General features: G+C 70.4%; 59 protein-coding genes (2 of these 59 only partly in view). 44 read left to right on the forward strand and 15 right to left on the reverse strand.

Going from position 1 to position 55318, the window contains the following annotated elements; all coding sequences use genetic code 11:
* Both Q9R33_RS16915 and Q9R33_RS16920 read right to left on the reverse strand, forming a co-directional pair.
* Positions 1–371 carry the 5' portion of a response regulator gene (locus Q9R33_RS16915; RefSeq protein ID WP_311294475.1) on the reverse strand. The gene continues 322 nt to the left of window position 1, outside the view, so only the first 371 of its 693 coding nucleotides appear in the window; its start codon is at positions 369–371; its stop codon lies off the left edge, out of view.
* Positions 368–1633 (reverse strand): ATP-binding protein, encoded by a 1266-nt coding sequence (locus Q9R33_RS16920; RefSeq protein ID WP_311294476.1) that lies wholly within the window; start codon positions 1631–1633, stop codon positions 368–370. Before Q9R33_RS16920 ends, Q9R33_RS16915 begins: the two co-directional genes overlap by 4 nt.
* A gap of 183 nt (positions 1634–1816) precedes the next feature.
* Between Q9R33_RS16920 and Q9R33_RS16925 the strand changes: the two genes are divergently transcribed.
* Complete coding sequence (locus Q9R33_RS16925) at positions 1817–3268, forward strand: cation:dicarboxylate symporter family transporter (RefSeq protein WP_311294478.1); 1452 nt, start codon at positions 1817–1819, stop codon at positions 3266–3268.
* A 44-nt stretch (positions 3269–3312) separates the two neighbouring features.
* Here Q9R33_RS16925 and Q9R33_RS16930 read toward each other — a convergent pair whose 3' ends face one another.
* Genes Q9R33_RS16930 through Q9R33_RS16940 form a run of 3 tightly spaced genes read right to left on the reverse strand, consistent with a single transcriptional unit; the run spans position 3313 to position 3838 of the window.
* The gene (locus Q9R33_RS16930; protein ID WP_056370118.1) at positions 3313–3498 is read right to left on the reverse strand and encodes a hypothetical protein; all 186 of its coding nucleotides are present in this window, start codon (positions 3496–3498) and stop codon (positions 3313–3315) included.
* A gap of 13 nt (positions 3499–3511) precedes the next feature.
* Complete coding sequence (locus tag Q9R33_RS16935; RefSeq protein ID WP_268776132.1) at positions 3512–3646, reverse strand: hypothetical protein; 135 nt, start codon at positions 3644–3646, stop codon at positions 3512–3514.
* 9 nt (positions 3647–3655) lie between these two features.
* On the reverse strand, positions 3656–3838 hold the full coding sequence (locus tag Q9R33_RS16940; RefSeq protein ID WP_056370116.1) for a DUF5302 domain-containing protein: 183 nt from the start codon (positions 3836–3838) through the stop codon (positions 3656–3658).
* Between the two features lie 329 nt (positions 3839–4167).
* Here Q9R33_RS16940 and Q9R33_RS16945 point away from each other — a divergent pair, with 329 nt between their 5' ends.
* The 3 genes from Q9R33_RS16945 to Q9R33_RS16955 all read left to right on the forward strand — a co-directional run bounded on the left by Q9R33_RS16945 (position 4168) and on the right by Q9R33_RS16955 (position 8507).
* Entirely contained in the window at positions 4168–6447 is a 2280-nt protein-coding gene (locus tag Q9R33_RS16945; protein ID WP_311294479.1) for a polyribonucleotide nucleotidyltransferase, read from the forward strand.
* A 289-nt stretch (positions 6448–6736) separates the two neighbouring features.
* A complete protein-coding gene (locus Q9R33_RS16950; RefSeq protein ID WP_056370111.1) occupies positions 6737–7789 on the forward strand; it encodes an aldo/keto reductase in 1053 nt (350 codons plus the stop codon).
* A 115-nt stretch (positions 7790–7904) separates the two neighbouring features.
* Positions 7905–8507 carry a histidine phosphatase family protein gene (locus Q9R33_RS16955; RefSeq protein ID WP_310248182.1) on the forward strand — a complete coding sequence of 201 codons (603 nt, stop codon included), beginning with the start codon at positions 7905–7907 and terminating at the stop codon, positions 8505–8507.
* A 13-nt stretch (positions 8508–8520) separates the two neighbouring features.
* Here the strand turns inward: Q9R33_RS16955 and Q9R33_RS16960 are convergent, their stop codons facing one another.
* Positions 8521–8994 (reverse strand): GNAT family N-acetyltransferase, encoded by a 474-nt coding sequence (locus Q9R33_RS16960; RefSeq protein ID WP_310248180.1) that lies wholly within the window; start codon positions 8992–8994, stop codon positions 8521–8523.
* A 71-nt stretch (positions 8995–9065) separates the two neighbouring features.
* Between Q9R33_RS16960 and Q9R33_RS16965 the strand changes: the two genes are divergently transcribed.
* Both Q9R33_RS16965 and Q9R33_RS16970 read left to right on the forward strand, forming a co-directional pair.
* Positions 9066–9881, forward strand: a complete 816-nt coding sequence (locus tag Q9R33_RS16965) for a 4-hydroxy-tetrahydrodipicolinate reductase (protein WP_056370104.1) — start codon at positions 9066–9068, stop codon at positions 9879–9881.
* Positions 9878–10327, forward strand: a complete 450-nt coding sequence (locus tag Q9R33_RS16970) for a hypothetical protein (RefSeq protein ID WP_310248176.1) — start codon at positions 9878–9880, stop codon at positions 10325–10327. The genes Q9R33_RS16965 and Q9R33_RS16970 overlap by 4 nt, the downstream gene beginning before the upstream one ends.
* A 13-nt stretch (positions 10328–10340) precedes the next feature.
* Here Q9R33_RS16970 and Q9R33_RS16975 read toward each other — a convergent pair whose 3' ends face one another.
* The 4 genes from Q9R33_RS16975 to Q9R33_RS16990 all read right to left on the reverse strand — a co-directional run bounded on the left by Q9R33_RS16975 (position 10341) and on the right by Q9R33_RS16990 (position 12791).
* Entirely contained in the window at positions 10341–11270 is a 930-nt protein-coding gene (locus Q9R33_RS16975) for a TIGR01777 family oxidoreductase (RefSeq protein ID WP_311294480.1), read from the reverse strand.
* Entirely contained in the window at positions 11263–11688 is a 426-nt protein-coding gene (locus tag Q9R33_RS16980; RefSeq protein WP_045297285.1) for an OsmC family peroxiredoxin, read from the reverse strand. Before Q9R33_RS16980 ends, Q9R33_RS16975 begins: the two co-directional genes overlap by 8 nt.
* Before the next feature lie 130 nt (positions 11689–11818).
* Positions 11819–12361, reverse strand: coding sequence for a DUF4395 domain-containing protein (locus Q9R33_RS16985; protein WP_311294481.1), 543 nt, complete (start codon positions 12359–12361; stop codon positions 11819–11821).
* Positions 12354–12791, reverse strand: a complete 438-nt coding sequence (locus Q9R33_RS16990; protein WP_056370097.1) for a thioredoxin family protein — start codon at positions 12789–12791, stop codon at positions 12354–12356. The genes Q9R33_RS16985 and Q9R33_RS16990 overlap by 8 nt, the downstream gene beginning before the upstream one ends.
* A gap of 120 nt (positions 12792–12911) precedes the next feature.
* Here Q9R33_RS16990 and Q9R33_RS16995 point away from each other — a divergent pair, with 120 nt between their 5' ends.
* The 18 genes from Q9R33_RS16995 (at position 12912) to dapF (ending at position 30816) form a co-directional block, all read left to right on the forward strand.
* On the forward strand, positions 12912–13751 hold the full coding sequence (locus tag Q9R33_RS16995) for a thymidylate synthase (protein ID WP_311294518.1): 840 nt from the start codon (positions 12912–12914) through the stop codon (positions 13749–13751).
* On the forward strand, positions 13748–14272 hold the full coding sequence (locus Q9R33_RS17000) for a dihydrofolate reductase (protein ID WP_311294482.1): 525 nt from the start codon (positions 13748–13750) through the stop codon (positions 14270–14272). The genes Q9R33_RS16995 and Q9R33_RS17000 overlap by 4 nt, the downstream gene beginning before the upstream one ends.
* Positions 14273–14293: 21 nt before the next feature.
* Positions 14294–15058 carry an SDR family oxidoreductase gene (locus Q9R33_RS17005; RefSeq protein ID WP_056370091.1) on the forward strand — a complete coding sequence of 255 codons (765 nt, stop codon included), beginning with the start codon at positions 14294–14296 and terminating at the stop codon, positions 15056–15058.
* A gap of 413 nt (positions 15059–15471) precedes the next feature.
* Entirely contained in the window at positions 15472–16359 is an 888-nt protein-coding gene (locus tag Q9R33_RS17010; RefSeq protein WP_311294483.1) for a type IV toxin-antitoxin system AbiEi family antitoxin domain-containing protein, read from the forward strand.
* Positions 16360–16576: 217 nt separating this feature from the next.
* Positions 16577–17554, forward strand: a complete 978-nt coding sequence (gene dapA, locus Q9R33_RS17015; RefSeq protein ID WP_056370087.1) for a 4-hydroxy-tetrahydrodipicolinate synthase — start codon at positions 16577–16579, stop codon at positions 17552–17554.
* Positions 17555–17624: 70 nt separating this feature from the next.
* On the forward strand, positions 17625–19301 hold the full coding sequence (locus tag Q9R33_RS17020) for a ribonuclease J (protein WP_311294484.1): 1677 nt from the start codon (positions 17625–17627) through the stop codon (positions 19299–19301).
* Between the two features lie 227 nt (positions 19302–19528).
* Positions 19529–20023 carry a GNAT family N-acetyltransferase gene (locus Q9R33_RS17025; protein WP_311294485.1) on the forward strand — a complete coding sequence of 165 codons (495 nt, stop codon included), beginning with the start codon at positions 19529–19531 and terminating at the stop codon, positions 20021–20023.
* Between the two features lie 98 nt (positions 20024–20121).
* A complete protein-coding gene (locus Q9R33_RS17030) occupies positions 20122–22866 on the forward strand; it encodes a DNA translocase FtsK 4TM domain-containing protein (RefSeq protein ID WP_311294486.1) in 2745 nt (914 codons plus the stop codon).
* A 44-nt stretch (positions 22867–22910) separates the two neighbouring features.
* Positions 22911–23483 (forward strand): CDP-diacylglycerol--glycerol-3-phosphate 3-phosphatidyltransferase, encoded by a 573-nt coding sequence (pgsA, locus tag Q9R33_RS17035; protein WP_056370081.1) that lies wholly within the window; start codon positions 22911–22913, stop codon positions 23481–23483.
* Positions 23480–23965, forward strand: a complete 486-nt coding sequence (locus Q9R33_RS17040) for a CinA family protein (RefSeq protein ID WP_056370079.1) — start codon at positions 23480–23482, stop codon at positions 23963–23965. Before pgsA ends, Q9R33_RS17040 begins: the two co-directional genes overlap by 4 nt.
* 168 nt (positions 23966–24133) lie before the next feature.
* On the forward strand, positions 24134–24442 hold the full coding sequence (locus tag Q9R33_RS17045; RefSeq protein WP_056370078.1) for a helix-turn-helix domain-containing protein: 309 nt from the start codon (positions 24134–24136) through the stop codon (positions 24440–24442).
* A 21-nt stretch (positions 24443–24463) separates the two neighbouring features.
* Positions 24464–24688, forward strand: a complete 225-nt coding sequence (locus tag Q9R33_RS17050) for a DUF3046 domain-containing protein (protein ID WP_056370076.1) — start codon at positions 24464–24466, stop codon at positions 24686–24688.
* A gap of 259 nt (positions 24689–24947) precedes the next feature.
* On the forward strand, positions 24948–25997 hold the full coding sequence (gene recA, locus Q9R33_RS17055) for a recombinase RecA (RefSeq protein WP_056370073.1): 1050 nt from the start codon (positions 24948–24950) through the stop codon (positions 25995–25997).
* On the forward strand, positions 25997–26860 hold the full coding sequence (locus tag Q9R33_RS17060) for a regulatory protein RecX (protein WP_311294487.1): 864 nt from the start codon (positions 25997–25999) through the stop codon (positions 26858–26860). The genes recA and Q9R33_RS17060 overlap by 1 nt, the downstream gene beginning before the upstream one ends.
* Before the next feature lie 105 nt (positions 26861–26965).
* Positions 26966–28531 (forward strand): tRNA (N6-isopentenyl adenosine(37)-C2)-methylthiotransferase MiaB, encoded by a 1566-nt coding sequence (miaB, locus tag Q9R33_RS17065; RefSeq protein WP_311294488.1) that lies wholly within the window; start codon positions 26966–26968, stop codon positions 28529–28531.
* Between the two features lie 8 nt (positions 28532–28539).
* A complete protein-coding gene (miaA, locus tag Q9R33_RS17070; protein ID WP_311294489.1) occupies positions 28540–29478 on the forward strand; it encodes a tRNA (adenosine(37)-N6)-dimethylallyltransferase MiaA in 939 nt (312 codons plus the stop codon).
* Complete coding sequence (locus Q9R33_RS17075; protein ID WP_056371446.1) at positions 29475–29897, forward strand: GNAT family acetyltransferase; 423 nt, start codon at positions 29475–29477, stop codon at positions 29895–29897. The genes miaA and Q9R33_RS17075 overlap by 4 nt, the downstream gene beginning before the upstream one ends.
* 46 nt (positions 29898–29943) lie before the next feature.
* The gene (gene dapF, locus Q9R33_RS17080; protein ID WP_056370067.1) at positions 29944–30816 is read left to right on the forward strand and encodes a diaminopimelate epimerase; all 873 of its coding nucleotides are present in this window, start codon (positions 29944–29946) and stop codon (positions 30814–30816) included.
* A gap of 6 nt (positions 30817–30822) precedes the next feature.
* Here dapF and Q9R33_RS17085 read toward each other — a convergent pair whose 3' ends face one another.
* Positions 30823–31479, reverse strand: coding sequence for a methyltransferase (locus tag Q9R33_RS17085; RefSeq protein ID WP_311294490.1), 657 nt, complete (start codon positions 31477–31479; stop codon positions 30823–30825).
* A 115-nt stretch (positions 31480–31594) separates the two neighbouring features.
* On the opposite strand from Q9R33_RS17085, the gene hflX reads away from it, so the two are divergent.
* Positions 31595–33112: a GTPase HflX gene (gene hflX / locus Q9R33_RS17090; protein WP_311294491.1), complete on the forward strand. Its 1518-nt coding sequence runs from the start codon at positions 31595–31597 to the stop codon at positions 33110–33112.
* A 24-nt stretch (positions 33113–33136) separates the two neighbouring features.
* Here the strand turns inward: hflX and Q9R33_RS17095 are convergent, their stop codons facing one another.
* Positions 33137–35077, reverse strand: a complete 1941-nt coding sequence (locus Q9R33_RS17095) for a prolyl oligopeptidase family serine peptidase (protein WP_311294492.1) — start codon at positions 35075–35077, stop codon at positions 33137–33139.
* Positions 35078–35352: 275 nt separating this feature from the next.
* Between Q9R33_RS17095 and Q9R33_RS17100 the strand changes: the two genes are divergently transcribed.
* Together Q9R33_RS17100 and metE are read left to right on the forward strand one after the other, a co-directional pair.
* Positions 35353–36315, forward strand: coding sequence for a methylenetetrahydrofolate reductase (locus Q9R33_RS17100; protein WP_311294493.1), 963 nt, complete (start codon positions 35353–35355; stop codon positions 36313–36315).
* Positions 36316–36411: 96 nt separating this feature from the next.
* Positions 36412–38742 carry a 5-methyltetrahydropteroyltriglutamate--homocysteine S-methyltransferase gene (metE, locus tag Q9R33_RS17105; RefSeq protein WP_311294494.1) on the forward strand — a complete coding sequence of 777 codons (2331 nt, stop codon included), beginning with the start codon at positions 36412–36414 and terminating at the stop codon, positions 38740–38742.
* On the opposite strand, the gene Q9R33_RS17110 is transcribed toward metE, so the two are convergent.
* Positions 38739–40247, reverse strand: a complete 1509-nt coding sequence (locus tag Q9R33_RS17110; RefSeq protein WP_311294495.1) for a hypothetical protein — start codon at positions 40245–40247, stop codon at positions 38739–38741. The two genes, metE and Q9R33_RS17110, sit on opposite strands and share 4 nt — an antisense overlap.
* Positions 40248–40362: 115 nt before the next feature.
* Entirely contained in the window at positions 40363–41043 is a 681-nt protein-coding gene (gene lexA, locus Q9R33_RS17115; protein ID WP_045297256.1) for a transcriptional repressor LexA, read from the reverse strand.
* Between the two features lie 263 nt (positions 41044–41306).
* Here lexA and Q9R33_RS17120 point away from each other — a divergent pair, with 263 nt between their 5' ends.
* From Q9R33_RS17120 to Q9R33_RS17150, 7 genes are all read left to right on the forward strand, one after another.
* Complete coding sequence (locus Q9R33_RS17120) at positions 41307–41717, forward strand: LysM peptidoglycan-binding domain-containing protein (protein ID WP_311294496.1); 411 nt, start codon at positions 41307–41309, stop codon at positions 41715–41717.
* A 67-nt stretch (positions 41718–41784) separates the two neighbouring features.
* Entirely contained in the window at positions 41785–42870 is a 1086-nt protein-coding gene (locus tag Q9R33_RS17125) for a histidinol-phosphate transaminase (RefSeq protein WP_396654122.1), read from the forward strand.
* A complete protein-coding gene (gene hisB / locus Q9R33_RS17130; RefSeq protein ID WP_056370056.1) occupies positions 42867–43475 on the forward strand; it encodes an imidazoleglycerol-phosphate dehydratase HisB in 609 nt (202 codons plus the stop codon). The genes Q9R33_RS17125 and hisB overlap by 4 nt, the downstream gene beginning before the upstream one ends.
* Entirely contained in the window at positions 43472–44143 is a 672-nt protein-coding gene (gene hisH, locus Q9R33_RS17135) for an imidazole glycerol phosphate synthase subunit HisH (RefSeq protein ID WP_056370054.1), read from the forward strand. Before hisB ends, hisH begins: the two co-directional genes overlap by 4 nt.
* 72 nt (positions 44144–44215) lie before the next feature.
* Positions 44216–44962: a bifunctional 1-(5-phosphoribosyl)-5-((5-phosphoribosylamino)methylideneamino)imidazole-4-carboxamide isomerase/phosphoribosylanthranilate isomerase PriA gene (priA, locus tag Q9R33_RS17140; protein WP_056370052.1), complete on the forward strand. Its 747-nt coding sequence runs from the start codon at positions 44216–44218 to the stop codon at positions 44960–44962.
* Entirely contained in the window at positions 44946–45737 is a 792-nt protein-coding gene (locus tag Q9R33_RS17145; RefSeq protein WP_311294498.1) for an SseB family protein, read from the forward strand. The genes priA and Q9R33_RS17145 overlap by 17 nt, the downstream gene beginning before the upstream one ends.
* Positions 45738–45865: 128 nt before the next feature.
* The gene (locus tag Q9R33_RS17150; RefSeq protein WP_311294499.1) at positions 45866–47257 is read left to right on the forward strand and encodes an aminotransferase class V-fold PLP-dependent enzyme; all 1392 of its coding nucleotides are present in this window, start codon (positions 45866–45868) and stop codon (positions 47255–47257) included.
* Between the two features lie 40 nt (positions 47258–47297).
* Here Q9R33_RS17150 and Q9R33_RS17155 read toward each other — a convergent pair whose 3' ends face one another.
* The gene (locus tag Q9R33_RS17155; protein WP_375872779.1) at positions 47298–47714 is read right to left on the reverse strand and encodes a DUF1844 domain-containing protein; all 417 of its coding nucleotides are present in this window, start codon (positions 47712–47714) and stop codon (positions 47298–47300) included.
* Positions 47715–47959: 245 nt separating this feature from the next.
* On the opposite strand from Q9R33_RS17155, the gene infC reads away from it, so the two are divergent.
* The 10 genes from infC to pheT all read left to right on the forward strand — a co-directional run.
* On the forward strand, positions 47960–48667 hold the full coding sequence (gene infC, locus Q9R33_RS17160; protein ID WP_082497073.1) for a translation initiation factor IF-3: 708 nt from the start codon (positions 47960–47962) through the stop codon (positions 48665–48667).
* Positions 48668–48738: 71 nt separating this feature from the next.
* On the forward strand, positions 48739–48933 hold the full coding sequence (rpmI, locus tag Q9R33_RS17165) for a 50S ribosomal protein L35 (protein WP_018172232.1): 195 nt from the start codon (positions 48739–48741) through the stop codon (positions 48931–48933).
* A 32-nt stretch (positions 48934–48965) separates the two neighbouring features.
* Positions 48966–49349, forward strand: coding sequence for a 50S ribosomal protein L20 (gene rplT / locus Q9R33_RS17170; RefSeq protein WP_045297244.1), 384 nt, complete (start codon positions 48966–48968; stop codon positions 49347–49349).
* 186 nt (positions 49350–49535) lie between these two features.
* Complete coding sequence (locus Q9R33_RS17175) at positions 49536–50336, forward strand: RNA methyltransferase (RefSeq protein ID WP_311294500.1); 801 nt, start codon at positions 49536–49538, stop codon at positions 50334–50336.
* 88 nt (positions 50337–50424) lie between these two features.
* Positions 50425–51222, forward strand: a complete 798-nt coding sequence (locus tag Q9R33_RS17180; protein ID WP_310248107.1) for an amino acid ABC transporter ATP-binding protein — start codon at positions 50425–50427, stop codon at positions 51220–51222.
* 84 nt (positions 51223–51306) lie between these two features.
* Positions 51307–52173: a glutamate ABC transporter substrate-binding protein gene (locus Q9R33_RS17185; RefSeq protein WP_056370039.1), complete on the forward strand. Its 867-nt coding sequence runs from the start codon at positions 51307–51309 to the stop codon at positions 52171–52173.
* An 81-nt stretch (positions 52174–52254) separates the two neighbouring features.
* Positions 52255–52902 carry an amino acid ABC transporter permease gene (locus Q9R33_RS17190; RefSeq protein WP_056370037.1) on the forward strand — a complete coding sequence of 216 codons (648 nt, stop codon included), beginning with the start codon at positions 52255–52257 and terminating at the stop codon, positions 52900–52902.
* The gene (locus Q9R33_RS17195; RefSeq protein ID WP_056370035.1) at positions 52899–53828 is read left to right on the forward strand and encodes an ABC transporter permease subunit; all 930 of its coding nucleotides are present in this window, start codon (positions 52899–52901) and stop codon (positions 53826–53828) included. Before Q9R33_RS17190 ends, Q9R33_RS17195 begins: the two co-directional genes overlap by 4 nt.
* 53 nt (positions 53829–53881) lie before the next feature.
* A complete protein-coding gene (gene pheS / locus Q9R33_RS17200) occupies positions 53882–54931 on the forward strand; it encodes a phenylalanine--tRNA ligase subunit alpha (protein ID WP_310248103.1) in 1050 nt (349 codons plus the stop codon).
* Positions 54931–55318 carry the start of a phenylalanine--tRNA ligase subunit beta gene (gene pheT / locus Q9R33_RS17205; RefSeq protein WP_056370032.1) on the forward strand. Its footprint extends 2147 nt past the window's final position, so only the first 388 of its 2535 coding nucleotides appear in the window; it begins with the start codon at positions 54931–54933; its stop codon lies off the right edge, out of view. Before pheS ends, pheT begins: the two co-directional genes overlap by 1 nt.

The raw sequence follows: 55318 nt of genomic DNA on the forward strand, positions 1-55318 counted from the left end.
CGGAACTCGCGGTACTGCTCCAGGCGCTCGCGGAAGACCGCGAAGGTGAACGGCTTGACGAGGTACTGCGCGACGCCGAGCGACACCATCTGCCGCACGACGTCGGCGTCGCGGACACCGGTTATCGCGATGACATCGACGGCGGCGCCGCGGGCGCGCACATGCCGCAGCACGTCCAGCCCCGTGCCGTCCGGCATCGTGACGTCCAGCAGCACGAGGTCGATCTCGTTCCCGCGCTCCAGCACGGCCTCGATCGCGGCACGAGCGCCCGTGCACTCGCCGACGGACTCGAAGTCGTCCAGGCGCGCGAGGTAGTCCCGGTGCAGCTCGAGCGTGAGCGCGTCGTCGTCGACGAGGAGGACACGGATCATGTCGCCCTCGCCGGAAGGGTGACCACGAAGACCGTGGGGTCGTCGCGCAGCTCCACGTGACCGCCGGCGCTCGCCACGATCGAGCGCACGAGCGCGAGGCCCACCCCGCGTCCCTCGGCTCCGCCCGGCTTGGTGGTGAAGCCATGCTCGTAGATGCGCTCGCGCAGCGCCTCGGGCACGCCGGTGCCGCTGTCCGACACCTCCAGCCGCAGGGCGGCAGGGGAGGAGGGCGTCTTCCCGAACACGACGCGCACCCAGCGAGGCGGCTCCGCCGCGGCCGCGGCATCCATCGCATTGTCGATGAGGTTGCCGACCACCGATACCGCGTCGACGGGCGACAGCGCGCTTCGTGGCGCATCCGGGTCGATCTCGGCCGACCACTCGATGCCGCGCTCACGCGCCTGGGCCGCCTTGCCCAGCAGCAGCGCCCCCACGGTGGGGTCGCCGCCGCGCCGGGCGGCCACCTGGTCGACGAGCTCCTGGCTCTGCCGAGACGTCTCGGTGAGGATCTCGATCGCCTCGCTCGTGCGGCCGAGCTCGAGCAGCGACACCGCGGTGTGCATGCGGTTGCCGTGCTCGTGGGTCTGCGCGCGCAGCGCCTCGCCGAGCGTCCGCACGGACTCGTACGACGCGACCGCGTCGCGGATCGTCCCGGCGGGCAGGTCGCCCGCGACGCGCCGCGTCGTGCGACGGGCGAGCCACGCGCCCACGAGGCCCGCAGCGAGGAGGGCGAGGGCGATCGACACGACGAAGGGCAACCGCGGCAGGATCTTCGACCAGATGCTGCCGATCGTGACGCCGACCGAGACCCAGCCGACGACTCCGCCTTCGGCGGTCACCGGCACGATCGTCCGCACCGACGGGCCCAGCGTGCCCGTGAACTCCTCGGTGAACACACTCGGCGTGCTCGGGATCGTGCCGAGGTAGTGCCGGCCGATCTCGGCGGGGTCGCGGTGGCTGACGCGGATGCCGTCCGGGGTCATGATCGTGACGAAGTCGAGGCCTGTCTGTGCCATCACGTCGGCCGCGAGCGGCTGCAGCGCCTCCGAAGGGTCGGGCGCGCTCAGGGACTCCGCCACCTCGGGCAGTGACGCGAGAGACGAGGCGACGGCCCGCGTCACCTCCTCCGCCTCATTGCGTTCGGAGCGCTCCGCGTCGAGCACGAGCACGGCGGCGAGGGCGGCGACGATCACGGCCGCCGAGACGGCGACGACGACGAACACGCGCGATGCCGCGCTGCCGTGCTGCGTCCTCGCTGACATGGCCCTCCTCATCGATGCCGCCGCCTCCATCCTCGCCCGTCGAGGGCGCCGGGGGGAGTCCGCGGGTGCGACCAATACGACCGTAAATCGCCGGTTGCCGCCGCGGCGCGCACGCTGTGTCACACGCCGCACTCTCGAGCGGCACCGCGGAAACACCGCCGTTTCATCCCGCAGGAGGCAATGATGGCTCTCTCGACCCGCACCACGTCCTTCACGCTCCCCGGTTTCAACTGGAGACGTGGCAAGCAGGCGTGGGACAAGCACACCTGGCTCTACCTCTCGGTCATCGCCGCCGTCGTCCTCGGCGCGATCGTCGGGCTGGTCTGGCCCGACGCCGGCGTCGCGCTCAAGCCGCTCGGCGAGGGCTTCGTCGCGCTCATCAAGATGATGATCGCGCCGATCATCTTCTGCACGATCGTGGTGGGTGTCGGATCCATCGCGAAAGCGGCCACCGTCGGCAAGATCGGCGGTCTCGCGCTGCTGTACTTCATGGTGATGTCGACGTTCGCGCTCGCCATCGGCCTCGTCGTCGGCAACCTGCTGCACCCGGGCGAGGGCCCGAACATGGCGAGCGCCACCTACGAGGCGACCGCCGAGGCGAAGACGACTCAGGAGTTCATCCTCGGCATCATCCCGACGACGTTCTTCTCGGCCTTCACCGGTGAGAGCGTGCTGCAGGTCCTGTTCATCGCCCTGCTCGTCGGCTTCGCGCTGCAGCAGATGGGCGACAAGGGGGCGCCGATCATGAACGCGGTGAAGCACCTGCAGGCGCTGGTCTTCCGCATCCTCGGCATGATCCTGTGGCTCGCGCCGATCGGAGCGTTCGGCGCCATCGCCGCCGTGGTCGGCAACACCGGCATCGCCGCGATCTGGGCTCTCGGCACGCTGATGATCGCGTTCTACATCACGTGCGTGCTCTTCATCGTGGGCGTCCTCGGCACCCTGCTGTACGCCGTCACCCGCGTGAACATCTTCAGCCTCATCAAGTACCTGGCCCGCGAGTACCTGCTCATCGTCGGCACGTCCTCCTCCGAATCGGCGCTGCCCCGCCTCATCGCGAAGATGGAGCACCTCGGCGTCTCGAAGCCGGTGGTGGGCATCACCGTGCCGACCGGCTACTCGTTCAACCTCGACGGCACGGCGATCTACCTGACGATGGCCTCACTGTTCATCGCGAGCGGCATGGGCGCCCCGATGTCGATCGGCCAGCAGATCGGCCTTCTCGTCTTCATGATCATCGCCTCGAAGGGTGCGGCCGGCGTCACCGGTGCGGGCCTGGCGACGCTCGCCGGCGGTCTGCAGGCGTACCGGCCCGACCTCGTGAACGGCGTCGGCGTCATCGTCGGCATCGACCGGTTCATGTCGGAGGGCCGCGCGCTCACGAACTTCACCGGCAACGCCGTCGCGACGGTGCTGATCGGCACGTGGACGAAGGAGTTCGACGCCTCCCGCGCGCGCCGCGTGCTCGCCGGGGAGCTGCCGTTCGACGAGACGACCTTGTCGGGCGACGGTCACGACGGGATGTCGCGCGCCGCGGACGCGGTCGGCGTGCAGGGACTCGAAGAGGCCGCCGTCACGGAGGCGGAAGCCAAGGAGCGCCGCGCCCGCGAACGCGAGCAGCTGCTGTCGCGCTGAGCGGACGGAACGGGCGGGCGCGGGTCGGACCCGCGCCCGCCCGTTCAGTCGTCCGGCGCGATCTCGCCGGCTTCGATCGCCGACTCGCGCTCCTCGAGTTCGAGCTCGTCGACATCCTCCTCGACCGCTTCGAGCGGGTCGATGGTCGGCGGCGGGAGCTCGAACTCCACGCCGTCGTCGACGGGCACGTCGCGCTCGTCGTCGGGGATCCGCTCTCGGAAGTCGCTCATGGCCTGCTCGCGATCACTGCTCGCCGTACGGCGGCAGCTCGTCTTCCTCGATCTCGCCCGCGAGGGGAGGGGCGTCGTCCTGACCGTCCAGGTCGGGCAGCTCGTCGGCCTCGTTCGAGATCTCGTGGAACGTCGGGTCGAAGACCATGGCCTGCTCCTATCCGCTCTTGCGACGGAACTCGCGCTTCGTGACCGCGCCGTGCGTGCCGTGGATCGCGGAGTCGCCATCCATGTGGGCCTCGCCCTCGCGGTGATTCGCGTTCTTCTTGTCGAGTGCTTCCTTGAATTTGCGCTTCATCTCATCGGATGCCGCAGACGCCGGCTTCTCGTCGGTGCTCATGCCCCCACCCTAGGCGCGGCATCCGACGCTCGCCAGGGTGGGGGTCAGCGGGCATGCTGCTGATAGGCTTGGGCGGGTTGCCGTGTGGCAACCGCTCAATTCCACATGTGAGCACTGTGCTTCAAATGGGCACTGTGGAGCAGGCCGGCAGGAAGCTGGTCCCCTGTGGTGGATTCCCCGCCGGACGACGTCGGGTGATCTTCTACTGGTGACCAGCGCTGGCGAACCCCGCGGCACTCCCGCGCGCCGAGATCTGCCTGTTCCTGCTCCTTCGCACAAGCTCGTGCGCGAAACGCGCGTGCGAGCCTAAACAAAGAAGGAGAGACCTCTTGGAAGGTCCTGAAATCACTGCCGCTGAGGCCGTTCTCGACAACGGCCGCTTCGGCACCCGTACCGTCCGGTTCGAGACCGGACGACTCGCGCAGCAGGCACAGGGTGCCGTCGCCGCGTACCTCGACGAGGAGACGATGCTCCTGTCGGCGACCAGCGCCGGCAAGTCGCCTCGTGAGGGCTTCGACTTCTTCCCGCTGACCGTCGACGTCGAAGAGCGTTCGTACGCCGCGGGCAAGATCCCCGGTTCGTTCTTCCGTCGCGAGGGCCGTCCCTCGACCGAGGCGATCCTCGTCTGCCGTCTCATCGACCGCCCGCTGCGCCCGTCGTTCGTCGACGGTCTCCGCAACGAGGTGCAGATCGTCGTCACGGTGCTCTCGATCGCGCCGGGCGAGTTCTACGACGCGCTCGCGATCAACGCTGCCTCGCTGTCGACCCAGATCTCGGGTCTGCCGTTCTCGGGCCCGATCGCCGGTGTGCGCCTCGCGCTCATCCCGGGTCACGGCGAGCACGCCGACCAGTGGATCGCGTTCCCGACGGTCACCCAGCTCGAGGAGGCCGTGTTCGATCTCATCGTCGCCGGTCGCGTCCTGCCCGACGGCGACGTCGCGATCATGATGGTCGAGGCCGAGGCCACCGAGCACAGCTGGAACCTCATCAAGGCGGGGGCCACCAAGCCGAACGAGGAGATCGTCGCGCAGGGCCTCGAGGCCTCGAAGCCCTTCATCAAGGAGCTCGTCGCGGCGCAGAACGTCGTCGCCAACACCGCGGCGAAGGAGATCAAGGAGTTCCCCGTCTTCCTGCCGTACAGCCAGGAGACGTACGACTTCGTCGCGCACCGCGCGTACGACAAGCTCGTCCCGATCTACCAGATCGCCGACAAGCAGGACCGCCAGAACGCCGACGACGAGCTGAAGGACGCCGTCAAGGCGGAGCTCCTCGCCGCCGTCGAGGCGGGCGAGCTCCCGGCCGTCGCGACGACCGAGTTCTCTGCCGCCTACAAGTCGGTCACCAAGAAGATCGTCCGCGGTCGCATCCTCGCCGAGGGCGTCCGCATGGACGGTCGTGGCCTGGCCGACATCCGTCCGCTCGACGCGGAGGTGCAGGTCATCCCGCGCGTCCACGGCTCGGCGATCTTCCAGCGCGGCGAGACCCAGATCCTGGGCGTCACCACGCTGAACATGCTCAAGATGGAGCAGCAGATCGACTCGCTGTCGCCGGTCACGAGCAAGCGCTACATGCACCACTACAACTTCCCGCCCTACTCGACCGGTGAGACCGGCCGTGTCGGCAGCCCGAAGCGTCGCGAGATCGGGCACGGCTTCCTGGCCGAGCGCGCACTCGTGCCGGTGCTGCCCAGCCGCGAGGAGTTCCCGTACGCGATCCGTCAGGTGTCCGAGGCTCTCGGCTCGAACGGCTCGACGTCGATGGGCTCGGTGTGCGCCTCGACCCTGTCGCTGCTGAACGCGGGCGTGCCGCTGCGCGCTCCCGTCGCCGGCATCGCGATGGGTCTCGTGTCGGACGAGGTCGACGGCCAGACGCGCTACGCCGCGCTGACCGACATCCTCGGCGCCGAGGACGCCCTCGGCGACATGGACTTCAAGGTGGCCGGCACGAGTGAGTTCGTCACCGCGATCCAGCTCGACACGAAGCTCGACGGCATCCCGTCGTCGGTGCTCGCCGCGGCGCTCACGCAGGCCAAGGACGCGCGCCTCACGATCCTGGGCGTGCTCAACGCCGCGATCGACGGCCCGGACGAGATGGCTCCGACCGCCCCGCGCGTCATCAGCGTGCAGATCCCGGTCGACAAGATCGGCGAGCTGATCGGCCCGAAGGGCAAGACGATCAACGCGATCCAGGACGAGACCGGCGCGCAGATCTCCATCGAGGAGGACGGCACCGTCTACATCGGTGCGACCGACGGCCCCTCGGCCGAGGCGGCCCGCGCTCAGGTGAACGCCATCGCCAACCCCACCAACCCGGAGGTCGGCGAGCAGTTCCTCGGAACGGTCGTCAAGATCGCGACGTTCGGCGCCTTCATCTCGCTGCTGCCCGGCAAGGACGGCCTGCTGCACGTCAGCGAGGTCCGCAAGCTCGCCGGTGGCAAGCGCGTGGAGAACGTCGAGGATGTGCTCTCTGTGGGTCAGAAGCTGCTCGTCAAGATCACGAAGATCGACGACCGCGGCAAGCTCTCGCTCGAGCCGGTGCTCGAGGAGGCTGCTGACCAGGAGGGTCGCGCTGCGGCCAGCGAGGGCCCGGAGGCTCCCGCCGAAGGCTGACTCCTCGCCGTCCGGTGATAGCCGGTCTGGAATCACGGATGCCCGTCCCCGAAAGGGGGCGGGCATCCGTCGTAAGTCGTCCGGTAGGTGCTTGGCGCATGGTGTCCGCCGAACAGGGGACATATCCCCTAGGGATCAGCCCTTCGTGACCAAAGCGTTATGTAATGTTTATCCATAGTTCGCCTCAGGGAACGGCGCCCTGTCCGGACTGGCCTACCCTTTGTGTAAGCGCCGGGGGGCGCGCATAGTGATCACGACTCCCGTAAGGGATCTCGTGAGGGGGTGGCACATGGCTTACTTCGGCGTTGACTCGACGCTCCCGTCGTCGAGTCCGGATGCCGCGCCCGCGCAGCCGGGCGCCGTCGTGCGCGGCCCGCACCCCTCTGCTCCGATCCCCGTGCAGGGCCCTTCGATCGGCAGCAACGTGCGCGTCGCGCTCGGTGAGAGCGGCTCGCACATCTTCCCCCTGATCCTCGGCGCCGCCGAGTTCGGGTGGAACGTCGACCTCGAGTCGAGCCACGCGATCCTCGACACCTACGCCGAACTGGGCGGCAACGCCGTGCACACGGCCGACAGCTACTCGAGCGGTCGCAGCGAGCACATCATCGGCCAGTGGCTGCAGTCCCGCGGCCTTCGCGACGACATCGTCCTCGCCGTTCGCGTCGGCGGCCATGCCGACAACCCCGGTCTGGGCCCGGTCAACCTCGTGCGCGCCGTCGAGGCTTCGCTGACCCGCCTGCGCACCGACCGCATCGACGTCCTCTACCTCGACGCGACCACCGATCGTGCGTCGTCGCTCGAAGACACGCTCGCCACGGCGGAGTGGCTCGTCGAGACCGGCAAGGTGCGGGCGCTCGGCGCGATCGGCTACAGCGCCGCGCAGCTCGTCGAGGCGCGCATCTTCGCGTCGGCGGGCTACCCCCGGATCGCGGTGCTCGACGTCCCGTTCAACGTGCTGCGCCGCCACGAGTTCGACGCCGACCTGCGACTCGTCGCCGGGGCGCAGGGCATGGCGGTGACCCCGTCGCACGCGCTGGAGCACGGGTTCCTCGCCGGCCGGCAGCGCTCGAAGATCCGTGGTGCCCTCTCGGTGCGCGGCGCGCAGCTCGCGGCGAACCTCAACCGCCGGGGGAGTCGGACGCTGCGCGCGCTCGACGCCGTCGGCGCCGATCTCGGCGTCCCCGATGCGGCCGTCGCGGTCGCCTGGCTGCTCTCGCAGAAGCTCGTCACGGCGCCCATCGTGAACGCGTACGCGCCGCAGCACGTCGAGGAGCTCGTGCAGGGCGTCGGCGTCCGCCTGAGCCGCGGCCAGCTGTCCGACATCGGGCGCGCCTCGGAGTAGTCGCAACCGCGCTTGGGACTCGCCGTCCACAGTCGCTGAATCGCCCCGGCGACGTGTCGTAGGCTGGATATCGTGCCTTTCCCCAGGGCACGGGATCCCCGACGGAGTGAACTGCGTGACGCACTACATCTACCTCGTGCGGCATGGCGAACATCAGGATGCCGAGCACGGACTCGTCGACGGGCCGCTGTCGCCTCGCGGCCGCCGGCAGGCCGCACTGCTGGCGGACCGGCTCTCCGGGGTGCCGTTCGACGCGCTGTGGCACTCGCCGCTCGAGCGCGCCAGCCAGACGGCCCGCGCGGTCGCCGAACGGATGCCGTCGCTCACGCCCGAACCGTCCGCGCTGCTGTTCGACTGCGTGCCGACGGGCATGACCGAGGAGACGCCCGCCGCCTTCGAGCCGTTCTTCGGTTCGGTCACCGAAGCCGAGGTCGAAGCCGGCCGTGCGCAGATGTCTGACGCGACGAGCGAGTTCCTGGCGCGCAAGCGCGGCGAGGTGCACGAACTCCTGATCACCCACAACTTCGTGATCGCGTGGTTCGTGCGCGAGGTGCTGCAGGCGCCCGACTGGCGCTGGATGACGCTCAACCAGGCGCACTGCGGCCTGACCGTGATCGCGCAGAAGCAGGGACGCCCGTGGACGCTCCTGTCGCACAACGATCTCGCGCACCTTCCGGTCGAGCTGCGGACCGGCCTGCCCGAGGTCTACCCCGTCTGACCCGCCTCCGCGTTCAGAGCACCTTGCCGTACCAGCGGGACGCGTTCGGGTTGTCGTTGTAGGGCTCGATCGCGACGAATCCGGTGCGCGCGTAGAGCGCGCCGGCGGCCTCGAGCGAGTGGTGCGTGTCGAGCACGAGCTCGGCGGCGCCGAATCCACGGGCGCGCTCGACGAGCCCCTCGACGAGCAGGCGGCCCCACCCGCGCCCGCGTGTGACCGGCCGCAGGTACAGGTGCTTCAGCTCGTACCGCGGGCCGAGCGGCCCTTCGGGGATGAGACGGATGCCTCCGCAGCCCTGTGCGACGCCCGCGTCGTCGTCGAGCAGGACGAAGACGCCGGCGGGCGGCACGAAGGCCGCCGGATCGGGGAAGGTCGTCCGGTACGCGACGCCCTGGTCGGCGAATCCTTCGGTGCGGGTCCGGAAGTACTCGGCGAGGAGGTCGTGGGCGTCGGGCGCGTCGACGGGGGAGGGGCGGAGAGTCACCACGGCCTCCAGCGTAGGCGTCTGCCGCGGTCGGCAGGCCCGGCCGCTCGCCGGCCCCCGCCTAGGATGGAGGCATGACGACACGCGTGGCCATCGTCGGCGGCACCGGAAAGCTCGGAGCGATCATCCGCGACGTGGTCGACGCCGAACCCGGATTCGAGGTCGCCGGGGTGCTGTCGTCCCGGTCGGAATTGTCCGAGCTCGACGGCGCAGACCTGGTGGTGGACGCATCGACACCCGCCGTGTCGATCGACGTCGTCCGTGCCGCGATCGAGCGCGGCATCAACGTGCTCATCGGCACCTCCGGCTGGTCGGCCGAGCGCATCGCGCTGGTCCGTCCTCTCGTCGAGGCCGCCGGCACGGGTGCCGTCTTCGTCCCCAACTTCTCGCTCGGCTCCGTGTTGGGCTCGGCGCTCGCGGCCGCCGCGGCGCCGTTCTTCCCGTCGATCGAGATCGTCGAGGCGCACCGCGAGACCAAGATCGACTCGCCCAGCGGCACCGCCGTGCGTACGGCCGAGCTCATCGCGGCCGCGCGTGACGGCGTCGGCCCGGTCGAGTCGCCGCACGTCGACCAGCGTGCCCGTGGCCAGCAGGTCGCGAGCGTGCCGATCCACTCGCTGCGCCGCCCTGGCGTCGTCGCCCGGCAGGAGACGATCCTGTCGGGGGCAGGGGAGTCGCTCACCATCGTGCACGACACCGTGGAGCCGGCGCAGGCGTATGGTCCCGGCATCCGTCTCGCCCTCGCCGCCGCGCGCGACGCGTCGGGTGTCACCGTCGGCCTCGACAGCCTGATCGACATCGGCATCGGTCGCCGCGCGGCGCAGCCCGACGGTCGGCCCGTCGACGAGGGCGGCGTGCCCGGCCAGGTCGCCCGCACGACCGGGGCATGAGCGCGCGCATCGGCGTCGCCGTCATGGCGGCGCTGCTCGCGCTGTACATCGTGCTCGTCGGGCAGCGCGCGTGGCTGCTGCTCGTGAGCGGCGACCCGGTCGGCATCGCGATGGGCGCGGCGCTCGTGGTGCTGCCGCTCATCGCGGCGTGGGCCCTCGGGCGCGAGCTGTGGTTCGGCGTGCGCGCGCAGCAGCTCGGCAAGCGGCTCGAGGCCGAGGACGCCCTGCCGCAGGAGGAGGTCGCCGTGCGTCCGAGCGGCCGCGTGATGCGCGAGGACGGCGACGCCGTCTTCCCTGCGTATCGCGCCGACGCCGAGGCCCACCCCGATGACTGGCGGGCGTGGTACCGGCTCGGACTCGCATACGACGCCGCCGGCGACCGCCGCCGCGCACGAGAGGCGGTGCGGGCCGCCATCCGGCTCGAGAAGGCCGACCGCGCCGGCTGAACCTGGCGTCGGATCAGGATGCCGCGGGCACGGCCGCCGCGACCGCGTCCTCGACCGTCGGGTGCGAGAACGCGAAACCCGACGTCTCGAGCGCCTGTGGCACCACGTGCGCATCTGCGGTGAGGATCGCCTCCGTGGCGTCCGCGCCGAGCGCGAGCTTCATGCCCCACACCGGCGCGCGCAGAAGGAACGGGCGGTTCATCCGCACCGCGAGCGCGAACCCGAGGTCGTTCGCGGTGGCGCGGGTGGGTCCGGAGAGGTTCACGGGACCGGTGAGGCGGGCGTCGATCACGTGCCGGATGGCGCGCACCTCGTCCTCGAGCGAGATCCACGGCCATGCCTGCGTCCCGCGGCCGATCGGGCCGGAGAGGCCGAGCTTGGTCAGGAGCATCAGCGGCTTCAGCACGCCGTCGGCGTGCACGATCGGGGCGGTGCGCAGCACCGACACCGCAGCATCCGTCCCCGCGCCGTACGCCGCGGCCTCCCACTCGCCGCAGAGATCCGCGAGGAACGACTCGCCGCGCGGTGCGTCCTCGACGAGGCGCGCGCCCGGCACCGAGCCGTAGTAGCCCACGGCCGATGCCGACACGAAGTGCGGGGCCGCTGTACCGAGCTCGCGCACCGCGCGGGCGAGCGCGCGTGTCGGCGCGATGCGCGACCACAGCAGGGTGCTCTTGTACGACGGCGTCCAGGGGAAGCGCCCGATGCTCGCGCCGTTGAGCCCGACGACCGCGTCCGCCCCCTCGAGCACCGCGGGATCCAGCGGCTCGGCCGTCGTGAGCCACTCGACTTCGTGCGCGGCCGCGGCGGGCCGGCGCACGAGGGTCGTCACCTGGGCGCCGTCGGCGCGGAGGCTCTCGACGAGCGCCCGGCCGATGAGGCCGGACGCCCCGGCGACGACGATCCGCCGACCGTGGTCACCGCCCGGTGGGCCTTCAGGCAAGCGTGGCCTCGATCGTGATCTCGATGCCCGCCAGTGCCTGCGAGACGGGGCATCCGGCCTTTGCGCTCTGGGCGAGTCGCTCGAAGTCCTCGGGCTCGAGTCCCGGGACGACCGCGTTGACGTTCAGGTGGCTGCCGGTGATGCCCGTGCCTGGCTTGAACGTGACCGAGGCGGTCGTGTCGATCGACTCCGGGGGAGTGCCGTTCTCGGCCAGCGCGAGGGAGAACGCCATGCTGAAGCACGAAGCGTGCGCGGCCGCGATCAGCTCCTCCGGCGTCGTGACCGACGTGGAGCCCTCGCTGCGCGCCTTCCAGTTGACGGGGAAGGTCCCGAGGCCGGACGACACGAACGTGGTCTCGCCGGAGCCGTCGAACAGACCGCCCTTCCATACCGTGGTTGCTTCGCTCGTGACGGTCATGTGGGCCTCCTCGCTGGCGGGGCGCCCGCGTGCCGGGCGTCTCGCGTCAGCCTATGGCGTCGGGCTGCCGCACCGCGATGGGTTGACACCGGATGCTGCGCCCCTCGGTCCGCGCACGGCCGACGCGGCGTCAGGCCGACGCCGGGCGGGTGCGGCCGACGATGCCGGCGCGCTGCAGGAGGAGGTACAGCTGGCAGCCGAGGCAGAGCCCGAACACGGCGTTGAGGAACGCGGCGATGAAGGCCGCCGAGGCGGCGATCGTCAATGCCCACGGCACGCCGAACAGCTGCAGCACGAGACCGAGAGCCGACACGAACAGGCCGACGCCCTGCGCGAAGCGCGGCGGGCGCGGGTCCTCGAGCTCGGTCGGAGCCGACAGGCGCGGCGCCACGACCGCGCGGTAGAGCGCACCCCACGGCGCGGTGCGCGGCGAGACGACGCCCCACAGGAAGAGCAGGGTCGTCACGAGCAGCAGGAGGAAGGCGGGGTCGAGGATCCGCTGGGCCACGCTCGCCGCGGAGATCGCCCATCCTTCGGCCGTCTGCGCCGTCGAGAGGCCGGTGAGCCCGAGGAACACGACGACCAAGAGGAGCACGGCGGTGATGCCGGCCGCGAAGCGCGGACCGCGGGGGTCGATGCCACGCGGGGTCGCAGCATCCCGTCGCTCAGACATTCGCGTCCTCCGCGATCAGCCGGTTGAGCTCGAGTTCGAGCACGTCGCGACCCGGGGCGCCGCCGAAGCGGGTCTGCACGACGCCGTTGCGGTCGAGCACGAGCGTGGTCGGCGTCTGGAGGACGTGGAAGTGCTTCGCGATGTCGGGGCGATGGGTCAGGTCGACGTCGAGGTGGCGCACGCCCTCGTGGTCGTCGGCGATGGCCGCGAGCGTGCGGTGCACACCCGGACAGCGGGCGCAGAGCTCGGTGCTGAACTGCAAGAGGGTGGCGACCTCGCCGAGCCCGTCGGCGCCGAGGCGGTGAGGTTCGACGACCTCGTGCTCGACGTTGCGGCGGGCCTGCGACTGTCGCCAGTTCAGGAAGACACCGAGTGCCACCGTCGCCGCAAGCAGCACGGCGAGGGCGATGAGGGCTCCGACCAGGGTCACAGCAGATCAGGCTAACCCCTTTCACCTGAATGGAGGCCGAATCGGCGAATATGACGCGATCGATGTAACAGAAGGCGACTCGGCGCTGTGAGGAGAGCGCACGGTGCGGGCACGGCCGGGATGTCCCGGGGCGCGGGTATCGTGGCAGCCGTGACGACGCCGATCCCGACCCCGTACGAAGACCTTCTGCGAGACGTGCTCGAGCACGGCACCCACAAGGACGACCGCACCGGCACCGGCACGACCAGTGCGTTCGGCCGGCAGATCCGGTTCGACCTCGCACAGGGCTTCCCGCTCATCACGACCAAGCGCGTGCACTTCAAGTCGATCGCATATGAGCTGCTGTGGTTCCTCCGCGGCGAGTCGAATGTGGCGTGGCTGCAGGAGAACGGGGTCACCATCTGGGACGAGTGGGCGGATGCTGCCGGCGAGCTGGGTCCGGTCTACGGGGTGCAGTGGCGGTCGTGGCCGACGCCGTCGGGCGACCACATCGACCAGATCGCGCTCGTGCTCGACCAGATCCGCGCGAACCCCGATTCGCGTCGGCTGATCGTGTCGGCGTGGAACCCCGCCGACATCCCCGACATGGCGCTCGCGCCGTGCCACGCGATGTTTCAGTTCTACGTGGCCGACGGCAAGCTGTCGTGCCAGCTGTACCAGCGCAGTGCCGACCTCTTCCTCGGCGTCCCCTTCAACATCGCGTCGTACGCGCTGCTGACCCTCATGGTGGCGCAGCAGGCGGGGCTCGAGCCGGGCGACTTCGTGTGGACCGGCGGCGACTGCCACATCTACGACAACCACATCGGGCAGGTGCGCGAGCAGCTCACCCGCGAGCCGTACCCGTATCCGACGCTGCGCATCGCGCGCACGCCCGAGTCGATCTTCGACTACCGCTACGACGACTTCGTGCTCGAGGACTACCAGCACCACCCCGCGATCCGCGGGGCGGTCGCGGTATGACGGCCCCGATCGGCCTCATCTGGGCGGAGGCGCACGACGGCGTGATCGGCGCCGACGGCGGCATGCCGTGGCACGTGCCCGAGGACCTCGCCCACTTCAAGGCACTGACGCTCGGTGCGCCGGTCGTGATGGGCCGCCGCACCTGGGAGTCGTTCCCCGCGCGATTCCGCCCGCTGCCGGGTCGGCGCAACATCGTGATCACCCGCCAGGAGCAGTGGACGGATGCCGGCGCCGAGCGCACCGCATCGCTCGGGGCCGCGCTGGCCCTCGCCGACGAAGGCGCGCCCGAGCGCATCTGGGTGATCGGCGGCGGGCAGCTGTTCCAGGAGGCCATCGAGCTCGCCGACCTCCTCGAGGTCACCGAACTCGATGTCGCGGTCGAGGGTGACACCCTGGCGCCCGACCGCGCCGGCTGGGTCTCGGCCGCGACGGACCCGGTCGACGGCTGGCACACGTCGGGTTCCGGCATCCGCTATCGCTTCCTGCGGCTGGTGCGGCCGGCGGCGCACGGCTCGCGCTGACACGGCAATAGGCTGGCGCGCATGGCGAAGACGGCGCTCATCACCGGTGCGAGTTCGGGTCTCGGTGCGGAGTACGCGCGCCAGCTCGCGGCGAAGGGCGCGCACCTCGTGCTCGTCGCGCGCGACCGGCAGTCGCTCGAGCAGCTCGCCGTCCGGCTGCGGTCGACCTACGGGGTCGAGGTCGAAGTGCTCGCGGCCGACCTGCTGAAGCGACGCCAGCGCGAGCGGGTCGAGGCGCGTGTCGCCGATGAGGCCCGGCCGATCGAGATCCTCGTGAACAACGCGGGGTTCGGACTGCCGCTGGCGTTCGAGCGAAACGACATCGAGGACGAGGTCCGCCACCTTCAGCTGCACGTCGAGGTGCCGATGCGCCTCACGCACGCCGCACTGGGCGCGATGCTCGCGCGCGGGCACGGCCGCATCGTCAACGTCGCATCGGTCGCCGCCTTCATCCCGCGCTCGACGTACGGCGCCTGCAAGGGGTGGCTCGTGAGCTTCAGCCGCTGGGCGAACGGCCGCTACGGTCCGCGAGGTGTCACGGTGACCGCGGTGTGCCCGGGCTACACCCACACGAACTTCCACGAGCGCCTCGGGCTGCCGCCGGGACAGGAGGGCGTGCCCGACGGGATGTGGCTCGACGCGCGGGACGTCGTGGCCGAGTCGCTGCGCGATGCGGCACGCGGTGCGGCGGTGTCGATCCCTTCGCTGCGCTACAAGGCGCTCGTCGCCCTGGCCCGGTTCGCCCCGCCGTCGGTCGCCGCGCGCATCGGAGAGCGCGGCCGCTGAGCCGGCCCGGCGTCACCGGGGACCCCCTCCCTTTGCCGAAACACGGGTCGGCAAGGGCGACACGCCGGTGTCGGCTGCCGTGGCCCGGCGTGTCGCGCGATCGACCCGTGTTTCGGCGGAATGCAGCCGGCGGTCACCGTCGAGCCCGGGTCGCCTGCAGCCGTCGTGAGATTCACCGGTCTGTGTGCCGAAGCACGGGTCGGTAACGGGGGCACGCCGGTGACGGATGCTGCGACCCGGCGTGTCGGATGACCAGCCAGTGCTTCGGTGGCAGCCGGGGAGGGGCCTGGTGCGCTCGGCGGTGCGACGGGGGAGGGAACCCGGGGTTCCTCCCCAGATGGCTCGGCTCGGAGCTTCTCCACCGATCGACCCACCTGGTCCGCGGGTGCGAAGAGATGGCGCGACCGTGAGGCATGACCGTCGAATCCGCCGTCGCTGCCGTGGAGCTGATCGGAGGCGTCGCGCGCACCCGGGACATCGTCGCGCAGGGCGTCCGGAAGAGTGACCTCGGCCGGGCCCACGCCGAGGGGCTCCTCCTGCGACCTCGGGTCGGCATGTACGCGACACCTTCGACCCCAACAGCAACCGTCGAGGCGCTGAGCCATCGCGGACGCATCGCATGCGTGACCGCGGGACGCGCCTACGGGCTGTGGCTCCTCGACGACGGCGATCAGGAACCGGTCCACACCTGGATCGACGAGAAGCACCACCCGATGCGGATCGCCATCCATCCCGAGCCCGAAGAAGGTGCATGCTGCGCCTTCCACCGTGACATCGCCGTCGACGAGCCGACATTGGCGTCCGTCGGAATCCTTCACTGTCTCCGGCAGATCCTTGCGTGCCGGGGCGAGGAGGCGTTCTTCGCGGCGCTCGAGTCGGCTCTGCGGCAGAGCCTGGTCGATGATCAGGCGCGAGAGCGGCTGAAGCTGAGCCTCCCCGCTGGGTTTCGCTGGCTCGTCGACTTCGCTCGCACCGACGCCGACAGCGGGCTCGAATCCCTCGTTCGGCTGCGGCTCCGCAGGTACGGGCTCGCGCTCACCCCGCAGGTCGCCGTTCCCGGGGTCGGCGTGGTCGACTTCGTCATCGGCGACTGCCTGATCGTGGAGGCCGACGGCGACACCCATGACGGACCGTCTCGGCACCGTGACCGCGTACGCGACGCCGCGGCGATGGCACTCGGCTTCATCACACTTCGCTTCGACTATGCGCTCATCGTGCACGACTGGGAGATCGTCGAGGCTGCGATCCTGGCCGCTATCTCGCGGAACCTGCACCGGAGCCCCGCCGGCCTCACGTGGTGAGAACGGTCTGCCTCGGTCGGACCCGCGGCACGCAGCATCCGCGTCCCTCCATTCGCGCGAGCGCCGAAACACGGGTCGACGACTTCGACACGCCGGCGACGGAGGCGTCGGCCCAGCGTGTCGCGCGATCGACCCGCGTTCCGGTGAAGCCGGGTCGCCGTCGTGGGGTGACCGTCACCGGGCGCGCCGGGGCGCGGCATCCCGATAACCTGAGTGCATGACGCATACGGGCAATCCCTTCGGACAGGTGCTCGTCGCGCTCGTCACCCCCATGACGGCCGACGGCGAGGTCGACTGGCCCGCTGTCGAGAAGCACATCGACGACGTCATCACCGCGGGGGCCGACGGCATCGTCGTGACCGGCACCACGGGTGAGACGTCGACCCTCACCGACGCGGAGAAGATCCGCCTCGTCGAGGTCGGAAAGGATGTCGCCGCCGGCCGCGCCAAGATCATCACGGGCGGTGGGTCGAACGAGACCGCGCACGCGATCGAGCTCTACAAGGCCAGCGAGAAGGTCGGCGCCGACGGCATCATGATCGTCACGCCGTACTACAACAAGCCCACGCAGGCGGGCATCCTGACGCACTTCCGCCTGGTCGCGGACGCCACCGACCTGCCGGTGATCCTGTACGACATCCCGGGCCGCACCGGCGTGCCGATCCGGTACGAGACGATCCTGCGTCTCGCCAAGCACCCGAACATCCTCGCCATCAAGGACGCCAAGGGCGACTTCAGCGAGGTGAGCCGTGTGCTCAACCAGACGGATCTGATGTACTTCTCGGGCGACGACGCCAACGTGCTGCCGCACCTCGCGATCGGCGCGACGGGGCTCATCGGCGTCACCGCGAACATCGCGGCGCAGCCCTACCGTGCGATCGTCGACGCCGTGAACGCGGGCGACCTCAAGACGGCCACCGCGGCGCACCAGCAGCTCGAGCCGCTCGTGCGCGCCGTGATGACCCACGTGCCCGGCACGGTGTCGGCGAAGTACATCCTCCACGGCCTCGGCCGCATCGGCAGCCCGCGTGTGCGGCTGCCGCTGGTCGGACCGGAGGAGTGGGAGGCCGCCAAGATCGAGGACGAGCTCGCTCTCGTGCACGATGTGCCCGGCGCCGACTTCTCGAACTTCCGCCCCGACCGCAACGCCGCCGCCGGCGGCGCGCTGCCGAAGGTCTCAGGCACCACGAGATGACGAATCGCGCCGTCGAACGGTCGACGGCGCGCAGATGACGGGCGTCCCAGCGCCCGGAGGAGGCTTCGCAATGCCCACCACCCCGTACGACCCGCCGGAGCTCGCAGCAGGAACCCTACGGATCGTCCCGCTCGGCGGCCTCGGCGAGGTCGGCCGCAACATGACGGTGTTCGAATACGGCGGGAAGCTTCTCGTCGTCGACTGCGGCGTGCTGTTCCCCGAGGAGCACCAGCCCGGGGTCGACCTGATCCTCCCCGACTTCGAGCCGCTCAAGAAGCGGCTGGACGACATCGTCGGCGTCGTGCTCACGCACGGCCACGAGGACCACATCGGCGCGGTGCCGTACCTGCTCAAGCTCAAGAGCGACATCCCGATCATCGGATCGGGACTGACCCTCGCGCTCACCGAGGCGAAGCTCAAGGAGCACCGGATCAAGCCGTACAGCCTCACGGTGGCAGAGGGCCAGAGCGAGAACCTCGGGCCGTTCGAGCTCGAGTTCGTCGCGGTGAACCACTCGATCCCCGACGCTCTCGCCGTCGCGATCCGCACGCCCGCGGGTCTCGTGCTCGCGACCGGCGACTTCAAGATGGACCAGCTGCCGCTCGACGGCCGGCTGACCGACCTCCGCGCGTTCTCGCGGCTGGGGGAGGAGGGCGTCGACCTCTTCCTCGTCGACTCGACGAACGCCGATGTGCCCGGCTTCACGCCCCTCGAGCGGTCGATCGGCCCGGTGCTCGACCAGGTGATCGGCAAGGCGCCGCGGCGCGTGATCGTGGCGAGCTTCTCGAGCCACGTGCACCGCGTGCAGCAGGTGCTGGATGCGGCCGCCGCCCATGGTCGCCGCGTGGCCCTCCTCGGCCGCAGCATGCTGCGCAACATGACGATCGCCGAGGACCTCGGGTACCTGCACGTGCCCGAAGGCGTGCTGATCGACTACAAGAAGGCCCGCGACCTGCCTGACGACCAGATCGTCTACATGTCGACCGGCTCGCAGGGCGAGCCGATGGCCGTGCTCAGCCGCATGGCGAATCTCGACCACGCGATCGAGCCGGGCCCCGGCGACACCGTGATCCTGGCGTCGAGCCTCATCCCCGGCAACGAGAACGCGGTGTACCGGGTGATCGACGGGCTCACCAAGCTCGGCGCGAACGTGGTGCACAAGGGCAACGCCAAAGTGCACGTGTCGGGGCACGCCGCCGCCGGCGAACTGCTGTACTGCTACAACATCCTGAAGCCGAAGAACGTGCTGCCGGTGCACGGCGAGTACCGCCACCTGATGGCGAACGCGCGTCTCGCCCAGGACACCGGGATCGAGCCCGAGCGGACCATTCTCGCCGAGAACGGCACCGTGATCGATCTCAAGGACGGCGACGCGCACGTCGTCGGACAGTTCGACCTCGGCTTCGTCTACGTCGACGGCTCGACAGTGGGGGAGATCACGGACGCCGACCTCAAGGATCGCCGGATCCTCGGCGAAGAGGGCTTCATCTCGGTGATCGTGGTGGTCGACGCGTCGACCGGCAAGATCATCTCCGGCCCGGAGGTGCACGCCCGCGGCTTCGCCGAGGATGACGCGGTCTTCGAAGACGTCAAGCCCAAGATCGCCGCGGCCCTCGCCGAGGCGGCCAAGTCCGGCGTCCGCGACCCGCACGCGCTGTCGCAGGTCGTGCGCCGCACGATCGGCCGCTGGGTCAACCAGTCGCTGCGCCGCCGGCCCATGATCGTCCCGCTCGTCATCGAAGCGTAGCGAGATGACCATCAAGCGGAGTATCGAAGCGTAGCGAGATGACCATCAAGCGGGGAATCGAAGCGTAGCGAGATGACCATCAAGCGGAGAATCGAAGCGTAGCGAGATGACCATCAAGCGGAGAATCGAACCGTAGCGAGATGACCATCAAGCGGAGCATCGAAGCGTAGCGAGATCGCCATCCGCGGAGTATCGAGACGTAACACGCGGGCCGTACGATCGGCGTCGTGGCCTCCTCGTTCCGCATCCGCCCCGCCGTGTCAGCAGACGGCGCCTTCCTCGGCGACATGGTCGTCGAGGCGGCCAACTGGCGCCAGGGCGGCGCGCGACCCCGCCACGAGGTGATCGGCGGCGCCGATCACCGGCGCTACGTGGCGAGTTGGATGCGGCCGGGCGATGCCGGCTTCGTGGCCGAGGACGCCAACGGGGAGCCGGTGGGCGCCGCCTGGTACCGCATGCTCCCTCGTGACGACCCGGGCTTCGGGTACGTCGGCACCGGAGTGCCCGAGCTCATCATCGGCGTGCGTCCCATCTGGCGCGCTCACGGGGTGGGCCGCACCCTCCTGCAGAGACTGTGCGAGCACGCGGGAGCGCAGGGGTTCGCGCGCATCAGCCTCAGCGTCGAGCGGGGCAACTTCGCCTCGACGCTGTACCGCAGCGAGGGCTTCGCCGTCACGCAGAGCGGGTCGGGCCGCGACACGATGGTCAAGCGCCTGCGCTGAGGCATCCGGCGAGGCGGGCCTTCGCGACGCGCCGGGCCTGCGGCCGTACGGCGGCGTGGTTGCGGGCAAATGTCGGGGTGTCGGCCTACCGTGGGGGGATGGCCAGGAGCTCAAGCCCGACCAGCCGGTCGCGCGCGTCTTCGACCGCGTCGACGAACGCGCGCTCGAGCGCGTCCTCGTCGGCGCGCAAGCCCGCGGCCGCCAAGCCGGCACCCGCACCCAAGCGCTACGTGAACGAACCCGACCGTCCGCCGGTCATCGCCCGGGCGTGGATGGGGCTCGCGCACGCCACCGGCAGTCTGTTCCGCGCATTCGGTCCCGAGGCGCTCGAGAAGGACCAGCGCCGCGACGGCTTCCCGTTCCTTCTCGTGCTGCTGGCGATCGCCGGCGCCGTGAACGAGTGGTTCTTCATCGGCAACGAGGTCGCGAAGACGATCAGCGCGTATACCGTCGGAATGCTGATCGGCCGTGAGGCCTTCGTCATGCCGGTGCTCCTGCTGCTGCTCGCGGGCTGGATGTTCCGGCATCCGTCGTCCGTGCACGACAACGGCCGCGTGGGCATCGGCTTCGGCCTGCTCGTCCTCACGATCGCAGGCTTCTGCCACGTCGCGGGCGGGCGCCCCCAGCCGAACCAGGGACTTCCCGCCCTGAGCGAGGCGGGCGGCCTCTTCGGCTGGATGCTCGGCGAGCCGCTCGCCATGGTCCTCACCGACGTCGGCGCGTACATCGTGCTGTCGCTGCTGGCCGTGCTCAGCATCCTGATCATCACGAAGACGCCCCCGAACCGCATCGGGCGCCGTCTGGGCGAGCTGTACGCCTGGATGTTCGGCGCCGAGCCGCGGGAAGAGAAGGCGACGACGGATGCTGCGGCCCCGGCCGCTGCGGACGACGAAGGCGACTCCTCTCTGCCGTTCTGGCGACGCAACAAGACCGGCCGCGAGAAAGACCCTGAGGGCGGCCTCGGCTCGCAGGATCTCACGGAGCTGCTGACGCCCGGCACGTCGCAGGGCGGGTTCGAGCAGGCCGTCGTTCAGCCCGTGACGCCACCCCCCGCGCCCCCGACGGACGCCCTCACCGAGGTCATCGACCCGGCGGTGCTGTCGGCGGCGAAGGCGGCGACCTCCTCGCGCACGTCGCTCCGCGACGACGCCGAGGTCATCGAGGACGACGGCACGCTTCCCGGCCTCGACGGCATCGGCTCGGCCACTGCCGTCGACTCGCCGTCCGCGCCGTACCGGCTGCCGTCCGTCAACTCGCTGGCCGCAGGATCGCCCCACGTGGCGCGCTCTCAAGCCAACGACGACACGGTGCGCGCGATCACGAGTGTGCTCGAGCAGTTCAATGTCGATGCACGCGTCACCGGATTCTCGCGCGGCCCGACCGTCACGCAGTATGAGATCGAGGTCGGTCACGGCGTCAAGGTGGAGCGCATCACGGCGCTCACGAACAACTTCGCGTACGCCGTCGCCTCCAACGAGGTGCGCATCCTCGCGCCGATCCCGGGCAAGAGCGCCATCGGTGTAGAGATTCCCAACACCGACCGCGAGATCGTCACCCTCGGCGACGTGCTGCGCTCGCAGACGGCCACCAGCCAGACGCACCCGATGACCATCGGCGTCGGCAAGGACGTCGGGGGCGGCTACGTCGTCGCGAACCTCGCGAAGATGCCCCACCTCCTCGTCGCCGGCTCCACCGGATCGGGCAAGTCGAGCTTCGTGAACTCGATGATCACGAGCCTCCTGATGCGCGCCAAGCCCGCCGACGTGCGTATGGTGCTCATCGACCCGAAGCGCGTCGAGCTGACGTCCTACGCCGGCGTTCCGCACCTCATCACGCCCATCATCACGAACCCCAAGAAGGCCGCCGAGGCGCTGCAGTGGGTCGTGAAAGAGATGGACATGCGGTACGACGACCTCGCGTCGTTCGGCTTCCGTCACATCGACGACTTCAACAAGGCCGTCGTCGCCGGCGAGATCACGCTTCCGCCGGGCAGCGAGCGCGTGCTCAAGCCGTACCCGTACCTGCTCGTGGTCGTCGACGAGCTCGCCGACCTCATGATGGTCGCGCCTCGTGACGTCGAGGACTCGATCGTGCGCATCACGCAGCTCGCACGCGCCTCGGGCATCCACCTCGTGCTCGCGACGCAGCGCCCGTCGGTCGACGTCGTCACCGGCCTCATCAAGGCGAACGTGCCCTCACGGCTGGCGTTCGCCGTGACGAGCGTCACCGACTCCCGCGTCATCCTCGACCAGCCCGGCGCAGACCGCCTCATCGGCCAGGGCGACGGCCTGTTCCTGCCGATGGGCGCCTCGAAGGCACTCCGCGTGCAGGGCGCCTGGGTGAGCGAGAAGGAGATCGAGGAGGTCGTCAAGCACGTCACCCACCAGGCGCGACCGGAGTACCGGGCCGACGTCGCGGCGGTGGCGGAGAAGAAGGAGATCGACGCCGACATCGGGGACGATCTCGAGCTTCTCCTCGCGGCGGCCGAACTCGTCGTGTCGAGCCAGTTCGGCTCGACGTCGATGCTCCAGCGCAAGCTGCGCGTCGGTTTCGCGAAGGCCGGCCGTCTGATGGATCTCCTGGAGTCCCGCGAGATCGTCGGCCCCTCCGAGGGCTCAAAGGCCCGCGACGTGCTCGTGACCGTCGAGCAGCTGCCGTCCGTCCTGGCTCGCATGCGCGGCGAGGACGTGCCCGCCACGGCGCCTGCTCCGGCGGCGCCCGCTCCGGCGGAGGACGACCGCTACGGAACGGATGCCGTGGCCTCGCAGTACGACGGCTACCCCGTGGTCGAGAGCGACGACGACGGCTCCGAAGACGCGTGGGGTCTCACCGGCCGCGACTGACCCCCGGCGCCGCCCGGCCGGGGCGCGCCGATAGGCTCGGGTCCATGGCGATCCCCCGGCAGCTGCCCAACGCGATCACGATCGTGCGCATCCTGTGCGCGCCGGTCTTCCTGTGGATGCTCCTGGCCGACGGGGGAGCGGACGGCGCCCTGCGGTGGTGGGCTGCCGCGCTGTTCATCGTGGCGATCGCGACCGACGGGATCGACGGCTACCTGGCCCGCAAGCACGAGATCGTCACCGATCTCGGCAAGCTCCTGGACCCCATCGCCGACAAGGTGCTCACCGGATTCGCCTTCATCGGCCTGTCCATCCTCGGCGAGCTGCCGTGGTGGATCACGATCATCGTGCTCATCCGCGAGATCGGGATCACGGTGTACCGCTTCATGGTCGTGAGCGACCACGTGCTGGCCGCCGCCTGGATGGGCAAGCTCAAGACCCTCGCCCAGGCTCTCGCCCTCTCCTTCGCCCTGCTGCCGCTGTGGACCCTCGTGGGCGACTGGATCTTCTGGGTCAACGGGGTGCTCATGACGATCGCGGTGATCCTCACGATCGCGAGCGGCATCGACTACATCGTGACCGAGCTTCGCGCTGCTCGCGCGAAGCGGAGGGACGCGTGACGGACGAGCCTTCGGATGGGACGGATGCCGCGGCCGCCGTGCTGCGCGCCCTCCAGATCCGCGGCTGGTCGATCGCCGCGGCGGAATCGCTGACCGGTGGCCGGGTCACCGCCACGCTGATCGATGTGCCGGGTGCGTCCGCGCAGGTGCGTGGCGGGATCGTCGCATACGCCACCGATCTCAAGACGACCGCGCTCGGTGTCGAAGCGGACCTGCTGGCGGCCCGCGGTGCCGTGGATCCCACGGTCGCCGAGGAGATGGCGCAGGGCGCTCGCCGTGTGCTGCGCGCGGACGTGGGCGTCTCGACGACGGGCGTCGCCGGGCCCGATCCGCAGGACGGGCATGCCGTGGGCACGGTCTACATAGCGGTCGCGACGCCCGAGACGGCCATCGTGTCGGCTCTCGCTCTGTCGGGAACGCGCGACGAGATCCGCACCGCGACGGTGCAGAGCGTGCTGGAGCTGGCCCTCACCGTGTTGTGAGGCATCCGCGAATGGTGACATCCGGTCCGGGAACAGATGGTGTTTCGTCTCGGTTACATTCGGTGATTCCCACCCATTGCCCAGTTGTCGGGATTAGATTGGCATCATCCGGTGCTGTACTGTTGGGCACCCGGACGACGGTGGAATCAGAAGTGAGGAGGGGCCCTGATGATCCTGGTACGTCAAGAGATCGGCGAAGTGCTTCGTGATTTCCGCCAGCAGAAGGGGCGCACCCTCCGCCAGGTGGCGAGCCGCGCGAGCGTCGCGCTGGGATATCTGAGCGAGGTCGAGCGCGGCCAGAAAGAGGCATCGAGCGAGATCCTCGCGTCGGTCGCCGAAGCCCTGGACGTCCCCATCTCGACGATCATGCGCGAGGTGGGCGACCGCATCTCGGTGCTAGAGGGCATCCAGCACTTCCCGGACGTGGTTCCCGACGACCTCGTGGCCTCGGTCGACGCCGAGTTGTCGCTGCGCTGATCGCCGCTCCGCAGTTCTTCTATGCGACGCAGTGAGTTCCAGCGTGCCGTGGCGGACGAGTTCGGCGTGCGCGCGAACGCCGTCGTGACCGACCTGTACCTGTCGAAGGTGGGCGGTCGAACGGCCGCCGAGGCGATCGATGCCGGGGTGGACCCGCGCGAGGTGTGGCTCGCACTGTGCGAAGAACTCGATGTTCCCGCCGAGCGCCGGTACGGCGTCGGACGACTCGAGCCGCGCCGCCGCTGACCCGCTCCGCGGTGCGCGTTCCGGTCGCCGCGACCCGGCGTGTCTTCGAAGAAGTGTTCGAGATCCGCGTAGGCTCCTGCACAGCAGGTGTCGAGGGCGTGTTTTCCACGCAGCGGGAAGGAGCGAAGACGGATGTCGGAGCCCCTCCCTAACGTGAACAGCGTCGAACGACACCTCACGCCTTGTCGCAGCATCCGTCCCACCGGGGTGGAGCGCGACAGCCTACAGGCGACGGAACGCGAGCACTGAGGAGCACGTCATGCCATCACCCGTTGACCGCGAGAAGGCCCTGGAATCGGCCCTCGCCCAGATCGACCGGCAGTTCGGGAAGGGCTCGGTGATGCGCCTCGGCAGCGACGAGCGCGCTCCCGTCGAGGTCGTGCCCACCGGCTCGATCGCCCTCGATGTGGCGCTCGGCATCGGCGGTCTCCCGCGCGGCCGCATCATCGAGATCTACGGACCGGAGTCGTCGGGTAAGACGACCCTGACCCTGCACGCGATCGCCAACGCGCAGCGCGCCGGCGGCATCGCGGCGTTCATCGACGCCGAGCACGCACTCGACCCCGATTACGCGCAGAAGCTCGGCGTCGACATCGACGCGCTGCTCGTCTCGCAGCCCGACACGGGTGAGCAGGCGCTCGAGATCGCCGACATGCTCGTGCGATCGGGCGCGATCGACCTCATCGTGATCGACTCCGTCGCCGCCCTCGTGCCCAAGGCCGAGATCGAAGGCGAGATGGGCGACTCCCACGTGGGTCTGCAGGCGCGCCTCATGTCGCAGGCGCTCCGCAAGCTCACGGGTGGTCTCAACCAGACCAACACCACGATGATCTTCATCAACCAGCTGCGCGAGAAGATCGGCGTGTTCTTCGGCTCGCCCGAGACCACCGCCGGTGGTAAGGCGCTCAAGTTCTACGCATCGGTCCGTCTCGACATCCGTCGCATCGAGACTCTTAAGGACGGTACGGAGGCGGTCGGTAACCGCACCCGCGTCAAGGTCGTCAAGAACAAGATGGCGCCGCCGTTCAAGCAGGCGGAGTTCGACATCCTCTACGGCGTGGGCATCTCGCGCGAGGGCAGCCTCATCGACTTCGGCGTGGAGCACGCCATCGTCAAGAAGTCCGGCGCCTGGTACACCTACGAGGGCGAGCAGCTCGGGCAGGGCAAGGAGAACGCCCGCAACTTCCTCCTGAAGAACCCGGATGTCGCGGCCGAGATCGAGACGAAGATCAAGACGAAGCTCGGCATCGGCGTGCCCAAGGCCACGGGCGAGGTCGCGGACGAGCTGGCGGCGCGCCGCCCGGCCTGATGGTGCGCTTCGTCGACAGCGGCGGCGAGTCCGACGAAGGCAACGGCGACGGACTCGCCCCCGTGACATCGCTCTTCGGCGACCGCCGCGCGAAGGCGTACCCGAAGACGGTGGCAGACGTTCGGCAAGAGCTCGAGGACCGCATCCCCGCGGGTCGAGCAGACCCGGACTCGTGGGCGGGGCCTGTCTCCGCGCCGTCAGCACCGGCTGCGGCTGAGTGGCGGACCGAGTGGAACGACGGCCCCGGGGCGAGCACGAGCGCAGGCAGCGGACCCGAGCGCGATGAGCGTGAGGAGCGCCCCATCGACCTCGACGCCGAGCGCGCCGGCAGAGCTCGTTCCGGGGGGAGTCGGCGAGGTGCGCCGGAGGCCACCGATCCCGCCGGGGCGGCCGAGCGCGGTCTGCTGAAGAAGCTGCGTGGTCGGCAGGTCTCCGTATCGGAGGCGAAGACGTACCTCGGTCAGTACGAACTCGGCCGAGAAGGCGTCGAGGCGATCCTCGACGCCTTCCTCGAACGCGGCTACCTCGACGACGCCCGGCTCGCGGAGCAGGTGGTGCATTCCGGCGTCGATCGCAAGGGACAAGGACGCCTGGCGCTCTCGCAGAGCCTCGCGAAGCGGGGTATCCCGCGCGACATCGCCGACGCGGCGCTGGCAGGGCTGCCCGACGACGACGCGGAACGGGCGCTCGAGTTCGCACGATCCAAGGCGGGCTCCATGCGCGGGCTCGAGCGCGACGTCGCGCTTCGTCGTCTCGCCGGCCAGCTGGCGCGACGGGGCTACGGAGGCTCGGCGGCGCTCAACGCCGCCCGGCAGGCGTTGGACGAGTCGATGCGTCCCACCGGACGCGTGCGATTCGACTGACGCCTGCCGCGAGCTCGTGCGTGTCATGCCCAGGCACGGGGCCGCACGCGCAGCATCCACTGCCCAGCCTCCGTGCATGCGGACGGCTCGTAGAATGGCGGGATCATGTCTTCCCCTTCCGCCACCCCGACTCTCATCGCGCCCTCCGAGGCCGCGCACGATGTCGACGGGCGTGCGCGCACATACGAGGTGCGCACGTTCGGCTGCCAGATGAACGTGCACGACTCCGAGCGCCTCTCCGGTTCGCTCGAGAGCGCCGGCTACGTCCGCGCCGAGGCGGGCGAAGAGGCCGACGTCGTCGTGATCAACACGTGCGCCGTGCGCGACAACGCGGCCGGCAAGCTGTATGGCACGCTCGGTCACCTCAAGTCCCGCAAGGACAAGCACGCGGGCATGCAGATCGCCGTCGGCGGCTGCCTCGCGCAGATGGACAAGGACGTCGTCCAGCAGAAGGCGCCCTGGGTCGACGTCGTCTTCGGCACCCACAACATGGGATCGCTGCCGAGCCTGCTCGAGCGTGCGCGCCACAACGGCGAGGCCGAACTCGAGATCCTCGAGTCGCTCGAGATCTTCCCGTCGACGCTGCCCACCAAGCGTGACAGTGTCTACAGTGGCTGGGTGTCGATCTCGGTCGGCTGCAACAACACCTGCACGTTCTGCATCGTGCCGAGCCTGCGCGGCAAGGAGAAGGACCGCCGCCCCGGCGACATCCTGAACGAGATCCGCCTCCTCGTCGACGACGGCGCGATGGAGGTCACCCTCCTCGGCCAGAACGTCAATTCGTACGGCGTCGAGTTCGGCGACCGTCAGGCGTTCGGCAAGCTGCTGCGCGCCGCCGGCGAGATCGAGGGCCTCGAGCGCATCCGCTTCACGAGCCCGCACCCCGCCGCGTTCACGGACGACGTCATCGACGCGATGGCCGAGACTCCGGCCGTCATGCCGCAGCTCCACATGCCGCTGCAGTCGGGCAGCGACCGCATCCTCAAGGCGATGCGCCGGTCGTACCGCAGCGACAAGTTCCTCGGCATCCTCGATCGCGTGCGGGCCAAGATGCCCGACGCCGCCATCACGACCGACATCATCGTGGGTTTCCCGGGCGAGACCGACGAGGACTTCGAAGACACGATGCGCGTCGTGGAGCAGGCGCGCTTCGCCAGTGCCTTCACGTTCCAGTACTCGATCCGCGAAGGCACCCCGGCGGCCACCATGCCCGACCAGGTGCCCAAGGAGATCGTGCAGGCGCGCTACGAGCGCCTCGCCGCCCTGCAGGAGCGTATCTCGCGCGAAGAGAACGAGAAGCAGCTCGGCCGCGAGCTGCAGGTGCTCGTCTCGACCGGTGAGGGCAAGAAGGACGCCGAGACCCACCGCCTGACGGGCCGCGCCGAAGACAACCGGCTCGTGCATTTCGAGGTGCCCGAGGGCTCCGAGATCCCGCGCCCCGGTGACGTCGTCTCAGTCGTGGTGACGCACGCTGCGCCGTTCCACCTGCTCGCCGACTCGACCGATGGCACGCCGCTGCGCATCCGCCGGACGCGCTCCGGCGACGCGTGGGATCGCTCGCAGGCCGAGTCGTGCGGCATCCCGGCGCCTGCGGGCGACGCGTCGACAGGCTCCGCCGGGGCACCGCGCGCGGTCTCCCTCGGGCTGCCGACGCTGCGCATCGGCGTCTGACACCCTCCGTGAACACCGCGGCCGAGTCCGCCCCGCAGCCGCGCCTGTGGGCTGTGGTCGGTGCGACGGGGACGGGTAAGACCGCGCTGTCGCTCGAGCTCGCCGAAGCGCTCGCGGCCGGCGGCCGCCCGGCCGAGATCGTGAACGCCGACGCGATGCAGTTCTATCGCGGCATGGATATCGGCACCGCGAAGCTTCCCGAGGCCGAGCGGCGAGGCATCCGTCATCACCTCTTCGACGTGCTCGACGTCACCGACGACGCCGCGGTCGCCTGGTATCAGGATGCTGCGCGCACCGCGATCCGCGAGATCCACGGTCGCGGCGCCGACGCCGTGCTGGTCGGCGGCTCCGGACTGTACGTGTCGAGTGTGCTGTTCGATTTCCGCTTCCCGCCGCGGGACGAGGAGCTCCGCGCCCGGCTCGAGGCGGAGCTCGGCGAGCACGGCCCCGGCGCACTCTATGCCCGCCTGCGCGAACGGGATCCCGCGACGGCGGCCAAGGTCGATCCGCGCAACGGCCGGCGCATCGTGCGCGCGCTCGAGGTGCTCGAGCTCGGTGAGCGCACGCACGGCGCGATGCTGCCCGACGCTCCCATCCTCTGGTACCCCGACACCCGCATCGTCGGCGTCGCGGTGCCCCGCGACGAGCTCGTGCTCCGCCTGGACGCGCGCGTGGAGGCGATGTGGCGGGACGGGCTTGTCGACGAGGTGAGGGCGCTGCGCGCGCAGGGCCTCGAACGCGGCGTGACGGCGCGACGAGCGATCGGCTACGCGCAGGCGCTCGCTCAGCTGACAGGCGAGATGACCGAGGCCGAGGCGATCGCCGAGACCCAGGCCCTGACACGCCGCTACGCCCGGCGGCAGGTGTCGTGGTTCAAGCGCTACGAGGACCTGCGGTGGGTGGATCCGGAGACGGATGCCACCGCCCTGGCAGACTCGTGGTCATGAGCATCGCGATCCGGGCCTTCGATCTCCCCGACACCGAGGCGGTCGTCTCGCTGTGGCAGCTGACGGGGCTCACGCGGCCGTGGAACAACCCGTACCAGGACATCCGCCGCAAGCTCTCGGTGCAGCCGGAGCTGTTCCTCGTCGCCGTCGACGACCGGACGATCGTCGGCACGGTCATGGCCGGCTACGACGGCCACCGCGGCTGGCTCTACTACCTCGCGAGCGCGCCGGACCGGCGCGGCGAGGGGATCGCACGCAAGCTGGTCGCCGAAGCCGAAGAGCTGCTGACCGAGATGGGCTGCCCGAAGGTGCAGCTCATGGTGCGGCCCGAGAACGGGATCGCACGCGGGTTCTACGACTCGCTCGGCTACGAGCCGTTCGAGACGTGGAACACCGGCAAGCGCCTCATCGCCGACTGAGCCGGCCAGGGCCCGGCGCCTCGGATCCCGCCCGTAGACTGGTGCGATGCCGCAGACGATCGCGTTCACCAAGGGCCACGGCACCGGCAACGACTTCGTGATCGTCCCTGACCCCGACGGCGTGCTCGACCTCACCGACGACCAGGTCGCGGTGCTGTGCGACCGGCGCTTCGGGATCGGCGGCGACGGCATCCTGCGCGTGGTGCGCGCGAGCGCCATCGACGAGGGCGCCGAGGCGGCGGATTCCGGAGCCGAGTGGTTCATGGACTACCGCAACGCCGACGGTTCGAAGGCGGAGATGTGCGGCAACGGCGTGCGGGTCTTCGTGCGCTACCTCGTCGACGTCGGCTGGGCCGACGTCGACGGCGACCCGCTCAAGGTCGGCACGCGCGCGGGCATCAAGACCGTCACCCGCAGCGACCGCGGGTACGAGGTCGACCTCGGCCCGTTCGTCGTCGACGACTCCGGTGTGCTTGTGCGCACGCGCGGCGGAGGCGCTCCTCGTCCGGGTGTCGGGATCGACGTCGGAAACCCGCACGTCGTCGTGGCGCTGCCCGACGACGCGGAGCTGGAGGGACTCGACCTTGCCGCGCAGCCGCTGCTGCAGCCCGAACCTCCGCACGGCGCGAACGTCGAGTTCGTCGTCCCGAGCGACCCGCTCGTGCACGAGGGCGTCGGCTCGATCCGCATGCGCGTGTTCGAGCGCGGGGTGGGCGAGACGCTGAGCTGCGGCACGGGTGTCGCGGCCGCGGCGCTGGCGGTGCGGCACTGGGCCGGTCCCGCGGCACCCGATCACTGGGTCGTCGAGGTCCCCGGCGGCACGCTGGGCGTGCGGGTACCGGAGGTCGACGGTGCGCGTCACGTGCTCCTGTCGGGCCCCGCGACGCTCGTCTACACCGGCGAGGTCACGCTCGCGTAGCGCAGCTCAGCCCTCGGGCAGCTCGGGCAGGTCGATCGGCTCGCTCGGCGGTGAGCCGTGGCGGCGCACCTTGAGCACGCGGAAGCCCCGGGCCGTCGCCGCGCGGTGCACGGTGAAGCGCCGGTCGAGCGTCGCGGCGAGCCAGCGCTGCAGCGAATCCGAGCCGAGGTTGCGCTGCACCACGAGCCACGCGTCCGCCCGCTCGTCGAGCCGGGGGAGCCAGCGCTCGAGCAGACCGTGCAGCTCGTTCTTGCCCACGCGGATGGGCGGATTCGACCGGATCGTGCGGAACATGATGTCGTCGGGAACATCATCGGGCAGCGACGCGTTGACGTTGTCGAGCCCGAGTGCCGCCGCGTTGCGACGCACCAGGTCGAGCGCACGCTCGTTCACGTCGACGGCCCACACCGTCGCGTGCGGCGCATCGAGCGCAAGGCTGAGGGCGATCGGTCCCCACCCGCACCCGAGGTCGAGGAAGTTCCCGCTCGCCGGAGGCGGGGGAGTGTTCGACAGCAGCACCGCGGTTCCCGAGTCCACGTGATCGGGGCTGAAGACGCCCCCGGCAGTCGTGACCTCGAGATCGCGACCGGCGAGTGTGACCCGGATGCGGCGCAGGTTCTCGGGGCTGGCGGGCGTCGCACTGAAATAGTGGTCACTCCCCATGGCTGACGAGCCTAGCGGAGGTGCTCCGCACAACGGGAAGCTAGAATTCACGGATGCCGCGAACCGGCCGATGAGCGGCGGAAAACGGCATCCACCGCAACAACCGAAGGAACACATGACGGATACCACGACACCCCAGAGCACCGACGAGACGCCGGTGGACCCGGTGGATCGCGTGCTGGCGCGCGCCGAAGCGCGCTCGGGGGTGCACGTCTTCGGGGCCGCTCAGGCGCTCCAGGACGAGGCAACGATCGGGCGCGCCGACAGCGACGGCGAGCAGTGGGACCGCGAGGAGCGCGCCGCGCTCCGGCGCGTCCCCGGGCTCTCCACCGAGCTCGAAGACGTCACCGAGGTCGAATACCGGCAGCTGCGACTCGAGAACGTCGTGCTGGTCGGCGTGCACGCGCAGGGCGAGACGGAGGATGCCGAGAACTCGCTGCGCGAGCTCTCGGCGCTGGCCGAGACGGCCGGCGCCGTCGTGCTCGACGGCGTGCTGCAGCGGCGTCCCCACCCGGACCCCGCGACGTACGTGGGTCGCGGCAAGGCGGAGGAGCTGCGCGACATCGTCGCCGCGGTCGGCGCCGACACCGTGATCGCCGACACCGAGCTCGCCCCCAGCCAGCGGCGCGCCCTCGAGGACGCCGTCAAGGTCAAGGTGATCGACCGTACGACGGTGATCCTCGACATCTTCAGCCAGCACGCGAAGAGCCGTGAGGGCAAGGCCCAGGTCGAGCTGGCGCAGCTCGAGTACCTCCTCCCGCGCCTGCGCGGTTGGGGCGACTCGATGAGCCGTCAGGCCGGTGGCCAGGTGGGCGCGGGCGGTGCGGGCATGGGCTCGCGCGGTCCCGGTGAGACGAAGATCGAACTCGATCGTCGCCGCATCCGCACGCGCATGGCGCAGCTGCGCAAGCAGATCCGCGACTTCGCCCCGGCGCGCGACGCCAAGCGGGCCGAGCGCAAGCGCAACACGATCCCGTCGGTCGCGATCGCCGGGTACACCAACGCCGGCAAGTCGTCGCTGCTGAACCGCCTCACGAGCGCGGGCGTGCTCGTCGAGAACGCCCTGTTCGCGACGCTGGACGCCACCGTACGGCGCACCGAGACGAACGACGGCCGGATCTACACGCTCACCGACACCGTCGGTTTCGTGCGCAACCTGCCGCACCAGCTGGTGGAGGCGTTCCGGTCCACGCTGGAAGAGGTCGGCGACGCTGATGTCATCGTGCACGTCGTCGACGGCTCGCACCCCGACCCGGCTGCCCAGCTGGCGACGGTGCGCGATGTGATCGGCGACGTCGGCGCGCGCGACATCCCCGAGATCATCGTCTTCAACAAGGCCGATCTGATCGACGACGACGCGCGCCTGCTGCTGCGCGGGCTCGAGCCCAAGGCGGTGTTCGCCTCCTCCCGCACAGGCGAGGGGATCGACGAGCTGCGGGCCCTCATCGAAGAGACGCTGCCGCTGCCGGCGGTCGAGGTGCGGGCGCTCGTGCCCTACGACCGCGGCGACCTCGTCTCGGCGATCCACGAGCAGGGGATGATCCTCGCGCAGGAGCACGAGGAGGGCGGCACCGCCGTGCACGCCCGTGTGGGCGAGCACCTCGCCGCACGCCTCGCCCCCTTCACGGTCTGAGACCGCGAGCCGCCGCTCGAGCCGCTAGGAGAGCTCGAGCGGCGGCACTCCCGGCGTCTCGAATCCGAACACCTGGCCGAGGAACGCGAGCTCGGCCTCCATGGTGCGCACAAGCGTCGTCGCGCTGCGGAAGCCGTGGCCTTCGCCCTCGAACGCGAGGTAGGCGTGGGCGACGCCGTTCGCCGCGAGGGCGTCGCGCACGGCCTCGGACTGCGACGGCGGCACGACGCGATCGTCGAGGCCCTGCTCGATCAGCAGCGGTGTGCGCAGTCGCTCGAGGCGCGACAGCGGCGACCGCTGGACGTACAGCGCCTCGGCCTCGGGCAGCGGCCCCACCATGCCGTCGAGATAGCGGGCTTCGAAGTCGTGCGTGTCATCGGCGAGCTTGCGGAGGTCGGCCACGCCGTAGCGGCTGATGCCCGCGCCGAACGCGTCGGAGTTCGTCAGTGCGCACAGCACCGTCCAGCCGCCCGCCGAGCCGCCCGCGATCGCGAGCCTGGCCCCGTCGGCGATGCCCGCCTCTGCGAGCCCGCGGGCCGCGGCCACGACGTCGTCGACGTCCACCACGCCCCACTGCCCGAGCAGGCGTTCGCGATAGGCGCGGCCGTAGCCGCTGGAGCCGCCGTAGTTGACGTCGAGCACGCCGATTCCACGGCTGGTCAAGTACGCGATTTTCCCGGATGCTGCGCCGCCCACGTGATCGGTCGGACCGCCGTGCACGAACACCACGTACGGCGGCCGCTCGCCGTCTGGCCCGACGACACCCGGGTTCGCCGGCGCGTAGTCGAAAGCGTGGACGGGGCCATGGGGTCCGGGCACGGTGACCGGGCGGGAGCGCGGCATCCACTCGGCTCCCCACGGCGAGGCACCGCCGACGATGAGCCGTGTCGCCGCGGGATCCTCGACGCCGACCTCCCAGAGCCCTGCGCCGCCGGAGCCCGCGCCCGAGAGGAGCACGCGGGTGCCGCGGGCGTCCTCGATCGACAGGCGCGTCACGGCGTCGACGGGCAGTGCGCGGCGGCCGCCGGCGGCGTCGAGCACGACGAGCTCCTCCGCGCCGTTCGTCTCGACAGCGGCGATGCGCCCGTCGGCGAGCAACGCGAACCACCGCGTGCCGAGCACCCACAGCGGACCGCCGGTGTCGGCGTCGACAGCCGCGATCGGCTCATGGTGCAGGTCGGCCGTGAGCCGCAGCCGCCACAGGTTCCAGCGGCCCGTCGGGTCGTCGGCGTAGACGAGGTCGTCGTCGTCGACCCACTCGGGCTGCAGCGGCGAGGAGCCGCCGCCCGCGACTGTGGTCCATTCCGGGCCGTCGCCGCCCTCGAGGCGCGCGATGCGCAGCTCTGCACGATCCCAGGCCATGTGGGGGTGGTTCCACGCGATCCAGGCGAGACGCGAGCCGTCGGGCGACAGTGCGGGGTGGGCGACGAAGTCGCTGCCGCTCGCGAGCGAGCTCAGGCGCGCAGCATCCGTGGCTCCGCTGCCGTCCCGGGGGACGTCCACGATGTCGCGAGCCGGAACCGCGGTGCCGCGGGTGTGGTCCTCGCGCACGGCGAGCAGGCGGCCGTGCTGCAGCGTCAGGCCGCCGAAGCGGACGTCGCCGGCCTCGGGCGTGAGCGGGCGCGGCTCACCACCCGGCTCGAGCCGCCAGACGCGCTGGTCGGTCTTCTCGACGAAGTACAGCACGCCGTGGTCGTCGGCCGTCCACGAGCCGCCGCCGTACTCGTGCACGCGCGACCTGGCGCTCCACGGCGTGGGGAGCACATCGATGACGTCTCCGGATGCTGCCCGCCGGCGCACTGCGGAGCGGCCGCCCTCCTCGGGCACGGACTCGCCCCACCACACGTCCGGCTCGTCAGCACCGACGAAGCGCGCACCCTCCAGACGCGGAGAGGCCGCGGAGACCTCCGCGGCGGAGATGGGGGAGGGCCAGCTGCCGTAGGGGCGCACGTCCGGTGTCGTCACGCACACCACGGTACGACGAAGCCCGCGGGAATCGCGATCGAAACAGAACGTCACAGGCGACACGACGGCGGCGCGCTCCGCTACCGTGGACGAATCGTCGCCCGGTCGTCCTCACGGACGCCCCGAACCTCGGGGCCCGGGCAGGAGCGACAGCCGAGCCCGGCACCCGCCCGCGAATGACACCCCTTCCGCCGTCCCGGCGGGTGGAGGTGCCGCGGCCGATCGGGCCTTCCCGTACGGCTCAGCCCTGTCCGCCGATCCCTGAGAAGCAGGCCATGTCGATCGACCTGAGCACTCCTCCCGTGCCGATCTCCTTCGAGGTGTACCCGCCGCGCTCCGACGCGGGCGTCGCCGCGCTCCACGAGACGATCCGCCACCTGGCATCGGTCGACCCGCGGTTCATCTCGGTGACCTACGGAGCGGGCGGCTCCACCGGCGGTCGCTCCCTCGAGCTGCTGACCCACATCCTGCGCGAGACCCACGTCGAGCCCCTCGCCCACCTCACGTGCGTCGGGAACAGCTATGCCGCCGCGAACGCGCTGATCCGGGAGTTCCTGGATGCCGGGATCACGAGCTTCCTCGCACTGCGAGGGGATCCGCCGGCGGGCGTCTCGGAGGACGACGTCTTCCTCGGCGATCTCGACAGCGCGGCCCAGCTCGTGCAGCTCATCGACTGCGTGCAGGCGGAGCGTGAGCCCTACAGCGAAGCGCCGATCCCCGGCGTGCCGGGTGCGGTGCGGGTCGCGGAGCGCCCCCGCGTCGACATCGCCGTGGCGGCGTTCCCGAACGGTCACCCGCGGTCGAGGCATCCCTTCGAAGACATCGACGCGCTGCTCGCGAAGCAGGCGGCCGGTGCGACGCTCGCGATCACGCAGCTGTTCTTCCACGCCGACGACTACCTGGCGTTCGTGCAGCGATCGCGCGAAGCCGGCGTCACGATTCCGATCCTCCCCGGCATCATGCCGATCACCTCGCCCACTCGGCTGCGCCGGGTTCTCGATCTGACAGGGGAGCAGCTGCCGGTGGACCTCGCCGTCGCGCTCGACGTCGAGCCCACCGTCGAGGGGCAGCGCGAGGTGGGAGTCGCGCACGCCGCGCGACTCGCCCGCGAGGTCGTGGACGGGGGCGCCCCCGGCGTCCACCTGTACGCGTTCAACAACCACGAGACGGTCCTGGACGTGCTGAGCGAAGCCGGAGTGCTCGCCCCCTCCATGCGAATGCCCGACGCCGTCCGCTGACCCGGACGCCGCGATCCGTCGGATGACCGACGGGTCTCTTCGGCGACCCCTGAAGACCCCCCGATCCGAGATGAACGAAGCGAAAGAGAGAGCACGATGACCGAACCTCGCAGCACCTTCCCCCACGGCACGATCCTGGGCTATCCCCGGATCGGGCGCCGCCGCGAGCTCAAGCGCGCGGTCGAGGGGTACTGGGCCGGCACCGCCGACGCACAGCCCCTGGAGCAGACGGCGGCCGGCCTGCGCCGCGCGACGCGTGAGCGGCTCGCCGCGCTCGGTCTCGGCCGCGACGACTCGTCGATTCCCGAGTCCTTCTCGTTCTACGACCAGGTGCACGACGCGGCCGTGACCGTCGGGGCGCTGCCCGAGCGGTTCGCCGCGCTGCGCGATGCCGACGGTGCGATCGGTCTCGACGCGTACTTCACCGCCGCGCGCGGGGCGGGTGACGATGCTCCCCTCGAGATGACCAAGTGGTTCGACACGAACTACCACTACCTCGTGCCCGAGATCGGCCCCGAGACGGTCTTCTCCCTCTCGAGCGACCGGTTCGCGCGCCAGGTGGCCGAGGCCAAGGCCGACGGCTTCACCGTCCGACCGGTGATCGTGGGCCCGGTGACCCTCCTCGCCCTCGCGAAGGCGTCGGTTGCCTCCCCCCAGGGCTTCGACCCGCTCAGCCGTCTCGACGATCTGCTGCCGGTGTACGCCGAGCTGCTGTCCGCCCTTCGCGCCGCGGGCGCCGAGTGGGTGCAGCTGGACGAGCCCGCCCTGGTGAGCGAGAGCCTGCCTGCGGACGCGGCCGTGCTGGCGGATGCCGCGGCCCGCGCCTATGCCGCACTGGGCGTTCGCGGCGACCGGCCGGCGATCCTCGTCGCGGCGGGCTACGCGCAGCTGTCGCGGGAGGCCTGGGCGGCCCTCGCGGAGGCTCCGATCGAGGCCATCGCCATCGACCTCACCCGCGGCGCCGTGCCGGACGCCGTGCCGGGCCTGGACCGAAAGACGCTCGTGGGCGGCGTCGTCGACGGACGGAACGTGTGGCGCGGCGACCTCGACGCCGCATGGGAGCGCCTGCAGGCGCTGAGCGCGGTGGGCGCGTCGGAGATCAGCGCGGGCACCTCGACCTCGCTGCAGCACGTGCCCCACGACGTCTCCGACGAGTCCGCGCTCGATGAGCGGCTCGCGTCGTGGCTCGCCTTCGCCGACCAGAAGGTCGCGCAGGTGGTGACGCTCGCCACCGGCCTGGTCGAGGGGCGAGACGCCATCGCCGCGCCGCTGGCCGAGGCATCCGCCGCCCTCGCGGACCGTCGGAGCGCCCCCGGCGTGCGCGACGGCGCGGTGCGCGAGCGGGCCGCGGTGCTGGACGCCGGCGACTTCGAGCGCGGCGACTACGACGCCCGCGTCGCAGCGCAGGACGCCGAGCTCGCTCTCCCCGTGCTGCCCACCACCACGATCGGATCGTTCCCGCAGACCGGCGACATCCGCCGGGCGCGGGCTCGTCACGGCCGGGGCGAGCTCACCGCCGACGAGTACCAGCGGTTCCTGCGCGACGAGATCGCGCGCGTCGTGACGCTCCAGGAGGACATCGGCCTCGACGTCCTCGTGCACGGCGAGGCCGAGCGCAACGACATGGTGCAGTACTTCGCCGAGAACCTCGACGGCTTCGCGGTGACCGAGAATGGCTGGGTGCAGTCGTACGGCTCGCGTGCGACGCGTCCGTCGATCCTGTGGGGCGACGTGTCACGGCCGACGGCCATCACGGTCGCGTGGTCGGCGTTCGCGCAGTCGCTCACCGACAAGCCCATGAAGGGAATGCTGACGGGGCCGGTGACGATCCTGGCGTGGTCGTTCGTGCGCGACGACCAGCCGCTCGGCGAGACGGCGAACCAGGTGGCGCTGGCGCTGCGCGATGAGATCGCAGACCTCGAGGGTGCGGGCATCCGCGTCATCCAGGTCGACGAGCCGGCGCTGCGCGAGCTCCTTCCCCTCAAGGCGGCGGACCAGCCCGCCTACCTCGAGTGGTCGGTCGGCTCGTTCCGCCTCGCGACCGCGGGTGCCGCGCCGGCGACGCAGGTGCACACCCACCTCTGCTACTCGGAGTTCGACGTGGTCATCGACGCGATCGCGGCGCTCGACGCCGATGTGACCTCGATCGAGGCCGCCCGCAGCCGAGGTGAGGTGATCGGCGACATCCGGGCGTCGGGCTTCGCCGCCGGCATCGGTCCGGGTGTCTACGACATCCACTCGCCGCGCGTGCCGTCGGTCGACGAGATCACCGACCTCCTGGACCGTGCGGTCGCGGAACTCCCGCTGCGCCGCGTCTGGGTCAACCCCGACTGCGGGCTGAAGACCCGTGGGTACGACGAGACGGTCGCATCGCTGAAGAACCTCGTCGAGGCGACCGAGGCGGTGCGGGCGAGCGTGCCGGCCTAGGAGCCCTTCTTCTTCGACCCGGATGCCGCGGCCACATCGGTCGCGGCATCCGTCGCGTCCGGGATGACCTCGGTGTCGTTCAGCGGCTCCAGGACGGCGGTCGCCGCGTCGCCCGCCTCTTCGTCATCGGCATCGGCTTCGGCGACGTCGACCTCGAGGTCCGCGGCGGCGGCTGCGGCCTCGTCCGCGCGACGCTGCAGCAGCTCGAAGACCCACCACACGATGAGCCACACGATCAGCACGAGGAACACCTCGCCCACGCTGAGCGGCCGGAGGAGCATGAGCCAGAGGATCGCCAGGGCTCCCAGCACGATGCGCACGAGGATCCGCTGCGCGTAGAGCCACGTTCCGAAGCGGCCGGTGTCGATGCCGCGCTTCAGCGCGGCCCCCCGCAGCCCTGCATTCACCGAGGCGACGCCGTTGCGAGCCGCCGTGGCACCGCGCCAGCGACCGGACATCCATGCGATCACGGCGATCACGACGCCCAGCAGCGTGAGGACGATGGCCGTGTCGCGCATCGCGGCGGTGATCTGCTCGTACATCGACGCGAGGGCACCTGCCGGCACCCCCAGGTTCGGGGCGCTGAGCGCCAGCACCGAGCCGCCGATGCCGAGCGCGATCGCGAGGATCCCCGCGCCGACGGCGATCCCGACCCCGGTGCCGAGGACGGCGGTGGAGCGCCGCCGCGCGATCAGGATTCCGGCCAGGAAGAGAACGAGCGCGATGATCGGGGTCCACCAGCCTGCGGCGACGGCGAGGTTGTAGACGGTGCCGACGACCGTGAGGGCGTCGCTCTGCGCGACGACGATGGTCTTGTCGATGACCGGGATGGACTCGGCGAACCCGATGCCGCGATCTACGAGGCGCTTCTTGACCTCCTCGATGATCGGGCCGAGCTGGATGCCCACTTCGCCGGTGTCGCTGATCACCACGGCGCCGCCGGAGGTGCCCCCGGCGGCGACGGCCGCCAGCGACTTGTGGCTGGCCCGCAGCGCCGTCTCCCACACATCGGCGAACGCGTCGGACTGCACCAGACGCGTCACGGTCGTGTCGACGAGGTTCTGCAGACCTTGGGTGGCCGGTGCCCGCAGCAGATCGAGCGCGGCGAGAGCCCGCGGCGGCAGATCGAGCTGCTGGATGCCGTCGAACAGGTCGTTCGTCAGGCCCTCGAGGTCGAGCGAGTCCTCGATCGCCGTGGTGACCTGGTCGGCCACGAGCGCCTGCACCTGCGGATCCTCGGCGAGCGGGGCGAAGGTCTCCACGAACCGGGTCTCGTCGACCAGTTCGACCCGCGCCCATGCCGCGACGATCGAGACGGGCACCAAGATCGTCGCGATGACGATGCACAAAGCAGACAGGAACGCCCGCCAGCGGTTGCCGTGCGCCTTCTCGGAAGGAGGTGCCGGCGGCGGCGATCCGGCGCGCAGTCGGGCGTTCTCGGCCTCGAGGGCGTCGAGGCGGGCGCGAAGCGCGGTGGTGTCGTCCGCGGCGGTGACGTCGGTCATTCCCCCCTTATAGCGCTTGGCCGTGATCCACCGCCACCCGGCGCACCAGTTGGTGTCGAACTGTGCGTGAACGAAATGTCGACGAGATCGGCGTGGCCGCGCTCGAACAGGGGATTCAGACCGCGCGCAGCACCGCGACGACCTTGCCCAGCACCGTGGCGTCGTCGCCCAGGATCGGCTCGAACGCGGAGTTGCGGGGGAGGAGCCAGGTGTGGCCGTCGCGCTGACGGAACGTCTTCACGGTCGCCTCGCCGTCGAGCATCGCGGCGACGATGTCACCGTTGTCGGCGGTGGCCTGCGATCGCACCACGACCCAGTCGCCGTCGCAGATGGCGGCGTCGATCATCGACTCGCCGGACACCTTGAGCATGAACAGGTCGCCCTTGCCGACGAGCTGGCGCGGGAGCGGGAAGATCTCCTCCACCTGCTGCTCGGCCGTGATGGGGACGCCCGCGGCGATGCGGCCGACCAGCGGAACCAGTGCCGCGTCGCCGACCGATGGCGCGGCGTCCGCGGGGCTCTCGGTGGCGGTGCCGGGCAGGTCGATGAGGACCTCCATGGCGCGGGTCTTCCCGGCGTCGCGCCGCAGGTAGCCGCTGAGCTCGAGCTGGTTGAGCTGGTGCGTCACGCTCGACAGCGACTTGAGCCCGACGGCATCGCCGATCTCGCGCATGCTGGGCGGGTAGCCGTGACGGGCGATCGAGCGCTGGATCACTTCGAGGATCGCGAGCTGCTTGTCGCTCAGGCTCTTGCGCCGGCGGGTCTGGGGCTTCTCTCGCCCGGCCGCGTCGCTCATCTTCCGGCTCCGTCCTGCGCTCGGCCGCCGAGCGCTGTTTCTTCGAATGTCGGAGGCCCGTGGTGGGGTTCTCGTATCGAAACCGTATCCGGATCGCATGCGTTGAGGTGGCAACCTCGCCGCGTGTCGCGTTCGAGAGATCGACGTCGGAATCCGGTATTGACATCCTACAGACTCGAAGATAGCTTCGGAAGAGAGGTTCGCATTCCCCGCTCCCCGCCGAGTGGAGAATGCGAATCTCTCCCCATCAGGAGGAGATGAGCATGACCGCGATCGACTTCACGACGTCCGTCCCGTCGCCGGCCCGCGCCGCCGGCGCCGCAGCCCAGCGCGCCACGCGCGCCGTGGCCCAGCGATCCACGCGTCTGCGGTTGACAGTGCGCGGTCGCCGCGTGCTCGCCGTCCTCGCCGCTCTTCCGGCCGTGATCGCCCTGAGCGTCGCGGTGCTCGGCGGCGGCGCGGCGCTCGCCTCGCGCGACGCGGGCGCTCCTGCCGGTTCGTTCACCACCGTGACCGTCGCGCTCGGCGAATCGCTGTGGACGATCGCGGAGGAGGTCGCCCCCGACCTCGACCCGCGCGACGTGGTCGACGAGCTCGTGCGGCTGAACGCCCTCGACACCGTCCTCGTCCAGGCGGGCCAGCGCCTCGCGATCCCCGCAGCGTACGATCGCTGATCGCACGGCGCGTCGCGCGGCGTCACGCGGCGAGAGCGCCCCGATGGGCGGGCCTACCATGGGATGGGTGAGTGCACGTCTCGAAGATCTCCCCCTACGCGCCGATCTCCGGGGGCAGAAGCCCTACGGCGCCCCGCAGGCGCCCCTTCCGGTCGCCCTGAACGTCAACGAGAACACGCATCCGGTTCCGGGCGAGGTCGCCGACGACATCCTGGACTCGATCGCACTCGCACTGCGCGACGTCAACCGCTATCCCGACCGGGAGTTCACCGCACTGCGGGAAGGCTTCGCCGACTATCTCGGTCACGGTCTCACCCGTGACCAGATCTGGGCCGCCAACGGCTCGAACGAGGTGCTGCAGCACATCCTTCAGGCTTTCGCGGGTCCGGGGCGCACCGCCTTCGGGTTCGCGCCCACGTACTCGATGTACCCGCTGCTCACGCGCGGCACGGGCGCGGAGTGGATCTCAGGCACCCGATCGGCCGACTTCACGATCGACGCCGAAGACGCGGCATCCCAGATCGCGGACGCCGCGCCCGACGTGATCTTCCTGTGCTCGCCGAACAACCCGACCGGTACCCCTCTCGGCCTGGACGTCGTGGAGGCCGTGTACGAGGCGACTGACGGAATCGTCATCGTCGACGAGGCGTACTTCGAGTTCGCCCCGCACGACGAGCGCTCGGCGCTGACGCTGCTGCCCGGGCGGGAGCGCCTCGTCGTCTCGCGCACGATGAGCAAGGCGTTCGCGTTCGCCGGAGCGCGTGTGGGCTACCTGGCGGCCGATCCCGCGCTCATCGATGCACTGCGCCTCGTGCGCCTGCCGTATCACCTCAGTGCGCTCACCCAGGCGGCGGCGTCCGCCGCGCTGCGTCATGCTCCGGTCATGCTGGGCATGGTCGACGAGATCGTCGCCCAGCGCGACCGCATCTCGGCCACGGTCGAAGCGCTGGGCTACACGCCCCACGAGTCGTGGACGAACTTCGTGCTGTTCGGCGGCGTGGCCGATCCGGCGGCCACCTGGCAGGCCCTGTACGACGAGGGGGTGCTCATCCGTGACGTCGGCATCCCTTCCCACCTGCGAGCCACCGCGGGCACTGCGGATGAGACCACCGCATTCCTCGACGCCCTCGCCTCGGTAGGATCGGCGGCATGAGCGCCGCACCACGTACCGCCTCGCTGCGCCGGGCGACGAGCGAGTCGACCGTCGAGCTGGAGCTCGATCTCGACGGCACCGGCCGCAGCCGCATCGACACCACGGTGCCGTTCTTCGACCATCTCCTGACCGCGTTCGCGAAGCACTCGCTCACCGACCTCACGGTACGGGCGTCGGGCGACACCGACATCGACGCCCACCACACCGTGGAGGACATCTCGATCGTGCTCGGCCAGGCGATCCGCGAGGCCCTCGGCGACAAGTCGGGCATCTCGCGCTACGGCGACGCGCTCGTGCCGCTCGACGAGGCGCTCGCGCAGGCCGTGGTCGACATCAGCGGCCGCCCCTACCTGGTGCACACCGGCGAGCCCGCAGGCTTCGAGCACCACCTCATCGGCGGCCACTTCACCGGATCGCTCGTGCGCCACACCTTCGAAGCCATCGCGTTCAACGCGGCGCTGACCGTGCACGTGCGCGTGCTGTCGGGGCGCGACCCGCACCACATCGCCGAGGCGGAGTACAAGGCGTTCGCCCGCGCCTTCCGCCAGGCGAAGGCGCTGGACCCGCTCGTCGAGGGCATCCCGAGCACGAAGGGCGCCCTGTGACCGCAAGCGCTCCCGCCGAGCGGGAGAAGCCGCTCGTCGCCGTCCTCGACTACGGGTCGGGCAACGTGCACTCCGCCGTCAAGGCACTGGTCGCGGCGGGCGCCGACGCGCGCCTGACCTCCGATCGCGGACTGATCATGGACGCCGACGGGCTCTTCGTGCCCGGCGTGGGCGCGTTCCGCGCGGTGGCCGAGGCGCTGCGCGCGAGCCGCGGCGACGAGCTCATCGAGCGCCGCCTCGCCGGCGGCCGGCCGGTGCTCGGCGTGTGCGTCGGGATGCAGATCTTCTTCGAGCGCGGCGTCGAGCGCGGCGTCGACACCGAGGGCATGGGGGAGTGGCCGGGCGTCGTGACCGAGCTCGACGCCCCGGTGCTGCCGCACATGGGCTGGAACACCGTCGAGCCGGGTGAGGGCTCGCGCCTGTTCCGGGGCATCGAGCACGAGCGGTTCTACTTCGTCCACTCGTTCGGCGCGCAGAAGTGGCTGCTCGACGTCCAGCCCCCGTTCCCCGAGCCCGTCCTCACCTGGTGCGAGTACGGCACGCCGTTCCTCGCGGCGGTCGAGAACGGGCCGCTGTCGGCCACGCAGTTCCACCCCGAGAAGTCCGGGGATGCCGGCATCCGCCTTCTCACGAATTGGATCGACGGCCTCGGCGGGGCTACCCTCTGAGACCGTGCCGTCTGCGGGAGCGCGTGCTTCCGTGATCCGCCCCACAGCTTCCCCACGTCTGAGTCAGGATCCATGAACGATTTCGCGTCCACACCCAAGCTCGTCCTCCTGCCCGCTGTCGATGTCGCCGACGGCAAGGCCGTCCGCCTGACACAGGGCGAGGCCGGCACCGAGACCAGCTACGGCGACCCCGTCGACGCAGCCCTCGACTTCGCGCGTCAGGGTGCCGAGTGGATCCACCTCGTCGACCTCGACGCCGCCTTCGGCCGTGGCAGCAACGCCGGCGTGCTCCGCAAGGTCATCAAGCAGGTCCGCGGCGTGCAGGTCGAGCTCTCGGGCGGCATCCGCGACGACCGCACGCTCGAGGCGGCCCTCGAGAGCGGCGCCTCGCGCATCAACCTCGGCACCGCGGCGCTCGAGAACCCCGAGTGGGCCGCCGATGTCATCGGCCGCTACGGCGATGCGATCGCCGTGGGCCTGGACGTGCGCGGCACGACCCTCGCCGCACGCGGCTGGACGCGCGAAGGCGGCGACCTCTGGACCGTGCTCGACCGCCTCGAGGCTGCGGGCTGCAGCCGTTACGTCGTCACCGACGTCACGAAGGACGGCACCCTCCAGGGTCCGAACCTCGACCTCCTGCGCGAGCTGACCACGCGCACCCCGAAGCCGATCGTCGCCTCGGGCGGCGTGTCGAGCCTCGACGACATCGCGGCGCTGCGCGACCTCGTCCCGCTCGGCGTCGAAGGCGCGATCGTGGGCAAGGCGCTGTACGCCGGAGCCTTCACGCTCGCCGAGGCGCTGGATGTCGCCGGACACTGACCCCCACCGCCACCACGGCCACGCGCACGGCGGCGACTCCGCCGGCGTGCCCTGGGAGGGTCGCAGCTTCCAGGCGAACCCGCACTCCTCCGACGACGGCTCCGCCGATCCGGCGCTGCTCGCCGCGCTCACGGCGTTCCGCGCGGGAACGGGCGGGCAGCGCGAGGTCGTCGACGCCTACCGGACGGCGCGCCTGCTGATCCCGCTCGTCGCCGAGAAGGGCGACCACGGCATCGGGGCGCACGGTCTCGAGGTCGACAAGACGCAGGAGCTCTCCATCGTCACGGTGGCCGCTCCCGACGGCCGTCGCGTGCTGCCCGTGTTCACGTCGGTCGATGCCATGGGGCGATGGGATGCCGCGGCCCGGCCGGTTCCGGCCGACGGCGTCCGCACCGCTCTGTCTGCTGCGGCCGACGACACCGACCTCATCGTGGTGGACCCGGCGTCCGAGACCGAGTTCGTCATCCGGCGCCCCGCCGTGTGGGCGATCGGGCAGGGCCTCCCGTGGGAGCCGAGCTTCCTGTCGCCCGAAGTGGTGGCGGGACTCCACGAGAGCATCGGCGGTGAGCTGTCGGTCATCGACCTCGCCGTCGAGGCCGGCGACCCCGACGCGCGGCTGCGCGGCCCCGAGCTCGTGGTGCGCCTGCACCTCATGGACGGGCTCGAGAAGGCCGAGCTCGACGCGGTGCTCGCGCGCCTCGCCAAGCGCTGGGCCGCCGACGACCGCATCGCCGTCCTGGTCGACTCCCTCACGGTCAAGCTCGTCCGCGCCTGAGCGCGCGTGTCCGGCGCGCGTGAGGCGTGCTCTCCGTCTGCGAGCGTGCGCTCGGCGTGGCGCTGCTGCGCGGCTCTTGCGGCGGGGCGGATGGGGGCGGATGATCGGCTCGGCGAAGGGGGCCCCGCATGGACGACGGCGTGACCGGGCGGCAGTACCGTGAGGCGCTCGACGCGGCCCATCGGCACGCGCTGAGCTGGTTGGACACTCTGACCGATCGTCCGGTGCGGTCGGAGACCGACGCAGACGGGGTGCTCGCGCGGCTCGACCGCACCCTCCCCGCGGAGGGGACGTCGCCGACGGCGGTCGTCGACGAACTCGCCGAGGCCGTGGGCCCCGGCCTCATCGCTCTCGGTTCACCGCGCTTCTACGGCCTGGTGATCGGCGGAGCGTACCCGGCGGCAGTCGCCGCCGATTGGCTCGTCTCGGCGTGGGATCAGAATGCCGGTGCCCGGCAGCTCACGCCGGCGGCGGCCGCGGTCGAGGAGGTCGCCGCCTCGTGGCTTCTCGAGCTGCTCGGGTTGCCGGCGAGGAGCGGGGTGGGCTTCGTGACGGGTGGGACCATGGCGAACTTCGCGTGCCTCGTGGCGGCGCGCGACGCCGTGCTGCGTGGCGCCGGCGCGGATCCGTCCGCGGGGATCCAGCACGCGCCCGCGATCCGCTTCTTCGCCGGCGGCGCGGTCCACGTGTCGATGGTGCTGGCCGGTCGGCTCGCGGGCCTCGGCGCTCCGGACACCGTGGGCGCCGACGATCAGGGGCGCATCGACGTCGACGGTCTCGAGCGCTCGCTCGCCGAGGGGACGGGGCCCGCCATCGTCGCCCTGCAGGCGGGAGACGTGCACTCGGGCGCGTTCGACGACTTCGCAGCCGCGGTCGAGGTCGCCCACCGCGCCGGGGCGTGGGTGCACATCGACGGCGCCTTCGGTCTGTGGGCGGCTGCGAGCCCGCGCTTCCAGCACCTCGTCGGCGGCCTCGCCGACGCCGACTCGTGGGCGACCGACGCGCACAAGACGCTCAACGTGCCGTACGACTGCGGCGTCGCGATCGTGCGTGACGAGGCCGCGATGACCGCGGCGCTGGGGGCGCACGCCGCGTACCTGCCCGCGACGACCAGCGTCTCGGATCCGTACGACCGCGTCCCCGAGTTCTCGCGCCGCGCGAGGGGCATCCCCGTCTGGGCCGCCCTCCGGTCGCTCGGCAGGCGCGGCGTGGTCGGCCTGGTCGACGGACTGGCGGATGCCGCGGCAGCGCTCGCCGCCGGGTTCGACGAGATCCCCGGCCTCGAGGTCCTCAACGATGTCGTGTTCACGCAGGTGAGCCTCGCCGCGAGCGACGATGCGACGACCGCTGCGCTGGGGGAGTGGCTGCGCGCCGAGGGGACCGTGTGGGCGTCGTCGTCGATGTGGCGGGGCCGCACCGTCGTGCGCTTCGCGGTCAGCAACCACGGCACGGACGCCGAGGCCGTCCGCCGCACGATCGATGCCGTGGCGCGCGCAGCGGCCGCGCTCGGCATCGCGTAGTCAGCGCGGCGGTCGGGCGATCAGGTCAGGGGCTCGCCGGTCAGGTGACGGGGCCCGTCCACTTCTCGCCGGGGCCCTTGCCGATCGGGTCGGGGATGACCGAGGCCTCGCGGAAGGCCAGCTGCACCGAGCGCAGCCCGTCGCGCAGCGACCGCGCGTGCATGTCGCTGATCTCGGGCGCGCCGGCGGTGATGAGCCCCGCCAGCGCGTTGATGAGCTTGCGGGCCTCGTCGAGGTCGGTCTGCGTCTCGGGGTCGTCGGCCAGCCCGACCTTGACCGCGGCGGCGCTCATCAGGTGAACCGCGGCCGTCGTGATGACCTCGACGGCGGGCACGTCCGCGATGTCGCGCGAGGCCGAGGCGGCCGCCCGCTCCTGCTCCTCCCAGCGCGCCTGGCGCTCAGCATCCACTGCCGTCGCGCTGGTCTGATCGCCGTCCTGGTCTCGAATCGTGTCCACGCCGTTCTCTCTGATAGACTGCTGCGGTCTCCGGTGCGTTCTGTACCGGATCGGAAAGTGGATCACATCCCACCCGCGCTTGCCGTTCCAGGCTACCGGGTCATGCACTCCGCCCCGACCGTTCTGCGGCCGGGGTAGCCGTCGGGGCGACCGGACGGGAACTCCATCACCGGAGAGGGTGCAGGAAGTCGGCGCTCGAAGCGTCTGACGGGTGGAGTGGATCTTCCTCCGCCCGCGATACGACTGTGTGTCGCGGTGGTCCAGCCCATATACCCAAGGAGTTCCGCATCAGCGATCCCCGCACCAACGACCGCATCCGCGTCCCCGAGGTCCGCCTCGTCGGACCCGCGGGTGAGCAGGTCGGCGTCGTCCGCATCGAGGTGGCGCTGCGCCTGGCCCAGGAGGCCGACCTCGATCTCGTCGAGGTGGCCCCGAACTCGAAGCCGCCCGTGGTCAAGATCATGGACTACGGCAAGTTCAAGTACGAGGCTGCGCAGAAGGCCAAGGAAGCGCGTCGCAATCAGGCGAACACCGTCCTCAAGGAGGTCCGGTTCCGCCTGAAGATCGAGGCCCACGACTACATCACCAAGCTCAAGCGCGCCGAGGGCTTCCTCCAGTCCGGCGACAAGGTCAAGGCGATGATCCTGTTCCGCGGTCGCGAGCAGTCGCGTCCCGAGCAGGGTGTGCGCCTGCTCCGCAAGTTCGCGGAGGACGTCGCCGAGTTCGGCACGGTCGAATCGAACCCCACGATCGACGGCCGCAACATGGTGATGGTGGTCGCACCGCACAAGAACAAGTCCGAGGTGAAGACCGAGCAGAACGCTCAGCGCGCCGCGAACAAGGAAGCTGCCCGCTCTGCCCGCACCGGTGGCGCGACGCAGGCCGGCGCCCCGGCAGAGGCCCCTGAGGCCGACGCCCCGACCGCCGCTCCTGAGGCAGCTCCGGCCGAGTAAGGCCCCACAGACTCCCGCACCGCGGGATACCGACTCCCGCCTGGGCGGGAAGTGAAACGAAGGAAGAAGAGATGCCGAAGCAGAAGACCCACTCGGGCGCCAAGAAGCGCTTCAAGGTCACTGGCAGCGGGAAGCTCATGAAGCAGCAGGCGAACCTCCGCCACAACTTCGAGGGCAAGTCCAGCCGCCGTACCCGCCGCCTGTCGCAGGAGCAGGTCCTCGCCCCGGGCGACGCCAAGGTCGCGAAGAAGCTCCTCGGCCGCTGACGCGCGCCGACGCAAGTTAGGAACATCAAGAAATGGCTAGAGTCAAGCGGGCCGTCAACGCCCACAAGAAGCGTCGCGTCATCCTCGAGCGCGCCTCGGGTTACCGTGGCCAGCGTTCGCGTCTGTACCGCAAGGCGAAGGAGCAGGTCACCCACTCGCTCGTCTACGCATACCGCGACCGTCGCAAGCGCAAAGGCGACTTCCGCCGCCTGTGGATCCAGCGCATCAACGCGGCTGCCCGTCAGAACGGCATCACGTACAACCGCTTCATCCAGGGCCTCGGCCTCGCGGGTGTGCAGGTCGACCGCCGTATGCTCGCCGAGCTCGCGGTGAACGAGCCCAAGACGTTCGCGTCGCTCGTCCAGACCGCCAAGAAGGCGCTGCCCGAGAACGTCAACGCTCCCAAGAGCGCCTGACCTCGGCATCCGTTGTCTCGAAAGGGGCGTCCTCCTCACGGAGGGCGCCCCTTTCGCATGCTCACGCGGCGGCAGGCGGCGAGAAACTCGTGCGCAGACGGGTCCCCACGCCCTCTCCAGGCGCCGCTGGCGCGCCGTCCGGAGTCTCGGGGCGCGTGGGCCCAGCCGCGACTCTAGACTGATCCCGTGCTCGAGAACCCTCGCTCTCCGCGTGTCCGCGCCGTCGCGAAGCTGACGAAGCGGAGCGCCCGCCAGGAGACCGGCCTCTTCCTGCTGGAGGGTCCGCAAGCCGCCCGCGAGGCGCTGGCGTACCGGCCCGACACCCTCGTCGAGATCTTCGCCACGCCCACCGCGCTCGAGAAGCACACCGACGTGCGCGACGCCGCGAAGGACGCCGGACTCGAGGTCGTCTACACGACCGAGGCCGTGCTGGACGCGATGGCCGACACGGTGACCCCGCAGGGGATCGTGGCTGTCGCCCGCCAGTCGCCGACGTCGGTGCGCGAGATCTTCGCCGCTTCGCCGCGCCTCGTCGCGATCTGCGAGGAGGTGCGCGACCCGGGCAACCTTGGCACGATCATCCGTGCGGCCGACGCCGCCGGCGCGGACGCCGTCATCCTCACCGGCCGCACCGTGGACCCCTACAACCCGAAGGTCGTGCGCGCCACCACCGGCTCGCTCTTCCACGTTCCGGTCGCGGTCGGCGTCGATCTCTCGACGGCGGTCGAGAAGGCGCACGCGGCGGGTGTGCGCGTGATCGCGGCGGACGTCGGCGGAGGGGACTTCCTCGAGTCCCGGGACGTGCTCGCGGGGCCTACGGCGTGGCTGTTCGGAAACGAGGCCCGCGGCCTCGAGGAGGATGCCCTGGCGCTCGCCGACTTGTCACTCCGCCTGCCCATCTACGGCGCGGCCGAGTCGCTGAACCTGGCCACCGCGGCCAGCGTCTGCCTGTACGAGACCGCCTTCGCGCAGCGCGCGGCACGCTGAGCCGTTACGGTTCCGACCCTGTTACGGAACGGTAAAGGCTCGATCGAGCCTCTGGCCGAGTGTCGTGACTCGCCCCTAGTGTGAGGGAATGGCGACACCTGATGCCCCGGCGCCGGCGCCCCGGACTTCGAACATCAACGTCCGTCGCGGTGAGCCGCTCGTCGTCGTCGACCACGTCGACAAGCACTTCGGCGATCTCCACGTCCTGAAGGACATCAACACCGTGGTGAACCGCGGCGAGGTCGTCGTGGTCATCGGCCCATCCGGATCCGGCAAGTCCACGCTGTGCCGCGCGATCAACCGGCTCGAGACGATCGACTCCGGCAGGATCACGATCGACGGGGTGCCCCTCCCGGAAGAGGGCAAGGCGCTCGCCCATCTGCGCGCCGATGTCGGCATGGTGTTCCAGTCCTTCAATCTGTTCGCCCACAAGACGGTGCTCGAGAACGTCACCCTCGGGCCGATCCGCGTGCGGGGGCTGAAGAAGAAGGAAGCCGACCAGAAAGCGATGCAGCTGCTCGACCGCGTCGGCGTGGCCAATCAGGCGAAGAAGATGCCGAACCAGCTGTCGGGCGGGCAGCAGCAGCGCGTCGCGATCGCCCGATCACTGGCGATGAACCCGAAGCTCATCCTCATGGACGAGCCGACCAGCGCGCTCGACCCCGAGATGATCAACGAGGTCCTCGACGTCATGATCGGCCTCGCATCCGATGGCATGACGATGATCGTCGTCACCCACGAGATGGGCTTCGCGCGCAAGGCGGCCGATCGTGTGCTCTTCATGGCCGACGGCGCGATCGTCGAGGAGGCGACGCCCGACGAGTTCTTCACGAATCCGCAGAGCGAGAGGGCGAAGGACTTCCTGTCCAAGATCCTCGAGCACTGAGACACACTCCCGTCCGCCTCCCCACGCGGGTCGGGATCCGAGAGGACCGTCACGAGCGGTCCGTTCACAGCAAAGGACGAAGACATGAAGCGAATGCGACTTCCGCTCATCGCGCTGGCGGCCGCCGGCGCGCTGGCGCTGTCGGCGTGCGCCTCCGGCGGCACGCCGGCCGGCGAGGAGACGACAGCCCCTGAGCCCGCGCCCACGTTCGAGGCCGGGACGACGATGGCCGAGCTCGCAGAGGCGGGCACGATCACGATCGGCACGAAGTTCGACCAGCCGCTGTTCGGACTCAACGGTCCCAATGGGCCGGAGGGCTTCGACGTCGAGATCGGCAAGATCATCGCGTCCGAGCTCGGCATCGCCGAGGAGGACATCGAGTGGAAGGAGGCCGTGTCGGCCAACCGCGAGCCGTTCATCCAGAACGGTGAGGTCGACATCGTCGTGGCCACGTACACGATCAACGACAAGCGCAAGGAGGTCGTCTCCTTCGCCGGACCGTATTACATGGCGGGTCAATCGATCCTGGTGCTCGCTGACAACGACGACATCAAGAGCGAGGACGACCTCGTCGGCCAGCCGGTCTGCTCGGTGACGGGTTCGACTCCGGCGGCGAAGCTCGCCGAAATCGGCGCCGAGCCGGTTCTCACCGACACGTACTCGAACTGCCTCGAGCCGCTGCGCAGCGGCGCCGTCGTCGCAGTGTCGACCGACAACGTGATCCTCGCGGGCCTCGCGGCCCAGAACGAGGGCGAGTTCAAGGTCGTCGGCGAGCCGTTCACCGAGGAGCCCTACGGTATCGGCCTCGCCCTCGAAGACACCGACTTCCGCATGTGGATCAACGACGTGCTGGAGAAGGCGTACGAGGACGGTCGCTACGAAGAGGCGTGGAACGCGACGGCCGGAACGGTGCTGCCGTTCGTCGAGCCGCCGACACCCGACCGCTACTGATCGAAGACGGATGCCTCGGGTCGGCCGTACGCGTCGACCCGAGGCATCCGATCCCCGGATCCCGTTCCCGAAAAGAGGCGCATGGAGCAGCTCTGGTCGCTGATGCCGACCTTCCTCGAAGGCTTCCGCGTGACGCTCATCCTGCTCGCGGTGTCGGGCGTGAGCGCGCTCGTGCTGGGCACGCTCATCGCGGCGATGCGCATCTCTCCGGTCGGGGCGCTGCGCGTCTTCGCCGCGTTCTGGACCGAGATCGCGCGGAACACCCCGCTGACGCTGGTCTTCATCTTCACGGCGTTCGTGATGCCCATGCTCGGCGTCCGGCTGCCGTACCTCATCCTCGCGTTCATCGCGCTGACGTACTACACATCGCCCTTCGTGGCAGAGGCGCTGCGATCGGGGATCAACGGCGTCCCCGTCGGGCAGGCCGAGGCCGCCCGAAGCATCGGTCTCGGGTTCGGACAGACGGTCTCGCTCGTCGTCCTCCCGCAGGCCTTCCGCATGACCATCCCGCCGCTCATCAACGTGTTCATCGCCCTCACCAAGAACACGTCGGTGGCCGGCGGATTCTTCGTGGTCGAGCTGTTCGCGACGACGCGTCAGCTCGCCAACGACAACGGGAACATCGTGATCCAGATCCTGCTGACCGCGGCCGCCCTCTATCTCGTGATCACGGTGCCGCTCGGCTTCCTGGCCGGGCAGCTCGAGAAGCGTTGGGTGGTGCGGCGATGACCGGCGCGAGCGTTCTGTTCGATGCCCCGGGCCCTCGGGCGCGACGGCTGTCGCTCATCTTCTCGATCGTCGCGGGGCTGCTGATCCTCGGCGCGGCGGTGTGGGTCATCATGACCCTCGCCGCCCCGCGCACATCCGGCGGCATCAACCTCCCCGGCATGTTCGACGGGTCGCGGTGGAACATCTTCACCGATCCCGCGGTGTGGGGCTTCATCGCCGAGGGCATCGTGGCGACGCTGCAGGCGGCTGCGGTGGCCGCAGTGGGCGCGATCGCGCTCGGCATCCTGCTCTCGCTGCTGCGCAGCTCGCTCATCCCGTGGGTGCGCATCCCGACGGCGTGGGTCATCGAATTCTTCCGCGGCATGCCGGTGCTGTTGATGATGCTGTTCATCCTCCTCGTCGCTTCCACGGGAGCCTTCTGGGCCGTCGTCATCGCGCTCATCCTCTACAACGGCACGCTGATCGGCGAGATCCTGCGCGCCGGCCTTGCCGCGCTGCCGAAGGGCCAGCGCGAGGCGGCCCTCAGCGTGGGCATGCGCGAGTTCCAGTCGAAGATGCTCGTGGAGTTCCCGCAGGCGTTCCGGCAGATGCTGCCGATCATCGTCGCGCAGCTGGTCGTGCTGCTGAAGGACACATCACTCGGCTACATCGTCGGCTACAACGAGATCATCCGGAACAACATCAACAACCTGGGCAGCTTCTACGGCAACCGCTACCTGTTCTCGCTGTTCGTCGTCACGCTCGCGATCTACCTGACGATCAACCTGCTGCTGTCGTGGTTCGCGCGTTGGCTCGCACGCCGCACGGCCAGTGGCGGCCGTAAGGGCGGTCGCGGCAGGTTCGTCGAGGACCCCACGAACCCCGCGACCCTCCTGCACGTCGAGGCGAAGGCGGACACCGCCTCCGAAGGACCGGACGCGCGGTAGCGGAACGGGCGCACGACCGGACCGCGCATCCACCGTCGGTAGACTCGTCTCTCGTGTCCGACGCTCCCGAAACCACCGAGATCACGCCTGAGGCGGTGAACGCCGCCGTCGACGCCGCCCTCGGGGCCATCGCGGCCGCGGGCGACACCGCAGCGCTCAAGGCCGCGCGCTCCGCGCACTCCGCGGAGGGCTCGCCGCTGGCGAAGCTCAACGCGCGGCTGCGCGATGTGCCGAACGACAAGAAGGCCGAGTTCGGCAAGCTCGTCGGTCAGGCCCGCGGCCGGGTGAACCAGGCGTTCGCCGCCCGCGAGGAGGAGCTCGCCGCGGCCGAGACCGCCGCGAAGCTCGAGGCGGAGCGCGTCGACATCACGGCGCTCGCGGCTCGCGCGCGCGTCGGGGCGCGGCATCCGATCTCCCTCCTGCAGGAGCAGATCGCCGACATCTTCGTCGGGATGGGCTGGGAGATCGCAGAGGGTCCCGAGCTCGAGCACGAGTGGTTCAACTTCGACGCCCTCAACTTCGACGTCGACCACCCTGCGCGCCAGATGCAGGACACGTTCTTCGTCGACCCGGTGGAGCGTCACCTCGTCATGCGCACGCACACGAGCCCCGTGCAGGTGCGCTCGATGCTCGAGCGCGACCTGCCGCTGTACGTCCTGTGCCCCGGGCGTGTGTACCGCACCGATGAGTTCGACGCGACCCACCTGCCCGTCTTCACCCAGTTCGAGGGCATCGTCGTCGACAAGGGCATCACGATGGCGCACCTCAAGGGCACGCTCGACCACGCCGCCAAGGTGCTGTTCGGCGCCGAGGCGAAGACCCGCTTCCGCGCGAACTTCTTCCCGTTCACGGAGCCGTCGGCCGAGCTCGACCTGTGGCACCCCACCTTCAAGGGCGGTGCCCGATGGATCGAGTGGGGCGGCTGCGGAATGATCAACCCGAACGTGCTGCGCGCGGCGGGGATCGACCCGGAGGAGTACTCGGGCTTCGCGTTCGGCATGGGCATCGAGCGGACCCTCATGTTCCGCAGCGACGTTCAGGACATGCGCGACATGGCCGAGGGCGATGTCCGCTTCAGCGAGCAGTTCGGAATGGTGGTCTGATGCGCGTCCCGCTCTCATGGCTTCGTGAGTACGTCGACGTCCCCGCGGATGCCGCGCCCGAGGACGTCCTCGCGGCGCTCGTGCGCGTCGGTTTCGAAGAGGAGGACGTCCACCGCTTCGAGCTGCAGGGTCCGATCGTCGTGGGTGAGGTCCTCGAGTTCGTCGAGGAGCCGCAGTCCAACGGCAAGACGATCCGCTGGTGCCAGGTGCGCGTCGCGCCCGACGGTGAGACCGCCGCGGACGGCGGCGACGCGGTGCACGGCGTCGTGTGCGGTGCCCGCAACTTCTTCGTCGGCGACAAGGTCGTCGTGACCCTTCCCGGCGCGGTGCTCCCCGGCCCGTTCCCGATCGCCGCGCGCAAGACCTACGGCCACGTGTCGGACGGTA

This window comes from Microbacterium sp. PRC9 (assembly GCF_031844125.1).
Classification (GTDB): domain Bacteria; phylum Actinomycetota; class Actinomycetes; order Actinomycetales; family Microbacteriaceae; genus Microbacterium.

What these genes read in the sequence shown, in the direction of transcription:
- Q9R33_RS16920 (WP_311294476.1), bottom strand. Translation starts at nt 1,633, where the DNA reads ATGTCAGCGAGGACGCAGCACGGCAGCGCGGCATCGCGCGTGTTCGTC.
- Q9R33_RS16925 (WP_311294478.1), top strand. Translation starts at nt 1,817, where the DNA reads ATGGCTCTCTCGACCCGCACCACGTCCTTCACGCTCCCCGGTTTCAAC.
- Q9R33_RS16930 (WP_056370118.1), bottom strand. Translation starts at nt 3,498, where the DNA reads ATGAGCGACTTCCGAGAGCGGATCCCCGACGACGAGCGCGACGTGCCC.
- Q9R33_RS16935 (WP_268776132.1), bottom strand. Translation starts at nt 3,646, where the DNA reads ATGGTCTTCGACCCGACGTTCCACGAGATCTCGAACGAGGCCGACGAG.
- Q9R33_RS16940 (WP_056370116.1), bottom strand. Translation starts at nt 3,838, where the DNA reads ATGAGCACCGACGAGAAGCCGGCGTCTGCGGCATCCGATGAGATGAAG.
- Q9R33_RS16950 (WP_056370111.1), top strand. Translation starts at nt 6,737, where the DNA reads ATGGCTTACTTCGGCGTTGACTCGACGCTCCCGTCGTCGAGTCCGGAT.
- Q9R33_RS16965 (WP_056370104.1), top strand. Translation starts at nt 9,066, where the DNA reads ATGACGACACGCGTGGCCATCGTCGGCGGCACCGGAAAGCTCGGAGCG.
- Q9R33_RS16970 (WP_310248176.1), top strand. Translation starts at nt 9,878, where the DNA reads ATGAGCGCGCGCATCGGCGTCGCCGTCATGGCGGCGCTGCTCGCGCTG.
- Q9R33_RS16980 (WP_045297285.1), bottom strand. Translation starts at nt 11,688, where the DNA reads ATGACCGTCACGAGCGAAGCAACCACGGTATGGAAGGGCGGTCTGTTC.
- Q9R33_RS16985 (WP_311294481.1), bottom strand. Translation starts at nt 12,361, where the DNA reads ATGTCTGAGCGACGGGATGCTGCGACCCCGCGTGGCATCGACCCCCGC.
- Q9R33_RS16995 (WP_311294518.1), top strand. Translation starts at nt 12,912, where the DNA reads ATGTCCCGGGGCGCGGGTATCGTGGCAGCCGTGACGACGCCGATCCCG.
- Q9R33_RS17000 (WP_311294482.1), top strand. Translation starts at nt 13,748, where the DNA reads ATGACGGCCCCGATCGGCCTCATCTGGGCGGAGGCGCACGACGGCGTG.
- Q9R33_RS17005 (WP_056370091.1), top strand. Translation starts at nt 14,294, where the DNA reads ATGGCGAAGACGGCGCTCATCACCGGTGCGAGTTCGGGTCTCGGTGCG.
- Q9R33_RS17010 (WP_311294483.1), top strand. Translation starts at nt 15,472, where the DNA reads ATGACCGTCGAATCCGCCGTCGCTGCCGTGGAGCTGATCGGAGGCGTC.
- dapA (WP_056370087.1), top strand. Translation starts at nt 16,577, where the DNA reads ATGACGCATACGGGCAATCCCTTCGGACAGGTGCTCGTCGCGCTCGTC.
- Q9R33_RS17020 (WP_311294484.1), top strand. Translation starts at nt 17,625, where the DNA reads ATGCCCACCACCCCGTACGACCCGCCGGAGCTCGCAGCAGGAACCCTA.
- Q9R33_RS17030 (WP_311294486.1), top strand. Translation starts at nt 20,122, where the DNA reads ATGGCCAGGAGCTCAAGCCCGACCAGCCGGTCGCGCGCGTCTTCGACC.
- pgsA (WP_056370081.1), top strand. Translation starts at nt 22,911, where the DNA reads ATGGCGATCCCCCGGCAGCTGCCCAACGCGATCACGATCGTGCGCATC.
- Q9R33_RS17045 (WP_056370078.1), top strand. Translation starts at nt 24,134, where the DNA reads ATGATCCTGGTACGTCAAGAGATCGGCGAAGTGCTTCGTGATTTCCGC.
- Q9R33_RS17050 (WP_056370076.1), top strand. Translation starts at nt 24,464, where the DNA reads ATGCGACGCAGTGAGTTCCAGCGTGCCGTGGCGGACGAGTTCGGCGTG.
- recA (WP_056370073.1), top strand. Translation starts at nt 24,948, where the DNA reads ATGCCATCACCCGTTGACCGCGAGAAGGCCCTGGAATCGGCCCTCGCC.
- Q9R33_RS17060 (WP_311294487.1), top strand. Translation starts at nt 25,997, where the DNA reads ATGGTGCGCTTCGTCGACAGCGGCGGCGAGTCCGACGAAGGCAACGGC.
- miaB (WP_311294488.1), top strand. Translation starts at nt 26,966, where the DNA reads ATGTCTTCCCCTTCCGCCACCCCGACTCTCATCGCGCCCTCCGAGGCC.
- Q9R33_RS17075 (WP_056371446.1), top strand. Translation starts at nt 29,475, where the DNA reads ATGAGCATCGCGATCCGGGCCTTCGATCTCCCCGACACCGAGGCGGTC.
- dapF (WP_056370067.1), top strand. Translation starts at nt 29,944, where the DNA reads ATGCCGCAGACGATCGCGTTCACCAAGGGCCACGGCACCGGCAACGAC.
- Q9R33_RS17085 (WP_311294490.1), bottom strand. Translation starts at nt 31,479, where the DNA reads ATGGGGAGTGACCACTATTTCAGTGCGACGCCCGCCAGCCCCGAGAAC.
- hflX (WP_311294491.1), top strand. Translation starts at nt 31,595, where the DNA reads ATGACGGATACCACGACACCCCAGAGCACCGACGAGACGCCGGTGGAC.
- Q9R33_RS17100 (WP_311294493.1), top strand. Translation starts at nt 35,353, where the DNA reads ATGTCGATCGACCTGAGCACTCCTCCCGTGCCGATCTCCTTCGAGGTG.
- metE (WP_311294494.1), top strand. Translation starts at nt 36,412, where the DNA reads ATGACCGAACCTCGCAGCACCTTCCCCCACGGCACGATCCTGGGCTAT.
- Q9R33_RS17110 (WP_311294495.1), bottom strand. Translation starts at nt 40,247, where the DNA reads ATGACCGACGTCACCGCCGCGGACGACACCACCGCGCTTCGCGCCCGC.
- lexA (WP_045297256.1), bottom strand. Translation starts at nt 41,043, where the DNA reads ATGAGCGACGCGGCCGGGCGAGAGAAGCCCCAGACCCGCCGGCGCAAG.
- Q9R33_RS17120 (WP_311294496.1), top strand. Translation starts at nt 41,307, where the DNA reads ATGACCGCGATCGACTTCACGACGTCCGTCCCGTCGCCGGCCCGCGCC.
- hisB (WP_056370056.1), top strand. Translation starts at nt 42,867, where the DNA reads ATGAGCGCCGCACCACGTACCGCCTCGCTGCGCCGGGCGACGAGCGAG.
- priA (WP_056370052.1), top strand. Translation starts at nt 44,216, where the DNA reads ATGAACGATTTCGCGTCCACACCCAAGCTCGTCCTCCTGCCCGCTGTC.
- Q9R33_RS17145 (WP_311294498.1), top strand. Translation starts at nt 44,946, where the DNA reads ATGTCGCCGGACACTGACCCCCACCGCCACCACGGCCACGCGCACGGC.
- Q9R33_RS17150 (WP_311294499.1), top strand. Translation starts at nt 45,866, where the DNA reads ATGGACGACGGCGTGACCGGGCGGCAGTACCGTGAGGCGCTCGACGCG.
- rpmI (WP_018172232.1), top strand. Translation starts at nt 48,739, where the DNA reads ATGCCGAAGCAGAAGACCCACTCGGGCGCCAAGAAGCGCTTCAAGGTC.
- rplT (WP_045297244.1), top strand. Translation starts at nt 48,966, where the DNA reads ATGGCTAGAGTCAAGCGGGCCGTCAACGCCCACAAGAAGCGTCGCGTC.
- Q9R33_RS17180 (WP_310248107.1), top strand. Translation starts at nt 50,425, where the DNA reads ATGGCGACACCTGATGCCCCGGCGCCGGCGCCCCGGACTTCGAACATC.
- Q9R33_RS17185 (WP_056370039.1), top strand. Translation starts at nt 51,307, where the DNA reads ATGAAGCGAATGCGACTTCCGCTCATCGCGCTGGCGGCCGCCGGCGCG.
- Q9R33_RS17190 (WP_056370037.1), top strand. Translation starts at nt 52,255, where the DNA reads ATGGAGCAGCTCTGGTCGCTGATGCCGACCTTCCTCGAAGGCTTCCGC.
- Q9R33_RS17195 (WP_056370035.1), top strand. Translation starts at nt 52,899, where the DNA reads ATGACCGGCGCGAGCGTTCTGTTCGATGCCCCGGGCCCTCGGGCGCGA.